46 protein-coding genes are annotated in these 45,992 nt (G+C 72.2%); 16 read left to right on the top strand and 30 right to left on the bottom strand.

The genetic code is table 11. The annotated features are described in order from the left end of the window. Positions 1-116: 116 nt before the first annotated feature. Positions 117-1,937 (bottom strand): gamma-glutamyltransferase, encoded by a 1,821-nt coding sequence (ggt, locus tag ACWD0Y_RS23340; protein WP_450262255.1) that lies wholly within the window; start codon positions 1,935-1,937, stop codon positions 117-119. 103 nt (positions 1,938-2,040) lie between these two features. Here ggt and ACWD0Y_RS23335 point away from each other — a divergent pair, with 103 nt between their 5' ends. From ACWD0Y_RS23335 to ACWD0Y_RS23325, 3 genes are all read left to right on the top strand, one after another. After that, entirely contained in the window at positions 2,041-2,808 is a 768-nt protein-coding gene (locus tag ACWD0Y_RS23335; RefSeq protein WP_450262254.1) for a hypothetical protein, read from the top strand. Positions 2,809-2,938: 130 nt separating this feature from the next. Further along, positions 2,939-4,126: an Ig-like domain-containing protein gene (locus ACWD0Y_RS23330; RefSeq protein ID WP_450262257.1), complete on the top strand. Its 1,188-nt coding sequence runs from the start codon at positions 2,939-2,941 to the stop codon at positions 4,124-4,126. Positions 4,127-4,304: 178 nt separating this feature from the next. After that, on the top strand, positions 4,305-5,912 hold the full coding sequence (locus ACWD0Y_RS23325) for a CocE/NonD family hydrolase (RefSeq protein WP_450262253.1): 1,608 nt from the start codon (positions 4,305-4,307) through the stop codon (positions 5,910-5,912). A gap of 37 nt (positions 5,913-5,949) precedes the next feature. Here the strand turns inward: ACWD0Y_RS23325 and ACWD0Y_RS23320 are convergent, their stop codons facing one another. The 15 genes from ACWD0Y_RS23320 to ACWD0Y_RS23250 all read right to left on the bottom strand — a co-directional run bounded on the left by ACWD0Y_RS23320 (position 5,950) and on the right by ACWD0Y_RS23250 (position 19,338). After that, complete coding sequence (locus ACWD0Y_RS23320; RefSeq protein WP_450262252.1) at positions 5,950-6,810, bottom strand: amino acid ABC transporter permease; 861 nt, start codon at positions 6,808-6,810, stop codon at positions 5,950-5,952. Beyond that, positions 6,807-7,451: an amino acid ABC transporter permease gene (locus tag ACWD0Y_RS23315; protein WP_450262251.1), complete on the bottom strand. Its 645-nt coding sequence runs from the start codon at positions 7,449-7,451 to the stop codon at positions 6,807-6,809. The genes ACWD0Y_RS23320 and ACWD0Y_RS23315 overlap by 4 nt, the downstream gene beginning before the upstream one ends. A gap of 14 nt (positions 7,452-7,465) precedes the next feature. Further along, the gene (locus tag ACWD0Y_RS23310) at positions 7,466-8,398 is read right to left on the bottom strand and encodes a glutamate ABC transporter substrate-binding protein (protein WP_450262250.1); all 933 of its coding nucleotides are present in this window, start codon (positions 8,396-8,398) and stop codon (positions 7,466-7,468) included. A gap of 19 nt (positions 8,399-8,417) precedes the next feature. Continuing rightward, positions 8,418-9,161: an amino acid ABC transporter ATP-binding protein gene (locus ACWD0Y_RS23305; RefSeq protein WP_450262249.1), complete on the bottom strand. Its 744-nt coding sequence runs from the start codon at positions 9,159-9,161 to the stop codon at positions 8,418-8,420. A 117-nt stretch (positions 9,162-9,278) separates the two neighbouring features. Then, positions 9,279-9,725: a DUF6278 family protein gene (locus tag ACWD0Y_RS23300; protein ID WP_450262248.1), complete on the bottom strand. Its 447-nt coding sequence runs from the start codon at positions 9,723-9,725 to the stop codon at positions 9,279-9,281. 61 nt (positions 9,726-9,786) lie between these two features. Beyond that, positions 9,787-10,566 carry an exodeoxyribonuclease III gene (locus ACWD0Y_RS23295; RefSeq protein ID WP_450262247.1) on the bottom strand — a complete coding sequence of 260 codons (780 nt, stop codon included), beginning with the start codon at positions 10,564-10,566 and terminating at the stop codon, positions 9,787-9,789. Positions 10,567-10,596: 30 nt separating this feature from the next. Beyond that, positions 10,597-11,229 (bottom strand): MBL fold metallo-hydrolase, encoded by a 633-nt coding sequence (locus tag ACWD0Y_RS23290; protein WP_450262246.1) that lies wholly within the window; start codon positions 11,227-11,229, stop codon positions 10,597-10,599. Between the two features lie 28 nt (positions 11,230-11,257). Next, on the bottom strand, positions 11,258-12,577 hold the full coding sequence (gene pcaDC / locus ACWD0Y_RS23285; protein ID WP_450262245.1) for a bifunctional 3-oxoadipate enol-lactonase/4-carboxymuconolactone decarboxylase PcaDC: 1,320 nt from the start codon (positions 12,575-12,577) through the stop codon (positions 11,258-11,260). A 44-nt stretch (positions 12,578-12,621) separates the two neighbouring features. Next, positions 12,622-13,203, bottom strand: a complete 582-nt coding sequence (locus tag ACWD0Y_RS23280; protein ID WP_450262244.1) for a hypothetical protein — start codon at positions 13,201-13,203, stop codon at positions 12,622-12,624. After that, the gene (locus tag ACWD0Y_RS23275) at positions 13,203-14,351 is read right to left on the bottom strand and encodes an ROK family glucokinase (protein ID WP_450262243.1); all 1,149 of its coding nucleotides are present in this window, start codon (positions 14,349-14,351) and stop codon (positions 13,203-13,205) included. The genes ACWD0Y_RS23280 and ACWD0Y_RS23275 overlap by 1 nt, the downstream gene beginning before the upstream one ends. Positions 14,352-14,500: 149 nt before the next feature. Continuing rightward, complete coding sequence (locus tag ACWD0Y_RS23270; protein ID WP_450262242.1) at positions 14,501-15,325, bottom strand: ATP-binding cassette domain-containing protein; 825 nt, start codon at positions 15,323-15,325, stop codon at positions 14,501-14,503. Next, the gene (locus tag ACWD0Y_RS23265) at positions 15,292-16,359 is read right to left on the bottom strand and encodes an ABC transporter permease (protein ID WP_450262241.1); all 1,068 of its coding nucleotides are present in this window, start codon (positions 16,357-16,359) and stop codon (positions 15,292-15,294) included. The genes ACWD0Y_RS23270 and ACWD0Y_RS23265 overlap by 34 nt, the downstream gene beginning before the upstream one ends. After that, the gene (locus ACWD0Y_RS23260) at positions 16,356-17,369 is read right to left on the bottom strand and encodes a sugar ABC transporter substrate-binding protein (RefSeq protein WP_450262240.1); all 1,014 of its coding nucleotides are present in this window, start codon (positions 17,367-17,369) and stop codon (positions 16,356-16,358) included. Before ACWD0Y_RS23260 ends, ACWD0Y_RS23265 begins: the two co-directional genes overlap by 4 nt. A 95-nt stretch (positions 17,370-17,464) precedes the next feature. Further along, on the bottom strand, positions 17,465-18,463 hold the full coding sequence (locus tag ACWD0Y_RS23255) for a sugar ABC transporter substrate-binding protein (RefSeq protein ID WP_450262239.1): 999 nt from the start codon (positions 18,461-18,463) through the stop codon (positions 17,465-17,467). 110 nt (positions 18,464-18,573) lie between these two features. After that, positions 18,574-19,338: a GntR family transcriptional regulator gene (locus ACWD0Y_RS23250; RefSeq protein ID WP_450262238.1), complete on the bottom strand. Its 765-nt coding sequence runs from the start codon at positions 19,336-19,338 to the stop codon at positions 18,574-18,576. Between the two features lie 108 nt (positions 19,339-19,446). On the opposite strand from ACWD0Y_RS23250, the gene ACWD0Y_RS23245 reads away from it, so the two are divergent. Further along, complete coding sequence (locus ACWD0Y_RS23245) at positions 19,447-20,451, top strand: Gfo/Idh/MocA family protein (RefSeq protein WP_450262237.1); 1,005 nt, start codon at positions 19,447-19,449, stop codon at positions 20,449-20,451. After that, positions 20,448-21,275 carry an alpha/beta fold hydrolase gene (locus ACWD0Y_RS23240; RefSeq protein ID WP_450262236.1) on the top strand — a complete coding sequence of 276 codons (828 nt, stop codon included), beginning with the start codon at positions 20,448-20,450 and terminating at the stop codon, positions 21,273-21,275. The genes ACWD0Y_RS23245 and ACWD0Y_RS23240 overlap by 4 nt, the downstream gene beginning before the upstream one ends. 95 nt (positions 21,276-21,370) lie before the next feature. On the opposite strand, the gene ACWD0Y_RS23235 is transcribed toward ACWD0Y_RS23240, so the two are convergent. From ACWD0Y_RS23235 to ACWD0Y_RS23220, 4 genes are read right to left on the bottom strand one after another with little or no spacing between them, the layout of a single operon-like run. After that, the gene (locus ACWD0Y_RS23235; RefSeq protein WP_450262235.1) at positions 21,371-21,808 is read right to left on the bottom strand and encodes a PaaI family thioesterase; all 438 of its coding nucleotides are present in this window, start codon (positions 21,806-21,808) and stop codon (positions 21,371-21,373) included. After that, entirely contained in the window at positions 21,802-23,010 is a 1,209-nt protein-coding gene (locus tag ACWD0Y_RS23230) for a cytochrome P450 family protein (protein WP_450262234.1), read from the bottom strand. Before ACWD0Y_RS23230 ends, ACWD0Y_RS23235 begins: the two co-directional genes overlap by 7 nt. A gap of 28 nt (positions 23,011-23,038) precedes the next feature. Then, positions 23,039-23,716, bottom strand: coding sequence for a response regulator (locus tag ACWD0Y_RS23225; protein ID WP_450262233.1), 678 nt, complete (start codon positions 23,714-23,716; stop codon positions 23,039-23,041). Continuing rightward, a complete protein-coding gene (locus tag ACWD0Y_RS23220) occupies positions 23,713-24,927 on the bottom strand; it encodes a sensor histidine kinase (protein WP_450262232.1) in 1,215 nt (404 codons plus the stop codon). Before ACWD0Y_RS23220 ends, ACWD0Y_RS23225 begins: the two co-directional genes overlap by 4 nt. Positions 24,928-25,072: 145 nt before the next feature. Between ACWD0Y_RS23220 and ACWD0Y_RS23215 the strand changes: the two genes are divergently transcribed. Beyond that, positions 25,073-25,282 carry a hypothetical protein gene (locus tag ACWD0Y_RS23215; protein ID WP_450262231.1) on the top strand — a complete coding sequence of 70 codons (210 nt, stop codon included), beginning with the start codon at positions 25,073-25,075 and terminating at the stop codon, positions 25,280-25,282. 47 nt (positions 25,283-25,329) lie between these two features. On the opposite strand, the gene ACWD0Y_RS23210 is transcribed toward ACWD0Y_RS23215, so the two are convergent. Together ACWD0Y_RS23210 and ACWD0Y_RS23205 are read right to left on the bottom strand one after the other, a co-directional pair. Continuing rightward, positions 25,330-26,274, bottom strand: coding sequence for a DMT family transporter (locus ACWD0Y_RS23210; protein ID WP_450262230.1), 945 nt, complete (start codon positions 26,272-26,274; stop codon positions 25,330-25,332). Between the two features lie 80 nt (positions 26,275-26,354). Then, positions 26,355-26,972: a dihydrofolate reductase family protein gene (locus ACWD0Y_RS23205; protein WP_450262229.1), complete on the bottom strand. Its 618-nt coding sequence runs from the start codon at positions 26,970-26,972 to the stop codon at positions 26,355-26,357. A gap of 195 nt (positions 26,973-27,167) precedes the next feature. On the opposite strand from ACWD0Y_RS23205, the gene ACWD0Y_RS23200 reads away from it, so the two are divergent. Further along, positions 27,168-27,908 (top strand): SDR family NAD(P)-dependent oxidoreductase, encoded by a 741-nt coding sequence (locus ACWD0Y_RS23200; RefSeq protein WP_450262228.1) that lies wholly within the window; start codon positions 27,168-27,170, stop codon positions 27,906-27,908. Positions 27,909-27,986: 78 nt separating this feature from the next. Here the strand turns inward: ACWD0Y_RS23200 and alc are convergent, their stop codons facing one another. Next, a complete protein-coding gene (alc, locus tag ACWD0Y_RS23195; protein ID WP_450262227.1) occupies positions 27,987-29,099 on the bottom strand; it encodes an allantoicase in 1,113 nt (370 codons plus the stop codon). A gap of 1 nt (position 29,100) precedes the next feature. Continuing rightward, a complete protein-coding gene (gene allB / locus ACWD0Y_RS23190; RefSeq protein WP_450262226.1) occupies positions 29,101-30,450 on the bottom strand; it encodes an allantoinase AllB in 1,350 nt (449 codons plus the stop codon). Between the two features lie 355 nt (positions 30,451-30,805). Here allB and ACWD0Y_RS23185 point away from each other — a divergent pair, with 355 nt between their 5' ends. Continuing rightward, a complete protein-coding gene (locus ACWD0Y_RS23185) occupies positions 30,806-31,606 on the top strand; it encodes an IclR family transcriptional regulator (RefSeq protein WP_093798333.1) in 801 nt (266 codons plus the stop codon). A gap of 113 nt (positions 31,607-31,719) precedes the next feature. Here the strand turns inward: ACWD0Y_RS23185 and ACWD0Y_RS23180 are convergent, their stop codons facing one another. After that, complete coding sequence (locus ACWD0Y_RS23180) at positions 31,720-32,388, bottom strand: ABC transporter ATP-binding protein (RefSeq protein WP_450262225.1); 669 nt, start codon at positions 32,386-32,388, stop codon at positions 31,720-31,722. Continuing rightward, entirely contained in the window at positions 32,385-33,467 is a 1,083-nt protein-coding gene (locus tag ACWD0Y_RS23175) for an ABC transporter permease (protein ID WP_450262224.1), read from the bottom strand. Before ACWD0Y_RS23175 ends, ACWD0Y_RS23180 begins: the two co-directional genes overlap by 4 nt. A gap of 110 nt (positions 33,468-33,577) precedes the next feature. Here ACWD0Y_RS23175 and ACWD0Y_RS23170 point away from each other — a divergent pair, with 110 nt between their 5' ends. Next, positions 33,578-34,774: a sensor histidine kinase gene (locus tag ACWD0Y_RS23170; protein WP_450262223.1), complete on the top strand. Its 1,197-nt coding sequence runs from the start codon at positions 33,578-33,580 to the stop codon at positions 34,772-34,774. Then, the gene (locus ACWD0Y_RS23165; protein WP_450262222.1) at positions 34,771-35,424 is read left to right on the top strand and encodes a response regulator; all 654 of its coding nucleotides are present in this window, start codon (positions 34,771-34,773) and stop codon (positions 35,422-35,424) included. Before ACWD0Y_RS23170 ends, ACWD0Y_RS23165 begins: the two co-directional genes overlap by 4 nt. 165 nt (positions 35,425-35,589) lie before the next feature. On the opposite strand, the gene ACWD0Y_RS23160 is transcribed toward ACWD0Y_RS23165, so the two are convergent. Continuing rightward, a complete protein-coding gene (locus tag ACWD0Y_RS23160; protein WP_450262221.1) occupies positions 35,590-35,841 on the bottom strand; it encodes a DUF5955 family protein in 252 nt (83 codons plus the stop codon). A gap of 189 nt (positions 35,842-36,030) precedes the next feature. Then, a complete protein-coding gene (locus tag ACWD0Y_RS23155; RefSeq protein ID WP_450262220.1) occupies positions 36,031-37,857 on the bottom strand; it encodes a serine/threonine-protein kinase in 1,827 nt (608 codons plus the stop codon). Positions 37,858-37,951: 94 nt separating this feature from the next. Between ACWD0Y_RS23155 and ACWD0Y_RS23150 the strand changes: the two genes are divergently transcribed. Both ACWD0Y_RS23150 and aceB read left to right on the top strand, forming a co-directional pair. Next, complete coding sequence (locus ACWD0Y_RS23150) at positions 37,952-38,563, top strand: nucleotidyltransferase family protein (RefSeq protein ID WP_450262219.1); 612 nt, start codon at positions 37,952-37,954, stop codon at positions 38,561-38,563. Between the two features lie 216 nt (positions 38,564-38,779). Continuing rightward, positions 38,780-40,399 carry a malate synthase A gene (gene aceB / locus ACWD0Y_RS23145; protein ID WP_450262218.1) on the top strand — a complete coding sequence of 540 codons (1,620 nt, stop codon included), beginning with the start codon at positions 38,780-38,782 and terminating at the stop codon, positions 40,397-40,399. Between the two features lie 79 nt (positions 40,400-40,478). On the opposite strand, the gene ACWD0Y_RS23140 is transcribed toward aceB, so the two are convergent. Then, entirely contained in the window at positions 40,479-41,459 is a 981-nt protein-coding gene (locus ACWD0Y_RS23140) for a fibronectin type III domain-containing protein (protein ID WP_450262217.1), read from the bottom strand. A 146-nt stretch (positions 41,460-41,605) separates the two neighbouring features. Between ACWD0Y_RS23140 and ACWD0Y_RS23135 the strand changes: the two genes are divergently transcribed. Continuing rightward, positions 41,606-42,313 carry a hypothetical protein gene (locus ACWD0Y_RS23135; RefSeq protein WP_450262216.1) on the top strand — a complete coding sequence of 236 codons (708 nt, stop codon included), beginning with the start codon at positions 41,606-41,608 and terminating at the stop codon, positions 42,311-42,313. Between the two features lie 51 nt (positions 42,314-42,364). Here the strand turns inward: ACWD0Y_RS23135 and ACWD0Y_RS23130 are convergent, their stop codons facing one another. Further along, complete coding sequence (locus ACWD0Y_RS23130) at positions 42,365-43,051, bottom strand: alpha/beta fold hydrolase (RefSeq protein ID WP_450262215.1); 687 nt, start codon at positions 43,049-43,051, stop codon at positions 42,365-42,367. A 488-nt stretch (positions 43,052-43,539) separates the two neighbouring features. On the opposite strand from ACWD0Y_RS23130, the gene ACWD0Y_RS23125 reads away from it, so the two are divergent. From ACWD0Y_RS23125 to adfB, 3 genes are all read left to right on the top strand, one after another. Further along, positions 43,540-43,932 (top strand): lasso peptide biosynthesis protein, encoded by a 393-nt coding sequence (locus ACWD0Y_RS23125; RefSeq protein WP_450262256.1) that lies wholly within the window; start codon positions 43,540-43,542, stop codon positions 43,930-43,932. 191 nt (positions 43,933-44,123) lie between these two features. After that, entirely contained in the window at positions 44,124-45,476 is a 1,353-nt protein-coding gene (locus ACWD0Y_RS23120) for a hypothetical protein (protein WP_450262214.1), read from the top strand. Next, positions 45,473-45,862: an actinodefensin-associated protein B gene (gene adfB, locus ACWD0Y_RS23115; RefSeq protein ID WP_450262213.1), complete on the top strand. Its 390-nt coding sequence runs from the start codon at positions 45,473-45,475 to the stop codon at positions 45,860-45,862. The genes ACWD0Y_RS23120 and adfB overlap by 4 nt, the downstream gene beginning before the upstream one ends. Positions 45,863-45,992: the final 130 nt, after the last annotated feature.

Below are 45,992 nucleotides of genomic sequence, written 5' to 3'. Positions count from 1 at the left end.
AGACGGTGACCGTGCCGGAGCAGCTGCCGAACGTGCTGGACCGGGCGATCCGCACGGCGTACGCCCGGCGCCGTCCGGGGTCCGGGGGCGGAGCCCCGCAGCGGCTCACGCCGGCGCTACGGCCTGCCGCTCGGCGCCACCACCATCGCCGAGCCGCCGCCCCGCCGCACCTTCTCCGCCGCCGCGAGCCACCGTCCGTCCGGCAGCCGCTGGACGCCCGTCGCCGCGCCGATCTCCGGGTTCCTCTTGAAGGCGTGGCCGATGGATTCGAGTTCGGCCCGCAACGGGCTGTTCCACAAACCGGGTTCGATCTCCGTCGTCGCGGCGTTGCGCTGGCTCGCGCGCGGCGCCGCGATCGCCTCGACCAGCGGCAGTCCGCGGTCCAGGTGGCCGGTCAGGGTCTGGAGCACCGTCGCGATGATGGTCGCGCCGCCCGGGGAGCCCAGCGCGAGCAGCGGGCGGCCGTCCTCCAGCACGATCGTCGGGGCCATCGACGAGCGCGGGCGCTTCCCGGGGCCCGGCAGGTTCGGGTCGTGGACCGCCGGGTTGGCGGGCGCGAAGGAGAAGTCCGTCAGCTCGTTGTTGAGGATGAAGCCCCGGCCGGGGACGGTGATGCCGCTGCCGCCCGTCGACTCGATGGTGAGGGTGTACGCGACGACGTTGCCCCACTTGTCGGCCGCCGTCAGGTGCGTCGTGTTCTCGCCCTCGTACGTCGTCGGGGCCGCCGTCCCCGCCGCACCGCACCCCTTGGGCCTGCGCGGATCGCCCGGCGCGAGCGGGCTCTTCAGCACCGCGTCGTCCCTGATGAGGCACTCCCGCGAGTCGGCGAACCGCTGGGACAGCAGGCCCTTCACGGGGACGTCCTCGAAGGCCGGGTCGCCGACCCACCGCCCCCGGTCCGCGAACGCGATCCGGCTCGCCTCGATGAAGCGGTGCAGGTACTGCGCCTGCGTGGTGGCCCCGGGCCTCAGGTCGGTGCGCTCGAGGATGTTGAGGGCCTCGCCGACGCTCGTACCGCCCGACGAGGACGGCGCCATGCCGTACACGTCGAGCCCGCGGTAGGAGATCTTCGTCGGCTTCTGGCCGAGCGTGCCGTACGTGCGCAGGTCCTTCGCCGTCAGGTCGCCCGCCCGCACCACCCTGGTCGCCTCCGGGTCGACCGGGGGCTTGCGGACCGTACGCACGATGTCGCGGGCGATGTCGCCGCGGTACAGCTCGCCGACACCGCCGCGGGCCAGCTTCTCGTACGTGCGCGCGAGGTCGGGGTTCTTGAAGCGGGACCCCACCACCGGCAGCTTCCCGCCCGGCAGGAACAGCTCCGCCGTGTCCGGGAAGTCCCTGAACCGCGCCTCGTTCGCCTCGGTCTGGGAGCGGAAGGTGGCGTCGACGGTGAAGCCGTCGCGCGCGAGCTTCTCGGCGGGGGCGAGCAGCGTGCGCAGCGGCTTGCTGCCCCACTGGTCGAGCACCGTGTCCCAGGTGGCCGGGGTGCCGGGCGTGCCGACGCTGCGCCCGCTCGTCATCACCTGGTCGAACGGGATGGGCTTGCCGTTCTCCAGGAAGAGGGACTCGTCGGCGCTCAGCGGCGCGGTCTCGCGCCCGTCGACCGTGCGTACGGTGCGGGACTTGGCGTCGTAGTAGACGAAGTAGCCACCGCCGCCGATGCCCGCCGAGTACGGCTCGGTGACGCCGAGCGCCGCCGCCGTGGCGACCGCCGCGTCCACCGCGTTGCCGCCCCGCTTCAGGACCTCGATCCCGGCGGCGGAGGCGTCCGCGTCGACACTGGCGACCGCTCCCCCGTGCCCGACGGCGACCGGCGTCTTGGCGGGGGCCGGCGGTGATGCCGTGGGGGCGGCGGCGGGCGGCGCGGTCGCGCCCGCCGACACCACCGCCGCGGCGACGGCCCAGAACGACAGCACTCGTACCGTGGAACGGCGCATGCGTACCTCCAGTCAACACGTGTCCGCGCAGCGTAACTTCACCGTGCCCGCCCCGTCAGGACCCCTCGAACACCGGTGCGTCGGGCCGCTAGCATGCCGCCCCATGACCGACGACGTACGCAACATCGTGCTGGGCGTGATCGCGGCCGGGATCAGCGCTTCGATCGGCTGGCTCACCCGTACGTATCTGTGGCGGCGCAAGCTGCGTCGCCGGCAGGCGTTCCTCGGACTGCCGGGGAACTCCGAGTCGCTGCTCGTGGTGAACCGTGAGGCGGGCGGCGACGGCGCGGTGCACCGGTACGACGTCTTCGCGCTCCTGGAGCTCGCCGCCCTGATCAAGGGCTGCGGGGCGCACGCGCAGATCCTCTCCCACGACGTCGCGCGACAGGGCTTCGGCGAGCACACGGAATTCTGTCTCGGCGGCCCCGGATCGAACCGCCGCATGGCCGCCCACCTGCGTTCCATGCTCCCGGGTGTCCGGGTCAACACCGACGCCGAGCCGGGACCGGAGCGGGGCGCCTTCCGGATCGGCGGCGAGCACTACCCCATGGACCCCGGGACGACCGAGTACGTCCTGCTGGCGCGCCTGACCGGCGGCCAGGAGGCGAGGCCGGTGTTCCTCTTCTGCGGGCAGCGCGCGATCACCAACCAGGCCGCGACCCGCTACCTCGCCCGCAACCACGAGAAGCTGGCCCGCGCCCACGGCAACAGCTCCTTCTGCCTGCTGCTGAAGGTGATCAATTCCCAGGCGTACGGACCGGATGTGGTGGAAGTCATCGCCGATGTGACCCGCGCCGCCCGGACCCCGCTCCCGGACCAGGACCCGTCCCCGGCCCCGGTTCCACGCGCTTCTCGCGGGGCCGCCGGATAGCCGTCGCTCCTTCTGCGGCATTTGTCACAGACGAATTGGGCTAAATTTCCGCCATTCGTACGTCCACTCCCTGTTCAATCGGCTGTTCGGGACGACAGACATCGCACCGGAAGGTTTTCCGTTGAGCAGCTTGAGCCGCACGCACCCCCACGCCCGCACCCCCCACCGCAAGCGCGATCTGCTGGTCGGTACGGCGGTGCTCACCGTCGCGCTCACCGCCTGCTCCGGCGGCGGGGCCGCTCAGGCAGACGTGGCCGACCGGCCGGAAAGGCCCGCCGACGTCTCGGTGAACCTCCGGGGCGAGCACGCCGGGGCGGGCGAGCCGGTGCGGGTGAAGGTCGCCGGCGACAGGCTGAAGGACGTCACGGTGAGTGACTCCAAGGGCGGAAAGCTCGACGGAGAGGTGTCCTCGGACGGGAGGTCCTGGACGTCCGGCCACAAGACCGCCCCCGGCACCGGCTACACCGTCGAGGCCGAGACGGAGAGCGGCGGCAGCGCGAAGTCCGGTTTCGCCACGGTCCCCTCCGGCAAGGCCAACACGCTCAACCTGGCCCCCGGCCACGACACCACGGTCGGCATCGCCCAGCCGCTGTCGGTCGTCTTCGACCACCCGGTCAAGAACAAGGCCGCCGTCGAGAAGCACCTCGAGGTCAGCACCTCGAACAACACCGAGGGCTCCTGGGGCTGGATGCGGGACTACTCCGGCAAGGACCGCGTCGACTGGCGCCCGAAGGACTACTGGAAGCCGGGCACGAAGGTCTCCCTGAAGGCGGACCTGGGCGGTGTCGACTCGGGGGCCGGCCGCTGGTTCGTACGCGACTACGCCACGGACTTCACCGTCGGCAGGGACCAGGTCGTCAAGGTGGACCTCGACAACCACCGCCTCCGGCTGATGCGCGACGGGCAGCTGGTCAAGGACGTGCCGATGTCGGCCGGCACCCCCGGCGGCGACAAGGCGTCCTGGCGCGGGACCGCCGTGCTGATGGCCAAGGAGGGCACGATCAACATGCGCTCCGAGACCGTGGGCCTGGGCGACGCCTACGACAAGATGGTCGACTCCTCGATGCGCCTCACCTGGTCCGGGATGTACGCGCACGCCGCGCCCTGGAACACCGCCCACTTCGGCAAGGCCAACAAGAGCTCGGGCTGCATCGGGATGAGCGACGACGACGCGTCGTGGGTCTACGACCAGGTCCAGGTCGGCGACCCGTTCGAGATGACGGGCAACGACGCCAAGGGCACGGTCGCGCTCAACAACGGCTACGGCGAGTGGAACACCTCCTGGGCGGACTGGCAGAACCTGAGCGCCCTGCGCTGACGCACCGGACGGCCGCTCCGGACCACCGCTCCGGGCGGCCGCCGTCCGCGCCGCGGACGCTGCTGACACCCCGTACAACAATCGTTACCGCCACGTGACGCACCGAGTGGTTACCAGCGGTAAGCACCGGACGTTACCGTCGGGTCACTTTTCCACTGACACACGTGAGGAGTGACCCGTGAGACACCCCCACACGTCTCTGCGCGCCACTACGGCCGGTGCCGCCACCGCCGCCGTACTGCTCGCCGGGACCGCCACCGGCCTGACGCCCGCCGCCCCGGCCGCTGCCGCCCCCGCGCAGCCCGCGGCGGCGTCCTCAGCTCTCCCGGGCGTACGGTTCGTCGACATCCCCGGCGACGGCGGCACCGTGCTCAAGGCCAACGTCTTCACCCCGGCCGGCGCCGACGGCAGCCGCACCTACCCCGTGATCGTGCTGCCGACCAGCTGGGCCATGCCGCAGATCGAGTACGCCGCCCAGGCGAAAAAGCTCGCCGACTCCGGCTATGTGGTCGTCAGCTACAACTCGCGCGGCTTCTGGCAGTCCGGCGGCACCATCGAGGTCGCGGGACCGCCGGACGTCGCCGACGCCTCCAAGGTGATCGACTGGGCGCTCGCCCACACCCCGGCCGACCCCGGGAAGGTCGGCATGGCGGGTGTCTCGTACGGCGCCGGGATCAGCCTCCTCGCCGCCGGACACGACAAGCGGATCAAGGCGGTCGTCGCGCTGAGCGGCTGGGCCGACCTCATCGACTCGATCTACTCCGGCCGTACGCAGCACCTCCAGGCCGCCGCGCTGCTCACCGGCGCCGGCTACCTCACCGGCCGCCCGAGCCCCGAACTCCAGCAGACGATGGAGGACTTCCTCGGCTCCAACCTGGCCAAGGAGCAGGACATGATCGAGTGGGGGAAGAAGCGCTCCCCCGCCACCTACCTCGATCAGATCAACAGGAACGGCCCGGCGGTCATGCTGGGCAACGCCTGGGGCGACACCGTCTTCCCGCCCAACCAGTACGCCGGGTTCTACGAGAAGCTCACCGGCCCCAAGCGCCTGGAACTGCGCCCCGGCGACCACGCCACCGCCGAGGCCACCGGCCTGCTCGGGCTCCCGAACGACGTCTGGACCAATGCCCAGCGCTGGTTCGACCACCACCTGAACGGCGCGGCCAACGGCATCGACCGCGAACAGCCGGTCCAGCTGAAACCCCGCTCCACCGGCGCGTACGAGGGCTACCCCGACTGGAAGTCGGTCGGCGCCGACCAGCGGAAGATCGCCATGGGGGGCAGCAGGACCATCCGCGCGAACGTCGACTCCGGCGCCAACGGCGGGATCGTTCTGCTGTCCAACGCCCTCGACCAGTTCCTGAAGCTGCCGCCGGTCGCGTCCATACCCCTGCTGCCGCGTACGTACGCCTCGGTCTGGGAGTCGGAGCGGTACGCCGACGCCCAGCGCGTCCGCGGCACCGCCAAGGTCCACACGACGCTCTCCAGCACCAAGGAGAGCGGCACCCTCGTCGCCTACCTCTACGACGTGGGCCCGCTCGGCCTCGGCAAGCTGGTCAGCAACGCGCCGTACACCTTCCACGGCCAAACGCCCGGCAAGCCGTTCACCGTCGACCTGGAGCTGTTCTCCACCGCCTACGACGTCCCGGCGGGCCACCGGCTGGCCCTGGTGATCGACACCGTCGACCCGCTCTACATCGAGCACAACCCGTCCGGCTCGCAGCTGACCTTCTCGTCGCCCGAGTCCGACCCGTCGTACGTGTCGGTCCCGCTGCGCGACAAGTGATCTCCGGCTGCTGCCGGGCGGGCGTGTGCCCCTTGAACTAACGAACGCCCGGCAGCAGCGCCCCCGGCTCGGCCGGGCCGACGTCCACCGCTTCGGTCTTGGGACTGCGCTTCTCCCGCTTGGCCACCCACTGGGCGAACCAGGAGAGCAGCATGCACATCCCGATGTAGATCGGCGAGATCACCATCACCACGGGGATGAACGGCAAATCGTAGTCGAGATTCGATGCGATGAGTTTGCCGGCGTGGAGGAACTCCTCATAGGTGATCAGGAAGCCGAGCGAGGTGTCCTTGAGAGCGACCACCAGCTGGCTGATGATGGTCGGCATCATCGCCCGGACCCCCTGCGGCACCAGGACGTACGTCATGACCTGCGTCTTGCGCATGCCGAGTGAGTACGCCGCCTCCCGTTGCCCCCTTTCCACGGAGTTGACCCCCGTACGGAACACCTCGGCGAGCACCGAGCCGTTGTACAACGTCAGTCCGGCCACCAGAGCGGGCAGCGGCTGGACCTTCAGCGCCACGAAGATGAAGAAGATCATCACCAGTACGGGCATGGCGCGGAAGAACTCGACCAGCAGCGTCGCCAGCCAGCGCAGCGGACGGTGCTCGGAGAGCCTGCCGGTCGCGAGGAGCGCGCCGAGTGCGAGCGAGAGCACCGCGGCGTACGCGAAGGCCCTGAGGGTGTTGCCGAGTCCGCGCAGCAGCAGTTCCTGGATCCCCTCGTACGCGAAGGGGTTCCACTTGGCGGCGGTGAACTGGTCGGTGTCGAACAGCAGGTACACCACCCAGCCGGCCAGCGCGGCGATGAACAGGGCCGACACCACGCCGTACAGGAAGTGCCGCTTGCGGGTGGCGGGACCGGGGACGTCGTAGAGGGCGGTGGAGGCGGCGGTCATCGGGCGACTCCCCAGTACTTCTCCAGCGCGTTGAAGAGCGCGCTGATGGTCAGGGTGATGATCAGGTAGCCGACGGCGATCCAGATGAACGTCCAGATGATGCTGTAACCCAGCTCGTTGAGGGTCTTGTACGTGCCGAGCAGTTCGGTGACGCTGAACGCGCCGGCGATCGCCGAGTTCTTCGCGAGCGCGATGAGGGTGGAGCCGATCGGCGGGATGACGGTGCGGAAGGCCTGCGGCAGCACGACGGCGCCGAGGGTCTGGCTGAACGTCATGCCGAGGCTGCGGGCCGCCTCGCCCTGCCCCAGCGGCACGGTGTTGATGCCGGAGCGCAGTGCCTCGCAGATGAACGCCGAGGTGTAGCAGCCGAGCGCGATCACCGCGAAGAGCTGGAACGGCAGGACGAGCCCGAAGCGCGGCAGGCCGAGCAGGACCGCGAAGAACAGCAGGGTCAGCGGGGTGTTGCGCAGCACCGTGACCCAGACGGTGCCCAGCGCCCGCAGCGAGCCGACGGGCGCGACGCGGAAGGAGGCCATGACGAAGCCGAGGGCGAGGGCGAGGAGGGAGGAGTAGACGGTGAGTTCGACGGTGCCGAGGAAGCCCTTGCCGTAGAGGGAGAAGTTGTCGGTGAGTACGTCCATGGCTTACGGCTCCCTCAGCTCGCCGGGTAGCGGTCGATGGGCGGGGCCGGGGTGGCCTTTCTTCCGGAGAGGCCGAGGGTCGCGTCATACGCCTTCTGCCAGTCGCCGTTCTTCTCGTGCGCGGCGAGGGCGTCGTTGATGGCGAAGCGCAGGGCGTTGTCGCCGCGCGGGACGCCGATGCCGTAGGGCTCTTCCGAGAAGGGCCTGCCGGCGACCTTGAGCTCGTCGGGGGCCTTGGCGGCGTATCCCATCAGGATCGTGTCGTCGGTGGTGACGGCTTCGACCTGGAAGGTCAGCAGGTTGTCGACGCAGACGGAGTAGGTGTCGTACGCGACGAGAACGGCCTTCGGGTAGTCCGCCTCGATCCGCTGGAACGGGGTGGATCCCGCGGCGGAGCACACGCGCTTGCCGTCGAGGTCCCGCGGCCCGTCGATACCGTCCTCGTCGGCGCGCACCAGCAGGGACTGGCCCGCCATGTAGTACGGGCCGGCGAAGCCGACGAGCTTCTTGCGGTTGTCGTTGATGGTGTAGGTGCCGACGTAGTAGTCGATCTGGCCGTTCTGCAGGGCGGTTTCACGGTTGGCCGACGCGATCGTCCGGAACCGGATGGTCTTCGGGTCGAAGCCCAGCGACGCGGAGACCATCTTGGCGATCTCGATGTCGAAGCCCGAGTAGACGCCGGTGGCCGGGTCCTTCTCGCCCATGTACGGCTGGTCCTCCTTGGCGCCGACGACGAGGGCGCCGCGCCGCTTCGCCTTCTGCCAGGTGCTGGAGCCGGGCAGCCGGAAGTCCTCCGCCACCCGGTACGCGGGCAGTTCGTCGGGTTGCGGACCCTTCACCGGCGGGCTGCCCTCTTTGCCGCAGGCCACGGCGAGGAGGAGGAGCACGAGTGCGGCGAGCGTGCGGATGGTGCGGGGGCTGCGGGTGGTGCGGGGATTGCGCTGCATCTGTCCGTACACCGCCCCGTCAGTGCTTGAGGATCTTGGAGAGGAAGTCCTTGGCGCGGTCGCTCTCCGGAGCGGTGAAGAACTCCTCGGGCGTGCGGTCCTCGATGACGCAGCCGTCGGACATGAAGACGACCCGGTTGGCCGCGGAGCGGGCGAAGCCCATCTCGTGGGTGACGACGACCATCGTCATGCCCTCGCGGGCGAGCTGCTGCATGACTTCGAGGACCTCGTTGATCATCTCCGGGTCGAGCGCGGAGGTCGGCTCGTCGAAGAGGAGGGCCTTGGGGTCCATCGCGAGGGCGCGGGCGATGGCCACGCGCTGCTGCTGGCCGCCGGAGAGCTGGGCGGGGTACTTGTCGGCCTGACTGGCCAGGCCGACGCGGTCCAGGAGTTCGCGGGAGCGCCTGTCGGCGTCCTCCTTCCTGCGCCCCCGGACCTTGATCTGGGCGAGGGAGACGTTCGCCAGCACGGTCTTGTGGGCGAAGAGGTTGAAGGACTGGAAGACCATCCCCACCTCGGCGCGCAGCCTGGCGAGCCCGCGGCCCTCCTCGGGGAGCGGCTGTCCGTCGATGAGGATTGTGCCCGACCCGACGGTCTCCAGCCGGTTCATCACACGGCAGAGCGTCGACTTGCCGGAGCCGGACGGGCCGATGACCACCACCACCTCCCCGCGGCCGACGGTGAGACTGATGTCCCGCAGGACGTGCAACGTTCCGTAGTGCTTGTTGACGTCACGCAGCTCGATCAACGGATCGACGGCCATACGTGCCCTACCCACTCTCAGCTGTGTCGAGGTCAGCGCAAACTATCCATCCCAATAAGGGACTTCACACTCGACACGCCCAAATGGGACGTAAGGGGCACTAAAGAGTCGGGGCGGTCAGAACTCGGCGGCCTCCGCGTAGACCTGGGAGAGCTCGGGCGCGCCGCCCACCGCCCAGTCCAGACCGGCCTCCACCACATTGATCTCGCGGCCGGAGGCCAGCCGCACCACCGGCTGACCGCTCGGCCACAGGTGCCAGGCGGCGCCGGGGACCGTACGCACGATCACGGACCCGAGGTAGAGGCCCGCGTCGTTGCCCAGCCAGGGCAGCTCCTCCAGGTCGTCCCGCCAGAGCGGCGTCAGCTGGTCGAGAGCCTCCAACGAGGCCGGGGAGTCGTCGAGTTCGAGGCCGGCATCCCCTGCCCGGACACGCAACAGCTCGCACTCGGCGAGCAGTTCCGCCAGGCCTTCCAGGTCGCTGTCCGCGCCGGGGGCGAATACCGCCGCGCCTCGCGCCGCACCTCGGTGCTTGAGCCAGTTGTCCAGGAAAGGGATGCTCTTCATACCGCCCAGCCTCGCATTCGTCCCGGCATGTTCACCACAGGCGCGCCAAGATCCGTATCCGTCAGACGTCGAGGTCGACGACGACCGGGGCGTGGTCGGACGCTCCCTTGCCCTTGCGCTCCTCGCGGTCCACGTAGCTGTCCTTGACCGCGGCGGCGAACGGGGCGTTGCCGTAGACCAGGTCGATGCGCATGCCCTTGTTCTTCGGGAAGCCCAGCTGACGGTAGTCCCAGTAGGTGTAAGGACGGTCGTACTTGAGCGGGCGCGGCACCACGTCCTGGAGCCCTGTGTCGCGCAGCGCGGCGAGCGCCGCCCGCTCGGCCGGGGTGACATGGGTGGATTCCGCGAAGAGCGCGGGGTCCCAGACGTCTTCGTCGGCCGGGGCGATGTTGTAGTCGCCGAGGACGGCGAACGGCCGCTCCCCGGCGGCGTCCTCGGCCACCGCCTTGTTGAGCGCCTCCAGCCAGCGCAGCTTGTACGCGTAGTGGTCGTGGCCGACCTCGCGGCCGTTCGGCACGTACACCGACCAGACGCGGACCGGGCCGCAGGTCGCGGAGACCGCCCGGGGCTCCTGGACGCCCTCGTACTCGGGCCCGCCGGGCAGGCCCGTGACGACGTCCTCCAGGCCGGCCCTGGAGATCACGGCCACGCCGTTCCACCGGCCCGTGGCGTTGACCGCGGACTCGTAGCCGAGCTCGCGCAGCTCGGCGGCCGGGAAGCCCTCGGCGGTGGTCTTGGTCTCCTGGATGCACAGCACGTCGGTGCCGGTGCTCTCCAGCCAGGCCAGCAGCCGGGGCAGCCGGGCGGTGATCGAGTTGACGTTCCAGGTCGCGATACGCATGTACGACAGCCTATCCGCGGGGTCCGACACTCACAGTTCGGTCGAGTCCCCCGGTGTCAGCCGGCTGTGGCCGGCGCCGCCCAGGCCGCCGATCTGACGGTCGTAGACCGGCCGGGCGAGGTCGGTGAGCAGCGCGTCGTGGATGTCGATGGCGCGCCGGGGCTTCACCTCGCGCACGTAGTCGATCACCTCGGAGATCTTCGACCACGGGGCCATCACCGGGAGCATCAGCGTCTCGACGGGGTGCTCGGGGACGGTGAGCGCGTCACCGGGATGGAACACCGAACCGTCCACCAGGTAGCCGACATTGGTGATCCGCGGGATGTCCGGGTGGATGACGGCGTGCAGCTCGCCGTGGACCTGGACGTCGAAGCCGGCGGCGGAGAAGGTGTCGCCGTGGCCGACGGTGTGCACGCGGCCGGGGAAGGCCGCCGAGAGCCGGTCCGCGACGCTGCGCAGGGTCCAGAGCCCGGCGGCCGGGTTCGCCTCCAGGCCGGCCCGCAGCCGGTGCTCGTCGAAGTGGTCGGGGTGCTCGTGCGTCACCAGGATGGCGTCGGCGCCGACTGCGGCGTCCTCCTCGCTGAAGCCGCCCGGGTCGATGACGAGCGTCCGCCCGTCCTTCTCCAAACGGATGCAGGCATGGGACTTCTTGGTCAGTTTCATACAGGGCATCCTCCTTCCGGACAGCGGGCTACGCCTGCGGTGTCGTCTCCTCCCGGATGACCGCCTGGGCCACCTTGAAGGCCGAGTTCGCCGCCGGGACACCGCAGTAGACGGCCGTCTGGATCAGGACTTCCTTGATCTCGGCGGGCGTCAGGCCGTTGCGCAGGGCGGCGCGGGTGTGGAAGGCCAGCTCGTCCAGGTGGCCGCCGGCGACCAGTGCGGTGAGGGTGACGCAGCTGCGCGTACGCCGGTCGAGGCCCTCCCTGGTCCACACCTCGCCCCAGGCGTAGCGGGTGATCAGCTCCTGGAACTCGTCGGTGAAGTCGTCGGCGGAGGCGAGGGCGCGGTCCACATGGGCGTCGCCCAGAACCTCCCTGCGGACCTTGAGCCCGGCTTCGTACGGGTCGGGGCGGCCGCCCCGCTCCGGTACGGCGGCGGGCTGCGCGACCGGGCCGATCTCGGCGACGGGCCCGACGGGCGCGGAGATCACCGGCATCACGGGCGGGGGCTGGATCGCCTGCATGCCCGTGGTCGAGGCGGGGGCCGCCTGCCAGGCGGTGGAGAAGTGGCGTACGAGCAGGTCCGTGACGGCGGCGGGCTGCTCGACGGGGGCCAGGTGGGACGCCCCGGGAACCAGCGCCAGCCGGGCGTCCGGGATGCCGGCGACCAGGGTGCGCGCTTCGGCGGGGCCGGTGACCTGGTCCTCGGAGCCGACCAGGACGAGGGTCGGGATGCCGATGCGGCCCAGTTCGGCGCGTACGTCGAAGGCGGCCAGCGCCTCACAGGCGGCGATGTAGCAGCCGGGGTCGGTGGTGCGGACCATCTGGACGGCCCACTCCACGATCGCCGGCTGCGCGGCCGCGAAGCCGTGCGTGAACCAGCGGGCGGGCGCGGTGGCCGCCATGGGCTCCAGGCCGTTCGTCCGTACGATCACACCGCGCTGGCGGAACTCGTCGGCGGTGCCGAACCTGGGCGACGCCGCGACGAGCCCCAGGGAGGCGACCCGGTCGGGGTGGCGCAGCGCCAGCTCCGCGCCGATCGCGCCGCCGATGGAGCAGCCCGCGTAACCGAAGTGCTGCACGCCGAGACTGTCGAGGGTCACCAGCAGGCGCTCCGCGAGCTCGGTGACGGAGCCGGCGGGGTGCGCGGGGGCGCCGCCGTGGCCCGGCAGGTCGAAGCGGAACACGCGCCAGTGGCGGGTCAGGTCCGGTATCTGCCGGTCCCACATGTGCCAGGTCGTGCCCAGCGAGGGGCCGAGGACCAGGACCGGGGCGTCCACCGGGCCGTCGAACCGGTACTGCAGGGGCTGCGGGGGCTGCGGGGGATTCTTATCGGTCTCTGCGCTCACTCGCTCCAGGTTAGCGATCCGGTGAGGGTGCTCTCCCCAGGGGGTCAGGGGGTGGCGGTGGAGACGACGCGGACGAAGGGGCGCGCGGGGTCGGTCTCGTCGACGGTGATGTCGACGGTGGGCTGCGGATCCTTCTGGTCGATCGTGGTGCCGGCCCAGGAGCGGCCGGAGCCGATGGTCCAGCCGACGACCCCGGCGTCACGCTCGCTGATCGTGATCCTGCCGTCCTCCAGGGCGGCCCGGTCGGTGCCCAGGCGGCCGAGGAACCAGTCGAGGCCCGACGGTATGGTGCTGAACTGGACGTACAGCCTGCTGCTCTTCCAGTTGTTCGTCTCGTAGTAGGCGACGTCCAGGGCCTTGCCGGGGATCGGTACGTCGTAGATGCGGCGCGTCATGCGCGACGGGAAGCCCTCGGTGAGACCGGTGGCCGAGGCCACCTTCGCCTTGTCGCGGCCGCTGTCGCGGCTCTGCTCGGCGGAGATCAGCAGATAGCCCGCGGGGATGCCGATGAGCAGCACGATGACGACCGCCGTCAGGCAGCGGCGGGCGATCATGTGGCGGCGGTTCTCGGGGGGCTTTCCGGCGTCGTCCGCGGACGGGGGCTGCTGGGTCACGGGCGGGGTCATTACGGGGTTCCCTGAGTGGTGGAGCGGATGGCCTGGGCGTAGCGCTCGTAGCGCTCGTAGCGCTCCAGGCGGCGGCGGTTGGCGCGGCGGAAGCGGCGCGCGACCAGGCGGGCGAGGTCGGCGGCGCCGACCATGCCGGCCTCGGGGCCGAGCTGGGCCTTGGCGATGCGGGCCTCGGGGCGGTAGCCGCGGCCGGTGAGGTGGCGCTTGAAGGCGTCGCGGGCCGGTCCGATGAGCAGGTCGTCGGCGGCGCTGACGCCGCCGCCGATGACGAAGCAGGAGGGGTCGAGCGCGGCGGCGAGGTTGGCGATGCCGACGCCGAGCCACTGCCCGATGTCCTGGAGCAGCTCGACGCACATCGCGTCGCCCTCCCGGGCGAGCTCGGTGATGAGCGGTCCGGTGATCTCGGGAATGTTGCCGCCGACGCGCTCGATGAGGCCGTACGCGACCGGGGAGTCGGCGGCGGCGAGCTCCCGGGCCTCGCGCACCAGGGCGTTGCCGGAGCTGTACTGCTCCCAGCAGCCGCGGTTGCCGCACGGGCAGCGGTGGCCGCCGGGCACGACCTGCATGTGGCCGAACTCGCCGGCGACACCGTACTTGCCGCGCTTGACCTGGCCGTCCTCGAGGATCGCCCCGCCGATGCCGGTGCCGAGCGTGATCATGACGAGGTGGTCCTCGCCGCGTCCGGCGCCGAAGCGCCACTCCGCCCAGGCCGCGGTGTTGGCGTCGTTGTCGACCAGGACGGGGACCGCGAGGCGGGCCGAGATCGCGTCGCGCAGGGGCTCGTTGCGCCAGGCCAGGTGGGGGGCGAAGAGCACCGTGGCGCGGTCGGCGTCGACCCAGCCGGCCGCGCCGATGCCCACCGCGTGGACGTCGTGGCGGTCGGAGAGGTCGAGGACCAGCTCGACGATGGTGTCCTCGACGACCTTGGGGCTCTTGGACTTGTCCGGTGTCTCGGTGCGGATCTTCTCGAGGATGACGCCGTCGGCGTCGACGACGCCGGCCATCACCTTCGTGCCGCCGATGTCGATCCCGACGGTGGGCACCCGGGGCGCGCTGAGGTGCGAGCGCCGCTCACGGGTCCCGACGGTCTTCAGGACGGTGGCGCGGGCGGAACCGCGGTGCGCGAAGTCTCGGTACGTGCTCATGTCCCCTGCGGGGTCTCGGGCCGGTGGCGGTCAGAGGCCGATTCTGCCATCCGGTGGGGCGGGGTGCGGGACGCTCGGGCCCGGGGCCCCGTCCCGGCCCTCCGGTCCGCGGACGCCGGGCGGGCCGGGAACCGGCGCACGCGGCGGCGTCAGGCCCGTCCCGCCTCCAGCTCGTGGCTGAGCTGGTCGAGCTCGCTGCCGCCCGCCATCTGGCGCGTCAGCTCGTCGAGGGTGATCTCGTCGCGGATGTGGCTGCCGGACATCGCGCCGCGCTTGAGGAGCACGAAACGGTCGCCGACGAGGTAGGCGTGGTGCGGGTTGTGCGTGATGAGAACAACACCGAGACCCGCGTCGCGCGCCGCCGCGACGTACTTCAGTACGACACCGGACTGCTTGACGCCGAGTGCGGCGGTCGGCTCGTCGAGGACCAGGACCTTCGCCCCGAAGTGGACGGCGCGCGCGATGGCCACGCACTGGCGCTCGCCGCCCGAGAGCGTGCCGATGGGCTGGTCGACGTCGCGCAGGTCGATGCCCATGCGCAGCAGCGCGGAGCGGGTGGTCTCGCGCATGAGGCCGACGTCGAGCCGCTTGAAGGGGCCCGCGCCCTTCGTCGGCTCGGAGCCGAGGAAGAAGTTCCGCCAGACCGGCATCAGCGGTACGACGGCGAGGTCCTGGTAGACGGTCGCGATGCCCCGGTCCAGGGCGTCGCGGGGGTTCGCCAGCCGGGTCTCCTCGCCCTCGATCGAGAAGGTGCCCGCGTCGTGCTGGTGCAGACCCGCGATGATCTTGATGAGGGTGGACTTGCCGGCGCCGTTGTCGCCCAGTACGCAGCTGATCCGGCCCGCGTGGACTTCGAGGGAGACCCCCTCCAGGGCCTTGATGTTGCCGTAGAACTTGCTGACGTCGTGGAGCTCGACCAGGGGGGTCGTCGCGTGTTCGGTCACCGGGTCGCCTCCGCGCGCTTGCGTACCCATGCGTTGAGCAGGGTGGCCAGAAGGAGCATCGCTCCGAGGAAGAACTTGAACCAGTCGGGGTCCCACTCGGCGTACACGATGCCCTTGCTGGTCATGCCGAAGATGAAGGCACCGACCGCGGAGCCGATCGCCGAGCCGTAGCCGCCGGTGATCAGGCAGCCGCCGATGACGGCCGCGATGATGTAGATGAGCTCGTTGCCGACGCCTTCGCCGGACTGCACGACGTCGAAGGAGAAGAGCAGGTGCTGGCCGGAGATCCAGGCGCCGAGGGACACGCCCATGTAGAGCCCGATCCTGGTCTTGTTGACCGGGACGCCGACAGCGCGGGCCGCTTCCGCCCCGCCGCCGACCGCGAAGATCCAGTTGCCGGCGCGGGTGCGCAGCAGGATCCAGGTCGCGACGGCCACGAGGGCCAGCCACCACACCACAGTGACCTTGAGGTTCACCCCGCCGACGGTGACCTGCGACGCGAAGAGCGCCTTGGCGGAGTCGAAGCCCTCCATGTCGGCGATGCTCTTCGTCGACACCGTGCCGCTGATCAGCTTGGTGAGGCCCAGGTTCAGGCCGGTGAGCATCAGGAACGTACCGAGCGTGATGATGAAGCTCGGCAGTTTCGTGCGGGTGAGCATGACGCCGTTGAACACGCCGACGGCGAGCGTCACCAGGAGCGAGACGAGGACGCCGACCCAGATGTTGGCCGTCATCTGGTAGCTGAACATCGAGGAGACCAGCGCGGAGCTGGTCACCAGGACACCGGCCGACAGGTCGAACTCGCCGCCGATCATCAGCAGCGCGACCGGGACGGCCATGATGCCGATCACGGACGCGGCGTACAGGACGGTGCCGAAGCTGGACGGGCGCAGGAAGCTGTCCGCCACGACCGCGAAGAAGAGGAAGACGGCGACGGCGCCGACCACCGAGCCGAGCTCGGGGCGGCCGAGCAGTCTGCGCAGCAGCGACGTCCTCAGCAGCCGTTCGTCGGCGGGCGCCTTCTGGCCGGGGACCGGCGCCTGGGCCGGTGCGGTCGCGGTCATCGGGTCCTCCGCTTCGTGTAGGCCTCCAGGTCGGCGGCGTCCTTCTTGGTGACGATCTGGGGCCCGGTGAGGACCGGCTTCCCGCCGCCGAGCACGTCGGCGTTGTACTTGTAGAGCCACAGCAGGTCGACCGCCTGGTAACCCTGGAGGTAGGGCTGCTGGTCGACGGCGAAGCCGAGCGCGTCGCTCTGGAGCCCGGCGACGACCTGGGAGTTGAGGTCGAAGGTGTCGACCTCGGCCTTGCTGCCCGCCTGCTCCTTCGCCTTGACGGCGGCGTCCGCGAAGGGCGCGCCGAGGGTCACGACGGCGTCGATGTCCCGGTCGGTCTGGAGCTTCGCCTCGATGGACGCCTGTACGTCGGGCATGTTCGTGCCGTCGACGTAGAGGTTCTGCATCTCACCGTCGAAGGTCTTCTTCGCGCCCGCGCAGCGCTGCTCGTGGCCGACGTTGCCCTGCTCGTGCAGGACGCACAGCGCCTTCTTCCTCCCGCGCTTGCCGAGCTCCTCGCCGACGGCCTCACCGGCGATCGTCTCGTCCTGCCCGATGTGGGTGAGCGCGCCGAATTCCCTGGACTCGGCCGAGCCGGAGTTGACGGTGATCACCGGGATGCCGGCCTTGGTGGCCTTGGCGACGACGGCCTTCATGGCGTCGGGCTTGGCGAGTGTGACGATCAGCCCGTCGACCTTCTTGTCGATGTACGAGTCGACCAGCTGGGCCTGCTGCTGGCCCTCGTCGCTGTGGGCGTACAGAAACTTGATGTTGTCCTTGGCCGCGGCCTGCTCGGCGCCGCTCTGCACGATGTCCCAGAACGTGTCGCCGTCGCCCGAGTGGGTGACCATGCCGACGGTCCATTCAGGTGTGCTCACCGCGGCCTTCCCCCGGGCGGCGGCCTGCTCGGCCCGCTCCTCGGCGCGCTTGCCGCCCGTACTGCTGCACCCCACCAGGGAAGCCCCGAGTACCGCCGCCAGCACCGCGCCCACCGCGCGTACCCCTGTCCGAACCCTTGCCACGACGCCGTGCCCTTCCCGTACTCCTCGGTGCGGCCGGGGATCATTCAGACCGTCCCCGGCCGACCAAGTATCGGTTACGGAGGTTCGCACCGTATTCACCGGGTTCCACGGGCGGTGTACTTCTCCAGCGCCGGCACGTCCTCGTCCGTGACGAGGGCCGGCCCGGTGAGGACGGGCTTTCCGCCGCCGAGGACGTTTCCGTTGGTCTTGTGGAGCCACAGTCCGTCGACGGCGAGGTAACCCTGGAGGTACGGCTGCTGATCGACGGCGAAGCCGATCTCCTTGGCCTTGAGCTGCTCGACCACCTCGGCGTTGAGGTCGAACGTGTTGACCTCCGCCCCGCTCCCCGCGCCCGCCTTCGCCTTGACGGTGGCGGCCGCGAAGGGCGCGCCGAGGGTGACGACCGCGTCGATGTCCCGGCCGGTCTGGAGCTTCGCCTCGATGGAGGAGGTCGAGGCGGGCATGTTGGTGCCCTCGACATTGAGGTTCTCGACCGTTCCCCGGAACGTCTTCTTCACGCCCGCGCAGCGCGCTTCGAGGGAGACGTTCCCCTGTTCGTGGATGACACAGAGCGCCTTCTTCCTGCCGCGCTCGTTGAGCTCCTCGCCGACGGCCTCACCGGCGACGGACTCCTCCTGGCCGATGTGGCTGAGCGCGCCGGCCGCCCCGGAGTGCTCGCCGCCCGCGTTGATGGTGACGACGGGGATGCCGGCCGCGACGGCCTTCTCCACGGAGGCCCTGACCGCTTCCGGCTTCGCGAGGGTCACCACGATCCCGTCGACCTTCTTGGCGACGTAGGAGTCGATGAGCTGGGCCTGCCCCTTGCCCTCCTTGTCGGCGGCGTACAGGAACTCGACGTTGTCCTTGGCCGCGGCCTGTTCGGCGCCGTTCTTGACGATGTCCCAGAAGGTGTCGCCCTCTCCGGAGTGCGTCACCATGGCGATCTTCAGGCGTTCGGTGGCGACGGCCTTCCCCCCGCCGGCGCTGTCGCCGTTCTTCTCCTCGGAGTCCTTGCCGCCCTCGGAGCTGCACCCGGCCGCGAGGGCGAGCACGCATACGGCGACGAGGGCTGCTGCCTTGCGGTGGGTACGCATCGTGGGTTCCGCCTTGTCTCCCGGCCGCCCGTTGCGGCTGGAGGAGTTCTAGCGGCGTACGCGATCCCCCGTCAATGCTTTGTCCGAACATTCTTACGCGGCAATGTTTTTCACGGCCTGACGAGCAGCTGGAACTCGAAGGCGTAGCGCGAGGCCCGGTAGATGTGCGAACCGAACTCGACCGCCCGCCCCGTGTCGTCGAACGTCGTCCGCTGCATCGTCAGCAGCGGCGCCCCCTCCGCCTCCCCCAGCTGCCGCGCCTCGTCGGCCCCGGCCGCACGCGCCCCCACCGACTGGCGCGCGCTGTGCAGCGTGATGCCGACCGCGCGCATCATCCGGTAGAGGCCGGTCGCCTCGAGGTGCTCGGTGCCGAGGGCCAGCAGCCCGGTGGGCAGGTGGTTGCGCAGGAGGGCCATGGGCTCGTCGTGCGCGAGGCGCAGCCGCTCGACGAGGTGGACGTCGCTGCCCTCCGCCACACCGAGCGCCGCCGCGACCTCGGCGGTCGCCGGTTCGAGGGTGTTGCGCAGGACCGTGGTGGCGGGCAGCTGGCCCGCGGCTTCGAGGTCGTCGTACAGGCTGCTGAGTTCGAGGGGGCGCTTGACCTGGCTGTGCACGACCTGGGTGCCGACACCGCGGCGGCGGACCAGCAGGCCCTTGTCGACGAGCGACTGGATGGCCTGGCGGACGGTGGGGCGGGACAGGCCGAGGCGTCCGGCCAGTTCGATCTCGTTGCCGAGGAGGCTCCCAGGAGCGAGCCGGCCCTTCTCGATCGCCGCTTCCAGCTGCTGCGACAGCTGGAAGTACAGCGGGACCGGGCTGTTCCGGTCCACGCCGAGCAGCAGGGAGATCGTGGGGTCAGCCGCGGGTTTCGACACGCAGTGAGCGTAACCCCAGGTAATGACCACAGGAAGTCCTGAGGTCCGGTCGTTCGGTTGTCCGGACAAACCCTTGACAGGGTGGCGGCAGGGCACCACTTTGGGGCCATGCGCATCGGACTCATCGGCACGGGACGTATCGGTTCATTCCACGCTGACGTGCTCAGCCGTCACCGGGAAGTGAGTGCTCTCCTCGTCACGGACACCGATACGGCGCGGGCCGCGGCGGTCGCCGGCCGGGTCGGCGCGACCGCCGCGTCCTCGGTCGACGAGATCTTCGCGCGGGGCGTGGACGCCGTGGTCATCGCCTCCGCCACCTCGGCGCACGCCGAGCTGATCGGCCGGGCCGCGCGGGCCGGGCTGCCGGCGTTCTGCGAGAAGCCGATCGCACTCGACCTGGCGGGGACGCTGGGCGCGCTGCGGGAGGTCGAAGCGGCGGGGACCGTGCTCCAGCTCGGCTTCATGCGCCGGTTCGACGCCGGGTACACCACGGCGCGCGAGCTCGTGCGGTCCGGGAGCCTGGGCCGGCTGCACACCGTACGGGCGACGACCTCCGACCCGGCGCCGCCGCCCGCCGCGTACCTGCCGCTGTCCGGCGGCCTCTACCGCGACTGCCTGGTGCACGACTTCGACATCCTGCGCTGGGTCACGGGGCGCGAGGTCGTCGAGGTGTACGCCACCGGGTCCGACGCGGGGCCCGCGATGTTCCGCGCGGCGGGCGACGTCGACACGGCCGCGGCGGTCCTCACCCTCGACGACGGCACGCTCGCCACCGCCACGGCCACCCGCTGCAACGGCGCCGGGTACGACGTGCGGATGGAGCTGGCGGGCGAGCTCGACCAGGTGTCGGTCGGCCTCGACGGCCGGACGCCGATCACCTCGACCGAGCCGAAGGGGCCGCCGGCCTGCGAGCAGCCGTGGCCCGGCTTCCTGGAACGGTTCGCCCCGGCGTACGAGGCGGAGCTGGACGCCTTCGTCCGGCTCGTACGGGGCGAGCGGGACAACCCCTGCGACGGCGGGGAGGCGCTGCACGCGCTGCGCATCGCGGAGGCGTGCGAGCGCTCGCGCCGGGAGCGGCGTCCGGTCCGGATGGAAGAGGTGCCCGCGTCATGACGCTGAAGACGGACGACGGGACGAGGCTGTGGACGGAGCGGACCGGTGAGGGCGACCCGGTGGTGCTGTGCCACGGCGGGCCCGGAGTGTGGGACACCCTCGAGGACGTGGCCGCGCTGCTCGCGGACCGGGCGGCGGTGTACCGCTGGGACCAGCGCGGCTGCGGGCGCTCCGAGCGGCGCGGCCCCTGGTCGGTGGCCGGGTCGGTGGCCGATCTCGACGCCGTACGCCGCCACTTCGGGCTGGATTCCGTGACGCTGCTCGGCCACTCCTGGGGGGCGAGGCTCGCCCTGCACTACGCGCTCGCGCACCCGGGGCGGGTGACGAGGCTGGTGTACGTCTCGGGCACCGGGATCGGACCGGACTCCGCCTGGCATCCGGAGTTCGTACGGAACCTGCGCTCCGCGATCGGCGAGGGGCTGCCCCGCTGGGAGGAGCTGAGGTCCGGGGAGCGGCTCACGGCGGCGGAGGAGCGCGAGATGTACGTGCTCCAGTGGGCGGCGGACTTCGCGGGGCCGGACCGGGAACGGGCGCGCGTGCTGGCCGAGCGGATGGCCACGCCCTGGCTCGGCGTCAACTCCGAGTGCCATGCGGAGATCGTCGCCGAGACGAGGACGATGAGCGAGCATCAGCTCCATGTGGCGTGCGGTGGGCTGAGGGTGCCGGTCGTCATCGTGGACGGCGCACAGGACATCCGGCCGCGGGGGGCGGTGGACTCGCTGGAGCAGGCTCTGCCGGACGTCAGGCGGGTGACGCTCGCGGGGGCGGGGCACATGCCGTGGGCGGAGGACCCGACGGGGTTCGTCGCGGCGGTCACGCCTTAGCGGGGGCGGCGGGGCGGTCGCGCCCCGGCGGGGGCGGCGGGGCCGGAGGAGGCGGCCCCGCTGGGGCGTGCGGGCGGAGCCCCGGGCCCCGGCCCTCAACCGCCGGACGGGCCGGAAGCCGCCGTGAGCACCGTGCCCTGCGCCACCGCGCACAGCGTCTCGGTGCCCGCCTCGTCCGCCACATACACGTCGCAGCGGCACACCGCCTGCCGGCGGCCGCCGTGCACGACGGCGGCGCGGGCGATCAGCGTCGCACCGGTCGCGGGGCGTACGTACTGGATGGAGAAGCCACCGGTGAGGACGGCGGGGCCGAGCGCCGCGCCGCCCGCGAAGGTGAGGGCGTTGTCGGCGGCGTACGCCAGGACTCCCCCGTGCAGGAAGCCGTTCTGCTGGCACAGCTCGTCACGGATGTCCACTTCGAGTACGGCTTCGCCGTCCCCGAACCCCGTGATCCGCGCGCCGAGCAGCCGGCTGAACGGCTGGCTGTCCAGGACCTTCCGGGCCGAGGCCAGGTCGAAGCCGGCGCTCACCACCGCACCTCCAGACGCCGTACGCCCCGCATGAGCAGCCCGGGCAGCCACTCCAGCGGGCCGCCGTCGGGGGCGAGCGCCAGGTCCGGGCAGCGTTCCAGGAGCGTGCGGACGGCGATGCGGCCCTCCATGCGGGCCAGCGGTGCGCCCAGGCAGAAGTGCAGGCCGTGCCCGAAGGCGAGATGGCCCGGGCCCCTCCCCTTCCCGGTGGCCGCTGTGCGCGTGATGTCGAAGCGGTCCGGCTCGGGGAAGCGGGCGGTGTCGCGGTCGGCGGCGGCGAGGGAGACCAGGACCGGATCGCCGGCCGGTATGACGAGGCCGCCGATCCCGAAGGGCTCGCGGGCGAAGCGGTACGTGGCGTTCTCCACGGGGCCGTCGTAGCGCAGCATCTCCTCGACCGCGCTGTCGATGAGCCCGAAGTCGGCGCGCAGGGCGGCCAGTTGCTCCGGGTGGGCGAGGAGCACCCGTACCCCGTTGGAGATCAGGTTGACGGTGGTCTCGTGGCCCGCGATGAGCAGCAGGAAGGCCATGCCGATGAGCTCGTCAGGGGTGAGCCGGTCGCCGTCCTCGTCCCGCGTCCTGATCAGCGCGCTCAGCAGGTCGTCGCCGGGCGACGAGCGCTTGTCCTCGACCAGTTCGGCGAGGTACTCCCCCATGGCCCGTACGGCCGCGCCCTCCGCTTCGGCGCCGGTCGGCGCGACGATCTCGTTGGACCAGCCGCGGAAGGAGGCCCGGTCCAGGTCGGGCACGCCGAGGAGTTCGCAGATGACGGTCATGGGCAGCGGGAAGGCGAGGGAGTCCACGAGGTCGGCCGTGCGGTTCTCGCCGGCCGTCATCGCGTCGAGGAGTTCGTCGGTGACGCGCTGGACCCGGGGCCGCAGCGCCTCGATCCTGCGGCCGGTGAACTCCCGGGCGACGAGCCCCCGCAGCCTCGTGTGGTGGGGCGGGTCGGACTCCAGCATGTTGGCGCCGATCGGGTTGTCGGCCGAGGTCCCGTCCCACAGGTTCGAGATCCGCCAGTCCTTGCCGAGCCGCGGGTCGGCGAGCGCCCGCCGCGCCTCGTCATGGCCGACGATCAGCCACACCTCTCCCGCGGACTCGGTCCGGACCCGGTGGACGGGGCCGGCCGCGCGCAGTTTCGCGTAGTACGGATACGGATCCGCCGCGAACTCCTCGGCGTGGTCACTGAGATCGACGACTGTCATGCTCCCCACCTCTTCGGAGTCCGCCCGGTCAGCCTACGTCGCCGCCCTCGTCGAGGAGGCCCGCGTCGTGCACCAGCAGCGCGATCTGGACACGGTTGTTGAAATCGAGCTTGGCCAGGACGCGCGACACGTGGGCCTTGACGGTGGGCACGCTCATGTACAGCGACGCGGCGATCTGCGCGTTGGACTGTCCGCGCCCGACGGCGACCGCGACCTCCCGCTCGCGCTCGGCGAGTTCGCCGATCCGCCGCGCCGCCGTGTCCCTGCGGGGATCGGCGGACACCTCGGCGACATGGGTCATCAGCCGGCGGGTGACCGCCGGTGAGAGCACCGGGTCCCCTGCCGCCACCCGTCGTACCGACTCGACGATCTGCGCGGGCGCGGTGTCCTTGAGCACGAATCCGGCGGCCCCGGCCCGCAGCGCCCGCAGCACCTGCTCGTCGGCGTGGAAGGTGGTGAGGACGACGACCTCGGGGGCGTCGGGGCGGCGGCGCAGTTCCTCGGTCGCCGTGAGGCCGTCCATGACCGGCATCCGGATGTCCATGAGGACCACGTCGGGGCGGTGCAGGCCGGCCATCGCCACGGCCTCGGCGCCGTCGGCCGCCTCCCCCACGATCTCGATGTCACCGGCCCCGCCGAGCATGAAGGTGAGCCCGGCCCGTACCAGCGGGTCGTCGTCGACGATGAGCAGTCTGATGGTCGTCATGCGGCCCACGGTAGCCAGGCGCCGACCCGGAATCCGCCGTCGGTGGTGGGTCCGTGGTCGAGACGGCCGCCGGCGAGCGCGGCCCGTTCGGTCAGGCCGATGAGCCCCTGGCCCGAGCCCGGGACCTCGGGAGGATCCCCCTCGGGGGCCGGGTTGCGCACCTCGACGGTGAGGCCGTCGCCCGGTGCTCCGGCCAGCGTCACGGTGACCTCGGCGCCGGGCGCGTGCTTGCGGGCGTTGGTCAGGCCCTCCTGGGCGATGCGGTAGGCGTTGCGGCCGGTGGCGGCGGGCACGTCCTGGGGGCGGGCGACGCGGTTGTCGAGGGTGACCTCCATGCCGGCCTCGCGGGACTCGGCGACCAGGGCGTCGAGGGTGGCGAGGGTGGGCTGCGGCCGGTGCTCGTCACCGGCCGCCGGTCCGCGCAGTACGCCGATGACGTCCCGCAGGTCGTTGAGCGCCTCGTGCGCGCTGTCGCGGATCACCCCGGCGGCGCGGGCGATCTCGGCGGGCGGGGCGTCGGGGCGGAATTCGAGCGCGCCGGCGTGGACGCTGAGCAGGGTGAGCCGGTGGGCGAGCACGTCGTGCATCTCGCGTGCGACGGCCTCGCGGGCCAGGCGCTGCGCCTGTTCGGCGCGGAGCGCCGCCTCGGCCTCGGCGCGGCGGGCGCGGTCGCGCAGCGACACGACGAGCTGACGGCGGGAGCGTACGAACATGCCCCACCCGATGACCAGCAGCACGATCACGACGGTCGCGACGGCGGAGACCAGGAAGGGCAGGGTGGGGTCGGGACGCAGTACCGCCTGCACCAGACCGCCCACGACGGCGGCGGAGCCGACGGCGGCGACCACCTTGAACGGGCGGTGCACGGTGAGCGTGAACAGCGCGACGAGCTCGGCACCGGACGCGACGGGCGCCACGGCGGAGACGGCGACGAGGGTGACGGCCAGACCCACGGGCCAGCGGCGCCGCACCCACAGGGCGCAGCAGGCGGCGGCGCCGACGAGCTGGTCGAGGAAGACGACGTACGGGGGGTTGCCGACGCTGTCGGCGACATCGGCCGCGGCGATGCCGAGGAGCGCGGCGAACAGGAACATGAGGATGTCGACGAACCAGTCCCGCGGAGTACGGCGCGGCCGCCTGCCCCGGTCCCCCGGCAGGTCGGGGCCGGCCATCGCCGAGGGCTGAAGCCAGCGGTACTCCTGATCGGTCATGTCGACAAAGCTACGGTCGCGGGGGCCGGTTCCGGGCGCCGGAGCCGCGGACGGCGACCAAAGTCACGAAGTCCCAGACTTCCGGCGCACCACCGGATTCCGACGGCCGACGCGGCGGGCCGCCGGACGGCGCGACGATCGGCGCATGAAGAAGATTCTTGAGGTCGCCGGATTCGTGCTGTTCGTGGCCGGTGCGTCGGGTGTGGTGCACGAAGTCACCGGGTGGATGCCGAAGTTCTTCGGGTTCCTTCAGCTGCTGCCGTTCCTGCGGGGCCACGAGATCTACACGAACATCGTGCTCGCGGTGGCGGGCGTGGCCCTGATGGCCGCCTCCGACCGCTTCCGGCGGGTGTAGGGGCGGGCGGGCCGCGCCCCGCTCGCCGCGCCCGGGCGGGGCGCCTGCTACGGCCGCGCCCCCGCCCGCCGGCCCCACGCCGTCCCGGCCAGCACCAGTACGCCGCCCAGGAGGCCGGCCGCGCCGAGCCGTTCGCCGCCGATCGCGATGCCGGCCGCCGCCGCCCACAGGGGCTCCGTGCCGAGGAGGAGGCTGACGCGGGACGGGGAGGTGCGGCGTACCGCCCACATCTGCACGAAGAAGGCGAAGAGCGTGCAGAAGACGGAGAGGAAGACCAGCCCCGCCCATTCGCGCGGCCCGAAGCCCGCCGCGGCCGTCCAGGGCGCCGGGCCCGTGCCGGGGGCGGCCGCCAGTACCGCGAAAACGGCCACCGCGCCGCCCAGTTGGACCGTCGTGAGCGACAGCGCGTCCGCGCCCTGGACGGACTTGATCCTGGCCATCGCGAGCACGTGCACGGTACGGGCGAGCGCCGCCAGCAGCATCAGCAGGTCGCCGGGCGAAGGTGTGGTGAAGCCGCCGCCCTGGGTCAGCAGCACCACACCGGCCACCGAGAGGCCCGCCGCTCCCAGGAAGGCGCGGGACGGCCTGGTCCGCGTCACTACGGCCTCGGCGAGCGGGGTGAAGATCATGGTGAGGCTGATGATGAGCCCGGCGTTGGTGGCCGAGGTGTGCACGACGCCGTAGGTCTCCAGCAGGAAGATCACGCTGAGCACGAGCCCGAGCAGCCCCGCGCCGCGCCACTGGGCGGCGTCCAGCGCGCGCAGGTTCCGCCACCCGGCAACGGCCAGGACGGGCAGCACGACGGCGAAGCGCAGGACCAGGACGGCCACCACGGTCTGCGCGGTGGTGATCTCCTTGGCCGCGAGGTAGCTCGCGCCCCAGACGACCGCGACCAGCAGTACGGGAAGGTCGGTGAGCCACGCCGCCCGGCCCGGCGGCGCGGGGCCGGGCGCGGGTACGGGTACGGCGGTCGGCGATGGTGCGGCGGCCACGGGCGCGGTCTCCCCCGGGAAGGGTGGTGTGGAGACTTCGGCGGCTCGCACGCGGAGCGATCACCGTATCCGGGCGTGGGTCACTGGTCGAGCCCGAATGTGCCGTACTCCGGCCGGCCCGCGGGCCGGTAGGTGTGGATGGCGGTCCCGGCCTCGGTGGTCCTGCTGCCGGCCAGTTCGAACGAGGTCGGCAGGCCGCCCTCCTCGAACAGCCGCTGTCCCGCGCCGAGGACGACGGGGTAGACCAGCAGGTTGTACTCGTCGATGAGGTCGTGGCGCATCAGAGACCCGGCGAGCTTGCCGCTGCCGTGGATCTGGAGCTCGCGGCCGGGCTGTTCCCTGAGCCGCGAGACCTCCTCCGCGACGTTGCCGGGGATGACGGTGGAGTTGTTCCAGTCCGCCTTGTCCATCGTCGTGGACGCGACGTACTTCGGGAGGTTGTTGAGGCGGCTCGCGATCGGGTCGTTCTCGTCGGTGACCTTCGGCCAGAAGGCCGCGAAGATCTCGTACGTACGCCGGCCGAGCAGGAAGGCGTCGGCGCGGCCGAAGAGCTCGTCGACGAAGCGGCCCATGCCCTCGTCGGCGAAGGGCACGAGCCAGCCGCCGTGCTCGAAGCCGCCGCTGGTGTCCTCCTCACGGCCGCCCGGGGCCTGCATGACGCCGTCGAGCGTGAGGAACGTGGTGAGTGTGATCTTCATGGTCCGGTCCCCTTCCGCGCTTGTGTGTCACCGGTTCTGACTCCACGCTTCCACGGAATTCATCGGTCCGCCGGGGGAGGCCCGGGCACGGCGTCCGTTTGCCGCCAGCGCCCGCCACCCGCCCCCGGTTTCCTTGAATCCGTAACGGCTTCGGGCGCGCACAGCGGCCACGGAACGGAAGAAGAGGCAGTCGACATGGCTTCACTGGACGGCAGGACGGCTCTGGTCACCGGCGGCAGCCGCGGCATCGGCGCGGCGATCGCGCTGCGGCTCGCGCGGGACGGCGCGGATGTGGCGATCACCTACGTACAGGACGAGGCGGGCGCCCACGAGATCGTCCAGAAGATCGAGTCGGCGGGGCGGCGCGGCGTCGCGCTGCGGGCCGACGCGGCGGACCCGGCGGCCGTCACCGGGGCGGTGGGGCAGGCGGTGGACGTGCTCGGCCGGCTCGACATCCTGGTCAACAACGCGGGGGTCGGCGTGCTCGGCCCGATCGACGCGCTGACGCTCGCCGACGTGGACCGGGTGCTGGCGGTGAACGTACGGGCGGTCTTCCTCGCCTCGCAGGCCGCCGCCGGCGTGATGGAACGCGGCGGCAGGATCGTCTCCGTCGGCAGTTGCATGGCCCTGCGGGTGCCGGGCCCCGGCGGAACGCTGTACTCCACGAGCAAGGCCGCGCTGATCGGGCTGAACAAGGCCCTGGCGCGGGAGCTGGGCGGCCGGGGCATCACGGCCAACCTCGTCCACCCGGGACCGATCGACACGGACATGAACCCGGCGGGCGGCCCGTACGCCGCGCCGCAGACCGAGCTGACGGCCCTCGGCCGCTTCGGCACCGCCGACGAGGTCGCTGCGACGGTCGCGTTCCTGGCGAGCGAGGACGCCGCGTACATGACGGGGTCCGAGGTGGTGGTCGACGGCGGCCACGCGGCATAGGACCGCCGGAGGAGGAGCGGAGTGCGCCGGGGCCGTCGCGACCCGGCGCACTCCGCGTTCAGGGGCGCGGCCCGGGCGTCAGCCGCCCAGTTCCTGGTGCCGGGCCGCCAGGCGCGCCGCGCCGGTCCCGGTCAGGGAGCCGAAGAGGCGCAGCCGGGAGATGCCGCCGTCCGGGAAGATGTCCATCCGTATCTCGGTGGCCGCCGGGACCGCGCCCAGGACGAATCGGTGGTTCGTGTCGGGCTGGAGCCGGGTCCGGGGCAGGATCTCGGTCCACGCGCCGTCGGCGCCGTCGCGCACCGAGAGCGCCGCCCAGCCCGCCGAGTTGCCCTTGAGGTACGCCGTGTCGATCTCGACGGCACGGATCTCGGCCTGCTCCACCAGGTGGTAGTGGATCCAGTCGTTGCCCTTGTCGCGGCGGCGGCGGGTCTCCCAACCGTCGTCCATCTTGTGCGAGCGGCCCGGCTGGATGGTGTGGGTGGCCGGGGAGTAGAAGCGGTCGGAGGCGTCCTCGACGCGGCCGCCGTTCTCCAGGGCGACGAGGTCGAACGTACCGAGGGTGGCGAGCCAGGCCGGGTCCGGTGCGACCTCGCCGTACACGCGCAGGCGGGCGATGCCGCCGTCGGGGTGCTGGTTGACCCGCAGGTGGGTGAAGCGCTGCTCGACGTCGACGGCGAAGCCGTTGGCCGCGTGGCCGCCGACCGCCGTACGGGGGACGAGGGTCACCCACTTCACGCCGTCGGCCAGGAGGTCCTCGGGCGAGGGCGAACCCGGCACCGAAGCGGCCTCGACCGAGACCGCCTGCGGGTAGTTGCCGCGGAAGTGGGCGGTGTCGACGACGATCCCGCGTACGACGCCGGGCGCTCCCAGCCGTACGAGGGCCCAGTCGTGGTCCTCGTCGGTGGGGTGGGGCTGCTGGGCGCTGACGCCACGGCGGCGGCGGGTCTCCCAGCCGTCCATGATCTTGCCCTTGTGGCCGAAGTGCTCGGGGTCGAACTCCGCCGCTCCGGGCCGCAGCATGTTCTCGCGCTCGGCGAAGAACTCGTCGTTGGCGGCGATCACGCCCGCGCCGAGCCGCCGGTCGGCGAGGTCCGCGAAGTGGGTGAAGGGGAAGTCGGCGGTGCGGTAGTCGGCGTACGGGTCGCCGCCGCCGTACGGGTTCGCGTCACCGGTGAAGGACGGGGTCGACACGTCAGTTGTTCCTTTCGAGCAGCCGGCCGGTCGGCTCGGCGAGGGTGCCGTTGTCGGCGATGCGTACGCCGCGCAGCCACGTCGACCTGACGACGCCGTGCAGGGTCTTGCCCGCGTACGCCGTCACCTGGTTGCGGTGGTGCAGCTCCGCCGGGTCGACGGTGAAGGTCTCGTCGGGGGCGAGGACCGCGAAGTCGGCGTCGCGGCCGGCCTCGATGGCGCCCTTCTGCGACAGCCCCGCCAGCTCGGCCGGCGCGGCGGACATCCAGCGGACGACGTCCTCCAGCGAGCGGCCGCGGCGCCGGGCCTCGGTCCAGATCGCCGGGAGGCCCAGCTGGAGCGAGGAGATGCCGCCCCACGCGGAGGCGAAGTCGGGGGTCTTGAGGTCGGTCGTGCAGGGCGAGTGGTCGGAGACGATGCAGTCGATCGTGCCGTCCGCGAGCCCCTCCCACAGCGCGTCCTGGTTCTCGGCCTCGCGGATCGGCGGGCAGCACTTGAACTCGGTGGCCCCGTCCGGGACTTCCTCGGCGGTGAGGGTGAGGAAGTGCGGGCAGGACTCGACCGTGACGCGTACGCCGTCGCGCTTGGCGGCGGCGATGAGCGGCAGCGCGTCCGAGGACGACAGGTGCAGTACGTGGACGCGGGCGCCGAGGCGCTTGGCGTGCGCGATCAGGCTCTCGATCGCGGTGTTCTCGGCGTCGCGCGGCCGGGAGGCGAGGAAGTCGGCGTACGCCGGACCGCTCTTCTGCGGGGCCGCCTCCAGGTGGTGCGGGTCCTCGGCGTGGACGATCAGCTGACCGCCGAAGCCGGAGATCTCGGCCATCGACCGGGCGAGCTGCTCCTGGTCGAGCTCCGGGAACTCCTCCACGCCCGAGGGCGAGAGGAAGCACTTGAAGCCGAAGACGCCGGCGTCGTACAGCGGTCGCAGGTCCTTCACGTTGGAGGGGATCGCTCCGCCCCAGAAGCCGACGTCGATGTGCGCCTTGCTGCGGGCGACGTCCTGCTTGGTACGCAGGTTCTCGACCGTGGTGGTGGGCGGGAGGGAGTTGAGCGGCATGTCGAGGAGCGTGGTGATGCCGCCGGCCGCCGCCGCGCGGGTGGCGGTCCAGAAGCCTTCCCACGCGGTGCGGCCCGGGTCGTTGACATGGACGTGGGTGTCGACGAGGCCGGGGAGCAGGACGTCGTCCCCGAAGTCCTCCAGCCGGGCCCCGGCCGGCACCTCGGCGTCATGCGGCAGCACAGCCGCGATCTTCCCGCCGGCGACGGCCACCGATGCGGCGCGCGTCCCCTCGGGGGTGATGACGCGCGTCGAGCGCAGTACCAGGTCCACGTCGGACACCCTGCCCCTCACTTCCGTATGGTGAAATCCAGCTCCGAGAAATTCAACGAACTGTTGAAGGAGTCTTCACTTCGGGGTCGGGTCCGTCAAGACCCTCCCCAGCCCCCGAGACCCCCGTGACCTGCACGGAGATCACTCCGCGCACGAGACTCCCCACACTTAGACGTTTCCACAAAGTGGAAGTATAATTTCGCGTGGCAGAACGTGGCTATCTACAGGCAGCGCGTCGAGAGATCCTTCGAAGTGACGGCAGACACAGGGACAAACACCCTCTGACCGGCGAGGACGTCTTGACGAGGACCGTGTGCTCCGAGCAGGCGGCGGGTAGGCTGCTGCCTTGCCCATCCGCCTCGAAAGGACCGTTGACGTGCCGTCGTCCAACGCCACCACCGACGCTTCCAAGCCCGCTGCGCCCACCGGTGGTGTCCAGTCCCTTGAGCGCGCCTTCGACCTGCTGGAGCGGATGGCCGACGCGGGCGGCGAGGTCGGGCTCAGCGAGCTCTCCGCCAGCAGCGGCCTCCCGCTGCCGACCATCCACCGCCTGATGCGCACCCTCGTCGCCTGCGGTTACGTACGCCAGCAGACGAACCGCCGCTACTCGCTGGGCCCGCGCCTGATCCGTCTCGGCGAGAGCGCGTCCCGGCTGCTCGGCACCTGGGCCCGCCCGTACCTCGCGCGTCTGGTCGAGGAGACCGGCGAGACCGCGAACATGGCGCTGCTCGACGGCGACGAGATCGTGTACGTCGCCCAGGTGCCCTCGAAGCACTCGATGCGGATGTTCACCGAGGTCGGCCGCCGGGTCCTCCCGCACTCCACGGGCGTCGGCAAGGCGCTCCTCGCGCACACCCCGCCGGAGGAGGTGCGCGCGCTGCTCGCCCGTACGGGCATGCCGACCGCCACCGAGAAGACGATCACCACCCCGGACGGCTTCCTGGAGGCCCTGGAGCAGGTCCGCAGGGCCGGTTACGCCGTGGACGACGGCGAGCAGGAGATCGGGGTCCGCTGCCTGGCGGTACCGGTCCCCAACTCCCCCACCGCCGCGGCCATCTCCATCTCGGGCCCGGCGGGCCGGGTGACGGAGGCGGCGACCGAGAAGATCGTCCCGGTCCTCCAGGAAGTCGCCGAGGACCTGTCGGCCGCGCTCGCCAGCAACGGCGCCCAGGGCTGACCCCGCACGAGGCCGCAGGCCGGACCGCGCGCCGGACCGCGCGCCGGACCGCGGCCCGGGGCTCCGGCCGGGCCGCGCGCCAGGCCGGAGTGCGGGCCAGGTTGGGATACGGGTCAAACCGAGATGCGCCCGTCCGTCATCGTCACCACGGCGTCCATCCGCTTCAGGTGCGCGCGGTCGTGCGTGACCAGCACCGTCGCCGTACCGCGCTCGCGCGTCAGTGCGGCCAGCAGGTCGAGTACGGCCGCGCCCCGCTCGTGGTCGAGGGCGCTGGTCGGCTCGTCGACCAGGAGGACCGCCGGTTCGTTCATCAGGGCGCGGGCGATGTTCACCCGCTGGCGCTGACCGCCGGAGAGCTGGTGCGGGCGGCGGTCGGCCCGGTCCGTGAGGCCCACCGCGTCCAGCAGCTCCCGGGCCCGGTCACGGGCCCTGCGCGGCGGGCGCCCCGACAGGTGGGCCATCACCTGGAGCTGTTCGGCCGAGGTGAGGGACGGCAGCAGGTTCGGCTGCTGGAAGACGATGCCGATGCGTGTGCGCCGCAGCTCCGCCTTCTCGGCCCGGCTCAGGGAACCCGTGTCCGTACCGTCGACGATCACCCTTCCGCGGTCCGGGGAGACCAGCGTCGCGGCGACCGCCAGCAGACTGGACTTTCCGGAGCCCGACGGGCCGACGACGGCCGTGAGCGAGCCCGCGGCGACGTCGAGGCCGACGTCGTCGAGCGCGGTCAGGCGGGACTCGCCGTCGGGGTAGGTGAGGGTCACTTCCGCGAGGGAGAGGGTCATCGGGTGCTCCCGAGGGCGACGAGGAGATCGACGGCGGTGATGCGCCGGACGGAGAGGGCGGCGCCGACCACACCGAGAGCCGCTGTGACGGCGGCGGGGACGAGCAGCGTCGCCGGTTCGAGTACGAACGGGACCTCGCCGCCGGCGACGGCGCCGCCGACCAGGGTGGCGAGTGCGGTGCCCAGGACCGTACCGGCACAGAGCAGCAGGACGGCCTGGCCGAGCGCGTCGCGCAGCAGGTAGGGCGTGGAGGCGCCGAGCGCCTTGAGGACCGCGATGTCGCCGCTGCGCTGGATCGTCCAGACCGTGAAGAACGCGCCGACGACGAGCGCCGAGATGACGAAGAGGAAGCCGCGCATCAGCTGGAGCGAGCCGTTCTCCGCCCGGTAGGAGGCGAGGGCGTTCAGCGAGCCGTCGAGGGTGCGGGTCTCGGTGCCCGCGGCCCTGTCGCCCGCCGCGAGGTCCGCGCCCTCGCCGGTGGTCAGGGCGACGACCGTGGCCTGCCGCCGGGTGGTGGCGCCGCTGTGGCCGAGCCGCTGCCAGTCGTCGAGCGAGATCCACACCACGGGTGTGTGGCTGTACGAGGCCTCGCCCCCGACCGCGGCGACGGTCACCTCCACGCCGGCGATCCGCACCCTGTCGCCGGGTCCGGCGGCCAGGTCCTCGGCCGCCGGGGCGGACAGCACGGCCCGGCCGGCCCCCGGGCCCCTCACCGGGGCGAGCCCCGAGTCCGGCTCGACGCCGAACGCCGACACGGCGGCCGTCCGGTCGCCCGCGCTCGCGTTGGCCGTACGGATGCCCAGGGGCCGCGCACCGGTGATGCCGGGCCGGCGGGCCCACTCCCGCCAGACCGCCTCCGTCACCGAGGAGTTGGTGAACGACACCTCCTGCCCCTCGGGTGGCCGGCCGAAGGCCAGCCGGTCGGCCGGCAGCGAGGTGACGGCCGAGGTGTTGTCCCTGGCCAGCCCGGCGGTGAGGCCGGACAGCAGCCCCACGAGCAGCGTGATCAGCACCACGACCGTGCCCATGAGCGCGAACCGGCCCCTGGCGAACCGGAGGTCTCTCCATGCGACGAACATGGTTCCAGCCTGGTCGTGGCGGCGGGCGAAAGCATCGCGCCACGGATCGCCACGACATCAATCTTTTGATCGACGAGGCGGTGGCGCCCGAGCCCTACGCTGGAAAAGCCATGGATTCCCGTTCCTCCCCCTCCTCCCCTCCCCCCGCTCCCGTGCTGCGCGCGCTGCGCCTGTGCCTGCACGCGCTGCTCGCGGGGCTCCTCGCGCTCGCCGCCGTGAAGGCCGTCGCCGACGACGCCCCGCACGCGGCCGCGGTGGTCGTCGCGGCCGTCACGACGGCCGTCGTCTACGCCCTCGGGGCCCTGAGCCCCGCCGTCGGCCGCTCGCCCCGGTCCGCCGCCGCATGGCTCGGCGCGCTGGGCGTCGCCTGGCTGATACTGCTGGCCCTGTCCCCCGACGGCCTGTGGACGGCGTTCCCCCTCTACTTCCTCCAGCTGCACCTGCTGCCGACACGCTGGGGCCTGGCGGCCGTCGCCGCGACGGCCGCCGCCGCCATCGCCGGTTTCGTCCTGCACGGACAGGCGGTGACGCCGGGCACCTTCATCGGGCCCCTGCTCGGCGCCGCCGTGGCCGTGGCGACGGTCCTCGGCCACCAGGCGCTGTACCGGGAGAGCGAGCGGCGCCGCGAGCTCATCGAGGAGCTGATAGCGACCCGCGAGGAGCTCGCCGCCGCCGAGCGGACGGCCGGGACACTGGCCGAGCGCGAGCGGCTGGCCCGCGAGATCCACGACACGCTCGCCCAGGGCCTGTCCAGCATCCAGCTGCTGCTGCGCGCCGCCGAGCGCACGCTGCTCGCCGGCGATCCGGCCGCCGTCCATGTCCGGCGGGCGCGGGAGGCGGCGCAGGACAATCTCGCCGAGGCGCGCCGTTTCGTACGGGCACTGGCCCCGCCCGGCCTGGAGCACGGCTCGCTGACCGCAGCCCTGGAGCGGCTGTGCGCGGCGACCGCGGGGCCCGCTGTGCGGTTCGGCGTGAGCGGTACGCCGGTGAAGCTGCCCACCCCGTACGAGGTGGCGCTGCTCCGCGTCGCCCAGTCCGCGCTCGCCAACACGGTCCGGCACGCCGACGCGGCCCGCGCCGGGGTCACGCTCAGCTTCATGGACACCTCGGTGGCGCTGGACATCGTGGACGACGGCTCCGGCTTCGACCCCGTGGCGCCCCGCGCGCAGACGGGCGGCGGTTTCGGCCTGCCCGCGATGCGCTCGCGGGCCCGCTCGCTCGGCGGCACGCTGAGCGTCGAGTCGGCGCCGGGGCAGGGCACGGCCGTCGCGATCACCCTCCCCCTCCCCGCCGGAGACACCGCATGACCGCTTCCGGCGCCCCCGGCGCCCCCGTGCGGCTGCTGCTCGCAGACGACCATCCCGTCGTACGGGCGGGCCTGCGCGCCGTACTCGACACCGAGGAGGACTTCGTGGTCGTCGCGGAAGCGGCGACCGCGGAGCGGGCGGTGGAGCTCGCCGCGGTGGAGGAGACCGACGTCGTACTGATGGACCTCCAGTTCGGGCCGGGCAGGATGCACGGCTGCGAGGCCACCGCCGCGATCACGGCGCGGCCCGGCGCGCCCCGGGTCCTCGTCCTGACGACGTACGACACGGACGCCGACATCCTGGCGGCGGTGGAGGCGGGCGCGAGCGGCTACCTGCTCAAGGACGCCCCGCCCCAGGAGCTGTCGGGCGCGGTCCGTACGGCGGCGGCCGGGCAGTCGGCGCTGGCGCCGGCCGTGGCGCACCGGCTGATGGACCGGATGCGGGCCCCCGCGCAGGCGCTGACGCGGCGCGAACTGGAGGTGCTCCAGCTGGTCGGGGACGGTCTGTCCAACCTGCAGATCAGCAAGGAGCTCTTCCTGAGCCAGGCGACCGTCAAGTCCCATCTGGTGCACGTCTACGCGAAGTTGGGTGTGGACTCGCGGACGTCCGCGGTGGCGGCGGCGACGGCCCGCCGGCTGATCCGGCGGTGACCGCGCTGCGGTCGCCGCACGGCTCTCACTCCGCTCCACGGCTGGTACCCGCCGGGCGGCGCACCGCCGCCCGGGCCGGCGTCGCGGAGAAGGCGCCGGCGTGAAGCGGTGGAGGGGCGGACCGGGAATCCGGTCCGCCCCTCCACCTCCGCGCCTTCGCAGCCGTCAGTCGCGCCCGAAGAGCTCGACCGCGCCGCGCATCTGCGCCATCGCCCCGGCCAGCGCGCCGACCGAGCCGATCGACGCCGCGACCAGCAGCAGCGAACGCCGCAGCCGCATGGCCTCGGGTGCGCCGTCGAGCGCCATGGCGTGCAGCGACGCCAGTTCGTCCTCCGCGACGCCCCGGTCGGGCAGTTCGGCGGGGTGGGCGGCGAGTTCGCGGCGGAGCCGCGAGACGGCGGCACGCAGCTCCGTCACCCGCGGGTCCGTACCGTTGCCGGCCGCACGCCGGTGTTCCACACTTCTCAGCACAGTTCTCCCCCTCGCACAGTGATGTGCAGGTCTTGCCAGTGGTTCAGCCCGTACGCCGCTGGTCGGACGGCGTACACAAGAGCCGGGGGTCAGTTAACGACAATCGGAGGGCTGTCCGCCACTTGGCGGCCGGCCTCAGCTTTCCGGCGAGGAGACGGCGGCGTTGCGCCAGACGGTCAGGTCCAGGCTCATGTAGTCACTGGGCGATTCCTCGGCCGAGAACCCCTGGACCGTGACGAGGCCCATGTGCCCCGTGCCCGTGGTGACACAGACCTGCCGCCCCTTCGAGAGCTTGTCCACGTAGATCGTCTCGGTGTACCGGGTGTCCGCGCGGCAGGCGGCGAGCGATCCCTCCTGCCCGGGATCGAGCAGCACCAGGGTTCCGCCCTCGCTCTCCGCGTCGAGGTACCCGCCCGTGTCGTAGGAGAGTTCGTACGATCCGTCCTCGCCCTTCTGCGGCCGGACGTCTTCCTCCCCGAGCGTCAGGTGGTAGCCGGCGGTGAGGTTGATGCCCTTGTAGTCGGCCGGCTCGGGGTCGGGCTTGGGCTCGGGGTCCGGCTCGGGGTCGGTCTCCTTCGGGCCGGTCTCCTTCTGGCCGGTCTCCTTCTGGCCGGTCTCCTTCGGGTCGGCGTTCTCGTTCCCGTCGCTCGTCTGCCCGCCCTGGGAGGAGCCGTTGCTCTGCACCTGCTTCCCGTCGTCCTTGAGCAGGAGGTACGCCGTGCCGCCGCCCGCGAGCCCGAAGACCAGCGCGGCGGCGAGGGCGAGGAGCGGCCCCCGCCTGGCCGGAGACTTCTGCGACGCGGGGTGGCCGGGGTGACCGGGGTGACCGGGATACGCCGGGGCGGGCGCCGGCATCTGGGTCGGGGCGTAGGCCTGGGCGTGGGACGGAGCCGGCGTGCTGTACCCCGGAGGGGGCGGGGTCCGGTGCGGCGAGGCCGGGCCGAATCCCGGGGGCGGGGTGGCCGGGGCGACGGGCGTGGTGGGCGAGTAGGCCGCGGGCGGGGCGGCGGCCGGGGGCGGCGGGGTCTGGACCGGGGCGGGGGCGGCCGCGCGTACCGTGATGTCGGCGGCGACCGGGCTCGGCAGCCAGTCCTCGGGGCGGCGCAGCACCGTCTCCGCGTTGGCGGACTGGCAGATCCCGATGATCTCGGTGATCGACGGCCTGGCCTCGGGGTCCTTGGCCAGGCAGCGGGTGACCAGTTCCCGCAGCCGTTCCGGGACGCCGGTGAGGTCGGGCTCCTCGTGGACGATCCGGTAGAGCACCCCGTGCGAGGTGCCCTCGCCGAAGGCCGGGGTCCCCGTCGCCGCGTACGCCGCGACCTGGCCGAGCGCGAAGATGTCGGTGGCCGGGGTCACCCGGCGGCCGGCGGCCTGCTCCGGGGCCATGAACGACGGGGTGCCGATGGTGACGCCGGAACCGGTGAGCGAGGTCGCGTCGGCGGCGTACGCGATGCCGAAGTCGATGACGCGGGGGCCGTCGGCGGCGAGCAGCACGTTGGACGGTTTGAGGTCGCGGTGCACGATGCCCGCGCCGTGGATGACGTGCAGGGCCTCCGCCATGCCGGCGATCAGCAGCAGCACCGCCTCGACGGGCAGCGCCCCGTGCGCGACGACGGCGTCGGCGAGCGAGGGGCCCGGCACGTAGGCGGTGGCCAGCCAGGGCTGCGCGCCGTCGGTGTCGGCGTCGATGACGGGCGCGGTGAACAGTCCCTGCACGCGCTGCGCGGACTGCACCTCCTGGGCGAACCGGCGGCGGAACTCGGGGTCCTCGCCGAATTCGGGGCGGATCACCTTGATGGCGACGGGCCGGCCGCCGGGCGTGTACGAGAGGTACACCTTGCCCATGCCGCCCGCGCCGAGCTTGGCGGCCAGCCGGTACCCGGCGATGGTCTTCGGGTCGTCCCCCGCGAGAGGCTGGAACACCTGCGAGGCACTGCCCCGGTCCGGCTGCTGACCACTCATCAACTCATGTCTCCCCCGCTGAACACCGATACGGAACGGCACCCTATCCAAGGAGGGGCCGTCGGTGCCCGTTCCGAGGAGGTATGCAGAACCCATGACACGTACACGAGATGACGGAGTCCCGAAGATCGCGGGGCTGCTGCTGGCGGCGGGTGGCGGACGGCGGCTCGGCGGACGGCCGAAAGCGCTGCTGGAGCACCGGGGGCGGCCGCTGGTCGAGCACGCGGTACAGGTGCTGCGCGAGGGCGGCTGCGGTCCGGTGCACGTGGTGCTGGGCGCGGCGGCCGAGGAGGTGCGGGCCCGCGCCGACCTGAGCGGGTGCGTGCTGGTCGACAACCCCCGGTGGGACGAGGGGATGGGCTCGTCGCTGCGGGCCGGTCTGGCGTCCCTGGCCGGTACGGGGGCTTCAGCCGCGCTCGTCTCGCTGGTCGACCAGCCGGGGATCGGCGCGGCGGCGGTGGGCCGGGTGGTGGCGGCGTACCGCTCCCCTTCGAGTCTCGTGGCGGCGGCGTACGACGGCAGGCGCGGGCATCCGGTGCTCTTCGGCGCCGAGCGGTGGGCGGACATCCGGACGACTGCGGTGGGCGACCGGGGGGCACGCGCCTATCTGAAGCAGCACGAGGACGCGGTCACGCTCGTCGAGTGCGGGGACGTGGCCGCGGCGTACGACATCGACACCGCGGAGGACCTGATCCACTTGGAGTGACCGGTGTGGCACTCAGCGACAGTTTCTGTCGACTCGGAGAATCTCGACGTCAACAGACCGTTGAACTTCCACCATGAGGAAACTACTATCCACACGTCAGAAGCGCCCTGTACCACCGACGGCGCCCGCGACCGTATCTCGGAGCCATGGCACGCTGTGCCGTTCGCAGGCGACCCGGCGGCCGTCAGGCGTCGCCCGCCTAAGGAGTGACAGCTCATGTCCGCACCAGCGCCGTCCCCGCTGGCCATCGTCGATGCCGAGCCCCTGCCCCGGCAGGACGAGGTCCTGACCGACGCGGCCCTCGCCTTCGTGGCCGAGCTGCACCGGCTGTTCACGCCGCGCCGTGACGAGCTCCTCGCCCGCCGCGCCGAGCGCCGTGCCGAGATCGCCCGTACCTCCACGCTGGACTTCCTCCCGGACACCGCACAGGTCCGCGAGGGCGACTGGAAGGTCGCGCCGGCCCCGGCCGCGCTCAACGACCGCCGCGTGGAGATCACCGGTCCGACCGACCGCAAGATGACCATCAACGCCCTGAACTCGGGCGCGAAGGTCTGGCTCGCCGACTTCGAGGACGCGTCCGCCCCCACGTGGGAGAACGTCGTCCTCGGCCAGCGCAACCTGATCGACGCGTACGCGCGCCGGATCGACTTCACCGACCCCAGGTCCGGCAAGTCGTACGCCCTGAAGGCGGACGAGGAGCTGGCGACCGTGGTGATGCGGCCCCGCGGCTGGCACCTCGACGAGCGCCACCTCCGGCTCGACGGCCGTCCGGTGCCGGGCGCCCTCGTCGACTTCGGCCTGTACTTCTTCCACAACGCCAAGAAGCTCATCGAGCTCGGCAAGGGCCCGTACTTCTACCTGCCGAAGACCGAGTCGCACCTCGAGGCGCGCCTGTGGAACGAGATCTTCGTCTTCGCGCAGGACTACGTCGGCATCCCGCAGGGCACCGTCCGCGCGACCGTCCTGATCGAGACGATCACGGCGGCGTACGAGATGGAGGAGATCCTCTACGAGCTGCGCGACCACGCGGCCGGGCTCAACGCGGGCCGCTGGGACTACCTCTTCTCCATCGTCAAGAACTTCCGTGACGGCGGGGCGAAGTTCGTCCTCCCGGACCGCAACGCCGTGACGATGACGGCCCCGTTCATGCGGGCGTACACCGAGCTGCTCGTCCGCACGTGCCACAAGCGCGGCGCGCACGCCATCGGCGGCATGGCGGCCTTCATCCCGTCCCGCAAGGACGCCGAGGTCAACAAGGTCGCCTTCGAGAAGGTCAAGGCCGACAAGGACCGCGAGGCCGCCGACGGTTTCGACGGCTCCTGGGTCGCGCACCCGGACCTGGTGCCGATCGCCATGGCGTCCTTCGACGCGGTCCTGGGCGACAGGCCCAACCAGAAGGAGCGGCTGCGCGAGGACGTGTCGGTGGCCCCCGGCGACCTGATCGCCATCGACTCGCTGGACGCGGTCCCGACGTACGACGGCCTGCGCAACGCCGTCCAGGTCGGCATCCGCTACATCGAGGCGTGGCTGCGCGGTCTGGGCGCCGTCGCCATCTTCAACCTGATGGAGGACGCGGCGACGGCCGAGATCTCCCGCTCGCAGATCTGGCAGTGGATCAACGCGGGTGTCGTCTTCGAGAACGGCCGGAAGGCCACCCCGGAGCTGGCCCGCGAGATCGCCGCCGAGGAGCTCGCCGCGATCCGCGCCGAGCTCGGCGAGGAGGCGTTCGCGGCCGGCAAGTGGCAGCAGGCGCACGACCTGCTGCTGACGGTCTCGCTCGACGAGGACTACGCGGACTTCCTCACGCTGCCCGCGTACGAGCAGCTGCGCGGCTGACCCCCTCCGCACCCTCCGCTCTCCGCCCCCGGTACCGCACAGCACCGGGGGCGGAGCGTGCCGCCCCCGGCGGCGCCGGTCAGCGCGTCACCACCGTCCGCTGCGCCGAGAAGTCACCCCATTTGCCGTCCGGAAGCTTCGCGCGGAGCTTGATGCTGTACCGGGTGCCGGGCGGCTCGCCGACCGTGAAGCGGTACGTCGCCGTGCCCGCCGGCGGGGCCGCGCCCCAGACGATCGTCGTGGCGAGCCTGCCGTTGAGGAACAGCTGGTGCTCGCGCACCTCGCCGCCGCCCGTACGCGGCGGTGTCCAGCTGAGGTCGATGCCGCGTACGCCCGCCTTCGTACGGGTGGCCGTCGCCTTCAGGGCGGTGGGCGCGGTGGACGGGCCGTCCCCGCGTCCCGAAGCGGTCGTCAGGTCAAGGGCGTTGCTGTCCCCGGAGGAGTTCTCGGCGGCGTCCCGCGCCCGGACGGTGAAGGTGTAGACGGTTCCGGGCCGCAGGCCGGTGACCCGGGCCGTGGTGGCGCTCCCCCGCACGCTGTGGATGCGGGAGTCCTCCTGGTAGACGTCGTACGACGTGACGGCCGTGTCGTCGGCGGCCCGCTCCCAGGACAGGCGCACCGCGCCGGTCCCCTCGGCCCGGCCGCGCAGCTTCGCGGGCGCGGACGGCGCTTTCCGGTCGTCCGGCGTGGAGGCCGGGGTCGTGACGGGGACGGCCCCGCTGGGGGCGGACAGGTTGCCTGCGGCGTCGCGGGCGCGGACGGTGAAGGTGTAGGCGGTCGAGGGGGTCAGGCGGTCGATGTCGGTCATGTGGCGCGCCCCCGGCACGGTCTTGACCCTGGCGCCCTTCTCGTAGACCTCGTAACCGGTGACGGCCTCGTCGTCCGTCGACCGCTCCCACATCACGTGGACCGATGTCGCGCTGCCCGCGCGGGCAGTCACGCCGTCCGGTCTGGAGGGACTCTCGGTGTCCCGGTCCGGTTCGGTCGCGGTACAGGCGGTCGCCGACAGCAGGAGCAGGGCAGAACAGGCCAACACGGCGCATACGGTGGGGCGTTGCACGGTCGGACCCTTCGTTCGAGAGCAATGGTCCAGACCTGTATGCCATGGAGGGCGCCGCCCGGCAAGAGTGCGCGCGCGGTCCGCCATTAGGCTGACGCCCCGGAACGGACCAGAACGGACCGGATCACGGAACAGGGGGCCGCCGCATGGCGATCACGTACAGAATGTCCGACCCCCGCAGCCAGACTGCGCGCGGCCGCGACACCTCGCCCGGCGTCAAGCCCGGCACCCCGGTCATGGTCGTCGCCGAGGACGGTACGCCGCAGGGGCCGCGCCCCGTGGCGTACTTGCTGCGCAACACCTCCGGCGGACCGAACGCGTACCTCCCCGGCGCCCGGGAGATCCTCCTGTTCGGCGACGACCGGGGCAGCGAGGCCCTCGCCTCGGTGACGACGGAACGCGGCACGGGCTTCGGGTTCGGCGGACCGCGCTTCGCCTACCGGGTGCTGGACCCGGACGGCGCGCCGATCGGCCGCATCTGCCTGCGGCGCGGACGGATCTTCCGGATCGGGCGGTCGCACTGGACCGTGGAGCAGGAGGGCGCGCCCCCGGTGCGCGGCTCGGCCGGCCGCCTGATGTGGTGGGCGCTGTGGTGGACGGTGCTCCTGCCCCTCAACCTCGTGCTGGTCGTCGCCGCCTTCACCGGCATGGCGCAGGACCCGGTCGCGACCCCGCGCCGCATCGTCTGGCGTGACGGCGCGGGCCGGGCGGTGATGTCCTACCGCGGCCTGGCGGGCGACTACCGCGTCCTGCAGGACCACTGGGACCCCAGGCTCGTGGCCTCCCTGGTGGCGATCCATCAGACGTACGTCTCGATCGCCATCAGCGACAGCACGGACTGGTACCACCGGTAGGAAGAACCGAAGAATCGTTTCTCCCGGCGGCCGGCGAAGACGCCCGGGGGGTCAGCTGGTCAGGAACTCGGTGACCTCCTGGGCGAACGGGCGGGGCTGCTCCTCGTGGACGCTGCGACCGGCCGGGATCGCGATCGTCCGGCAGTCGGGGATGAGCGCGGCCATGTCCGGCATCCGGTCCCGGGACACGGGACTGTCGGGACCGCCCGTGATGATCAGGGTGGGCGCGACGATCTCGCCGAGGCCGTCGAGCCAGTCCGGGTCGGGGTCGGCGAGCTGGCGCGTGATGGCCGGCACGACGGGCCAGTCGTAGTCCAGGGGCTCGTCGGGGCGCACGTCCCGCACCGCCGCACCGCCGGGGAACGGCGGCGGAGCGTCCTCCAGGACGAGCCGCTCCACGCGGTCCGCGTGCTCCTGGGCCAGCAGGCGGGCGACGACACCGCCCATGCCGTGGCCGACCAGACCGACCCGGTCCAGCTCCAGCTCGTCGAGAAAACCCAGTACGTCGTCCCGCATCAGCTCGACCGCGTACTCGTCGGGCCAGTCGCTCTCGCCGTGCCCGCGCAGGTCGATCGCGTAGACCCGCCATTCCTCGCCGAGCACCTGCCCGGCCTCTTCCCAGCTCGCCGCCGAAGCGCCCAGCCCGTGCAGCAGCACGACCGGCGCTCCGTACGAATCGCCCCAGGTCCGATAGGCCAGGCGTACGTCGCCGACATCCACTACAGAGTGCTCACCCATGCCCCCGACGCTACAGGCCGGGACGGGGCGCGCCGACCACGGCCGCCCCCTACAGGCGGGCAGGCCCGCCCACAAGAGCGTGAGCGGCGCACTGGTCACCGGAGGCAGAGCTTCCGCACGCCCGATGACGGTGTGTGCGGACGAAGATACTTTTAGTGACGAGCGGACAACGTGCGCGGCCCCGGCCGCGTACGGAGAAAGGGGGAACCGTGACCACGGCGTCACTTGCCGCACGCCTCGCCGGCGACGGCCTGCGGCAGTACGTGTCCGCCACCCCCGCCACGGTCGCCGGGGCCCGCACGGGGGCCGGCGGCGGCCGGTGCGGCTGGAGGTTCGTCCGCGAGCGGGCGAGCAGGGCCGGGTCCGCCACCCGCCCCTCCGCCCGCCCGGCCCTCGTTCGTCCCCTTGCTTGTCCCCTCACTCGTCCCTTGCTCCACCACTTGTCCCACCACTCGTCACTGTGCTCGGGGAGGGCCTTCTTGTTGCTGGTGAAAGCGGCGCGCGGCGCGCGCCGGTTCGTGGAATCCGTCAAGGGCGAGGACGGTTCGTACCGCCTCGACCACTGGCCGCGCGTGCACAGGACCCACCGTCCGGGCCGCGGCCCCGGGCACCGGGACGCCTGTGCCGCCGTGACGCGGCTGCGGTTCGCACAGCGTCTGACGATGGGGTTCCTGGGCCCGGTGGACGACGCGCTCTACCTGGTGGCGGGGTTGCGGCGGATGGGCATTCCCGCCTCCTTCCACCTGGGTCGCGAGATGGTGCCGGTCACGCCGCCCGCGGGTTTCCACGCGTGGGTGCAGTGCGGGGAAGCGGTGGTGAGCACCTCGCTGCCGGTACGGGAGACCTGTGTCGAGCTCCACCGGTCGGGGCGGGACTGGTGACGGGGCCGAAGCCCGGAGCGACGACGGAAACGGAGCCGGGTCCGGCCGGCGTGCCGGGGTGCGCGGAGGCGACCCGCGACGGGGTCCGCTGCACCGAGCCGAGTTCCTGGACGGAGCCCGGCGGCGTACGGGTCGAACGGCCGGCACCGGACGTCTTCCGGCTGAGCCGGAGCAGTCCCGGAAGCCGGTCCGTGTACTACAGAATCGGTTACGGACGCGTCGAGTGGGGCGACGACCTGAGCGCGTTCCTCGCGGGCGGACCCCGCCGGCTGCCCGATCCGGGGCAGTTGCTCGCACTGGTCCACGGCACGGTGCCCTCCCCCGACGCCACTCTGCTGCCGGGTGTGCGGCGCCTGGCCGTGGGGACCGCCGTCCGGGTGAACGCGGCCGGGGTCACCGTCACGCGGCACCGGCCGGAGCTGCCCGAGCCGCGCACGGGGCTGGCCGAGGCGGTGGGCCACGCCCTGGACGGCCTGAAGGGTGACTACGCCATCGCGTACAGCGGAGGGCTCGCCTCGGCGTTCATCGCCGTCAGCGCGCTGGCGGCGGGACACCGGCCCGTACTGCTGCACGCGGACTTCGGGGGCGCCTGGGGAGAGAGGTCCCCGGTCGTGCCGCCGCCGATTCCCGGCCTGGAGATCAGGTACGTCCGGGTCGATCCCGCCAAGTTGTTCACCCATGAACCGGTCAGCGGACGCGAGCCCGTTCCCCCGCTGCCCGACAGGGAGGTGCCGCTGCGGCTGACGGCCCGGCTGAGCGACAGCTGCGGACTGCCGGTGGTGAGCGGCGGGCTGCTGAAGGACCTGGTGTCGGCCCGGCCGCCCGAGGCCGGCGCGGGGTACCGCGGGTGGCGGCTGCTGGGCTGCGAACCCTTCCACACCACCGGCACCCTGAGCGGTCTTGCCGAGGCCCGCGAACTCCTCGGCCGCAACGTGGCGTTCTCGCCTGGGCCGGGCGGCCGGGAGGCCCCGGACGGACAGCCGGCGGGGAAGCCGGCGCCGCCCGGGCCGGCCGGTGCGGCGCCGCTGCCCGGACTCACCCGGGCGGGAGAGGAGGCGCTCTCCTCCTCCCGGCACGGAATGCTGGCGCTGTGGAAGGACCACCTCGACTTCCTCGACCCGGTCTCGGGCCGGGTGGTCGCGGGTCTTGAGGAACGCGGTACGGGCGGGGCCCTGCTGCCCGCCCTGGACCCGCGGGTGATCGCGGCGGTGGCCTCGCTGCCCCCCGCGAAGCTCGGACGGATCCACCGCGGGGCGTTCCGCAACCACCTGCCGCTCGAACGCGCCGTCGACGGCCGGCGGGTGTACGGCGCCTGCCGCGCGCCGTCCGGCCACTGGCTGCGGCTGGCCGCGGCCGGCCACCTGTACCGGGAGCGCAGGCGTATCCACGGCTGGCTGGAGCAGGAGAGCGTACTGGCCGGTCTGGGCGTGCTGGACGTGGACCGGGTCCTGGCTGTCCTGCGCGACGGGCGCGAACTGGCGGAGCACGCCCTTCCGTTGCTGCGCCTGGTGTGGGTGTGCAAGTGGCTGAGGGAGAACCGGTGAGCGCTCCCGACGCCGTACCGGGTCCCGCGCCCGCGCCTGCGCCCGTACCGGTACCGGTCGTGCTGCGGCTGGCGCCGGACGTGACCCTCACCCGGCTGCCGTACGGCGGGTCCGTGCTGCTCAATGTGGTGACGCTGGCACTGGCCGAGTGCGGGGAACCGCAGGCCTTCGCCGTCGACCGGCTGCTGGCCACCGGTCTTTCCGCGGCGGACCACGGATCGCCGCCCGCGTACCTGGCCGCCGAGCTGGTCGGCAGCGGGTGGCTGACCGTGTCCCCGGCGGCTCCGGGGTCCCCGCAGCAGAGCAAGAAGGAGGAACCGTGTTCCGTGCATGACCTGGCGCCGTCCCGGCCGCTCCGGCCGGCCCGACGCTGGTGGCGGGCGTGACCAAGACACCCGCCCCTGCGGAGAGTACGAACTGACCGCCCGGGCCGGGGCCGGCCGGCGGAGCCGAACCGGCCCCGGCGCTCACCGGTCAGGGCGACGGCGTGCGGCGCGTACGGCACCGGGAAGTGCC

This window comes from Streptomyces altiplanensis (assembly GCF_053591575.1).
The sequence above is the reverse complement of the archived record's forward strand: the minus strand, read 5'-3'. Positions and strand labels throughout refer to the sequence as shown.

Coding starts and splice junctions, on each gene's coding strand:
- ACWD0Y_RS23300 (WP_450262248.1), bottom strand. CDS start 9,725: ATGAAGAGCATCCCTTTCCTGGACAACTGGCTCAAGCACCGAGGTGCG.
- ACWD0Y_RS23220 (WP_450262232.1), bottom strand. CDS start 24,927: ATGACCGATCAGGAGTACCGCTGGCTTCAGCCCTCGGCGATGGCCGGC.
- ACWD0Y_RS23280 (WP_450262244.1), bottom strand. CDS start 13,203: ATGACCCCGCCCGTGACCCAGCAGCCCCCGTCCGCGGACGACGCCGGA.
- ACWD0Y_RS23310 (WP_450262250.1), bottom strand. CDS start 8,398: ATGCAGCGCAATCCCCGCACCACCCGCAGCCCCCGCACCATCCGCACG.
- ACWD0Y_RS23230 (WP_450262234.1), bottom strand. CDS start 23,010: ATGACAGTCGTCGATCTCAGTGACCACGCCGAGGAGTTCGCGGCGGAT.
- ACWD0Y_RS23155 (WP_450262220.1), bottom strand. CDS start 37,857: ATGAGTGGTCAGCAGCCGGACCGGGGCAGTGCCTCGCAGGTGTTCCAG.
- ACWD0Y_RS23255 (WP_450262239.1), bottom strand. CDS start 18,463: ATGCGTACCCACCGCAAGGCAGCAGCCCTCGTCGCCGTATGCGTGCTC.
- ACWD0Y_RS23245 (WP_450262237.1), top strand. CDS start 19,447: ATGCGCATCGGACTCATCGGCACGGGACGTATCGGTTCATTCCACGCT.
- ACWD0Y_RS23150 (WP_450262219.1), top strand. CDS start 37,952: ATGACACGTACACGAGATGACGGAGTCCCGAAGATCGCGGGGCTGCTG.
- ACWD0Y_RS23200 (WP_450262228.1), top strand. CDS start 27,168: ATGGCTTCACTGGACGGCAGGACGGCTCTGGTCACCGGCGGCAGCCGC.
- ACWD0Y_RS23205 (WP_450262229.1), bottom strand. CDS start 26,972: ATGAAGATCACACTCACCACGTTCCTCACGCTCGACGGCGTCATGCAG.
- ACWD0Y_RS23175 (WP_450262224.1), bottom strand. CDS start 33,467: ATGTTCGTCGCATGGAGAGACCTCCGGTTCGCCAGGGGCCGGTTCGCG.
- ggt (WP_450262255.1), bottom strand. CDS start 1,937: ATGCGCCGTTCCACGGTACGAGTGCTGTCGTTCTGGGCCGTCGCCGCG.
- ACWD0Y_RS23335 (WP_450262254.1), top strand. CDS start 2,041: ATGACCGACGACGTACGCAACATCGTGCTGGGCGTGATCGCGGCCGGG.
- ACWD0Y_RS23305 (WP_450262249.1), bottom strand. CDS start 9,161: ATGGCCGTCGATCCGTTGATCGAGCTGCGTGACGTCAACAAGCACTAC.
- ACWD0Y_RS23135 (WP_450262216.1), top strand. CDS start 41,606: ATGGCGATCACGTACAGAATGTCCGACCCCCGCAGCCAGACTGCGCGC.
- ACWD0Y_RS23180 (WP_450262225.1), bottom strand. CDS start 32,388: ATGACCCTCTCCCTCGCGGAAGTGACCCTCACCTACCCCGACGGCGAG.
- ACWD0Y_RS23320 (WP_450262252.1), bottom strand. CDS start 6,810: ATGACCGCCGCCTCCACCGCCCTCTACGACGTCCCCGGTCCCGCCACC.
- ACWD0Y_RS23270 (WP_450262242.1), bottom strand. CDS start 15,325: ATGGGTACGCAAGCGCGCGGAGGCGACCCGGTGACCGAACACGCGACG.
- ACWD0Y_RS23170 (WP_450262223.1), top strand. CDS start 33,578: ATGGATTCCCGTTCCTCCCCCTCCTCCCCTCCCCCCGCTCCCGTGCTG.
- ACWD0Y_RS23275 (WP_450262243.1), bottom strand. CDS start 14,351: ATGAGCACGTACCGAGACTTCGCGCACCGCGGTTCCGCCCGCGCCACC.
- ACWD0Y_RS23290 (WP_450262246.1), bottom strand. CDS start 11,229: ATGAAACTGACCAAGAAGTCCCATGCCTGCATCCGTTTGGAGAAGGAC.
- ACWD0Y_RS23315 (WP_450262251.1), bottom strand. CDS start 7,451: ATGGACGTACTCACCGACAACTTCTCCCTCTACGGCAAGGGCTTCCTC.
- ACWD0Y_RS23265 (WP_450262241.1), bottom strand. CDS start 16,359: ATGACCGCGACCGCACCGGCCCAGGCGCCGGTCCCCGGCCAGAAGGCG.
- aceB (WP_450262218.1), top strand. CDS start 38,780: ATGTCCGCACCAGCGCCGTCCCCGCTGGCCATCGTCGATGCCGAGCCC.
- ACWD0Y_RS23225 (WP_450262233.1), bottom strand. CDS start 23,716: ATGACGACCATCAGACTGCTCATCGTCGACGACGACCCGCTGGTACGG.
- ACWD0Y_RS23165 (WP_450262222.1), top strand. CDS start 34,771: ATGACCGCTTCCGGCGCCCCCGGCGCCCCCGTGCGGCTGCTGCTCGCA.
- ACWD0Y_RS23295 (WP_450262247.1), bottom strand. CDS start 10,566: ATGCGTATCGCGACCTGGAACGTCAACTCGATCACCGCCCGGCTGCCC.
- ACWD0Y_RS23240 (WP_450262236.1), top strand. CDS start 20,448: ATGACGCTGAAGACGGACGACGGGACGAGGCTGTGGACGGAGCGGACC.
- ACWD0Y_RS23215 (WP_450262231.1), top strand. CDS start 25,073: ATGAAGAAGATTCTTGAGGTCGCCGGATTCGTGCTGTTCGTGGCCGGT.
- ACWD0Y_RS23130 (WP_450262215.1), bottom strand. CDS start 43,051: ATGGGTGAGCACTCTGTAGTGGATGTCGGCGACGTACGCCTGGCCTAT.